Source organism: Dyella sp. 01N448, from assembly GCF_056399225.1.
Genome location: NZ_JBFTQX010000005.1, coordinates 286498 through 344168 on the forward strand (window position 1 = coordinate 286498; position 57671 = coordinate 344168).

The 57671-nt window shown below is 64.8% G+C and carries 52 protein-coding genes, 1 tRNA gene and 1 pseudogene (2 of these 54 only partly in view); 16 read left to right on the forward strand and 38 right to left on the reverse strand.

Annotated features, from left to right (window positions below):
* The 4 genes from AC1DKY_RS10930 to AC1DKY_RS10945 form a co-directional block, all read left to right on the forward strand.
* On the forward strand, window positions 1-1124 hold the end of the coding sequence (locus AC1DKY_RS10930; protein WP_441603320.1) for a TonB-dependent receptor. It extends 1375 nt beyond the left edge of the window; the window shows 1124 of its 2499 coding nt (coding positions 1376-2499); its start codon lies beyond the left edge, outside the window; the stop codon is at window positions 1122-1124.
* Complete coding sequence (locus AC1DKY_RS10935) at window positions 1124-2377, forward strand: histidine-type phosphatase (RefSeq protein ID WP_441603319.1); 1254 nt, start codon at window positions 1124-1126, stop codon at window positions 2375-2377. The genes AC1DKY_RS10930 and AC1DKY_RS10935 overlap by 1 nt, the downstream gene beginning before the upstream one ends.
* Window positions 2378-2485: 108 nt before the next feature.
* Complete coding sequence (locus tag AC1DKY_RS10940) at window positions 2486-3475, forward strand: MBL fold metallo-hydrolase (RefSeq protein ID WP_441603318.1); 990 nt, start codon at window positions 2486-2488, stop codon at window positions 3473-3475.
* Between the two features lie 22 nt (window positions 3476-3497).
* Window positions 3498-4499, forward strand: a complete 1002-nt coding sequence (locus AC1DKY_RS10945; protein WP_441603317.1) for an NAD(P)H-quinone oxidoreductase — start codon at window positions 3498-3500, stop codon at window positions 4497-4499.
* 3 nt (window positions 4500-4502) lie between these two features.
* Here the strand turns inward: AC1DKY_RS10945 and AC1DKY_RS10950 are convergent, their stop codons facing one another.
* Window positions 4503-4730, reverse strand: a complete 228-nt coding sequence (locus AC1DKY_RS10950) for a hypothetical protein (RefSeq protein ID WP_441603316.1) — start codon at window positions 4728-4730, stop codon at window positions 4503-4505.
* Window positions 4731-4851: 121 nt separating this feature from the next.
* On the opposite strand from AC1DKY_RS10950, the gene AC1DKY_RS10955 reads away from it, so the two are divergent.
* Window positions 4852-5079 carry a hypothetical protein gene (locus AC1DKY_RS10955; protein ID WP_441603315.1) on the forward strand — a complete coding sequence of 76 codons (228 nt, stop codon included), beginning with the start codon at window positions 4852-4854 and terminating at the stop codon, window positions 5077-5079.
* Between the two features lie 13 nt (window positions 5080-5092).
* Here the strand turns inward: AC1DKY_RS10955 and AC1DKY_RS10960 are convergent, their stop codons facing one another.
* From AC1DKY_RS10960 to AC1DKY_RS10970, 3 genes are all read right to left on the reverse strand, one after another.
* Complete coding sequence (locus tag AC1DKY_RS10960) at window positions 5093-5527, reverse strand: universal stress protein (RefSeq protein WP_441603314.1); 435 nt, start codon at window positions 5525-5527, stop codon at window positions 5093-5095.
* A 152-nt stretch (window positions 5528-5679) separates the two neighbouring features.
* On the reverse strand, window positions 5680-7974 hold the full coding sequence (locus AC1DKY_RS10965) for a TonB-dependent receptor (RefSeq protein ID WP_441603313.1): 2295 nt from the start codon (window positions 7972-7974) through the stop codon (window positions 5680-5682).
* 166 nt (window positions 7975-8140) lie between these two features.
* Window positions 8141-8533, reverse strand: a complete 393-nt coding sequence (locus tag AC1DKY_RS10970; RefSeq protein ID WP_477177847.1) for a DUF2946 domain-containing protein — start codon at window positions 8531-8533, stop codon at window positions 8141-8143.
* A gap of 969 nt (window positions 8534-9502) precedes the next feature.
* Between AC1DKY_RS10970 and AC1DKY_RS10975 the strand changes: the two genes are divergently transcribed.
* Entirely contained in the window at window positions 9503-9829 is a 327-nt protein-coding gene (locus AC1DKY_RS10975; RefSeq protein ID WP_441603311.1) for a HigA family addiction module antitoxin, read from the forward strand.
* Window positions 9830-9832: 3 nt separating this feature from the next.
* On the opposite strand, the gene AC1DKY_RS10980 is transcribed toward AC1DKY_RS10975, so the two are convergent.
* From AC1DKY_RS10980 to AC1DKY_RS11075, 20 genes and pseudogenes are all read right to left on the reverse strand, one after another.
* The gene (locus AC1DKY_RS10980; RefSeq protein WP_441603310.1) at window positions 9833-10327 is read right to left on the reverse strand and encodes a DUF1801 domain-containing protein; all 495 of its coding nucleotides are present in this window, start codon (window positions 10325-10327) and stop codon (window positions 9833-9835) included.
* Window positions 10328-10362: 35 nt separating this feature from the next.
* Window positions 10363-10773: a VOC family protein gene (locus AC1DKY_RS10985; RefSeq protein WP_441603309.1), complete on the reverse strand. Its 411-nt coding sequence runs from the start codon at window positions 10771-10773 to the stop codon at window positions 10363-10365.
* Between the two features lie 34 nt (window positions 10774-10807).
* Window positions 10808-11248 (reverse strand): helix-turn-helix transcriptional regulator, encoded by a 441-nt coding sequence (locus AC1DKY_RS10990; RefSeq protein WP_441603308.1) that lies wholly within the window; start codon window positions 11246-11248, stop codon window positions 10808-10810.
* Window positions 11249-11453: 205 nt separating this feature from the next.
* Window positions 11454-12205: pseudogene (locus AC1DKY_RS10995) on the reverse strand (DNA/RNA non-specific endonuclease).
* 180 nt (window positions 12206-12385) lie between these two features.
* Window positions 12386-12898 (reverse strand): MAPEG family protein, encoded by a 513-nt coding sequence (locus AC1DKY_RS11000; protein ID WP_441603307.1) that lies wholly within the window; start codon window positions 12896-12898, stop codon window positions 12386-12388.
* A gap of 16 nt (window positions 12899-12914) precedes the next feature.
* Complete coding sequence (locus tag AC1DKY_RS11005) at window positions 12915-13415, reverse strand: hypothetical protein (RefSeq protein ID WP_441603306.1); 501 nt, start codon at window positions 13413-13415, stop codon at window positions 12915-12917.
* 47 nt (window positions 13416-13462) lie between these two features.
* The gene (locus tag AC1DKY_RS11010) at window positions 13463-13834 is read right to left on the reverse strand and encodes a hypothetical protein (protein ID WP_441603305.1); all 372 of its coding nucleotides are present in this window, start codon (window positions 13832-13834) and stop codon (window positions 13463-13465) included.
* Between the two features lie 182 nt (window positions 13835-14016).
* Complete coding sequence (locus AC1DKY_RS11015; protein ID WP_441603304.1) at window positions 14017-14229, reverse strand: hypothetical protein; 213 nt, start codon at window positions 14227-14229, stop codon at window positions 14017-14019.
* 135 nt (window positions 14230-14364) lie between these two features.
* Window positions 14365-14454: transfer RNA gene (locus AC1DKY_RS11020), tRNA-Ser, on the reverse strand.
* Between the two features lie 120 nt (window positions 14455-14574).
* The gene (locus AC1DKY_RS11025; RefSeq protein WP_441603303.1) at window positions 14575-14937 is read right to left on the reverse strand and encodes an LrgA; all 363 of its coding nucleotides are present in this window, start codon (window positions 14935-14937) and stop codon (window positions 14575-14577) included.
* Window positions 14938-14946: 9 nt separating this feature from the next.
* On the reverse strand, window positions 14947-16227 hold the full coding sequence (gene serS / locus AC1DKY_RS11030; protein ID WP_441603302.1) for a serine--tRNA ligase: 1281 nt from the start codon (window positions 16225-16227) through the stop codon (window positions 14947-14949).
* Between the two features lie 351 nt (window positions 16228-16578).
* The gene (locus AC1DKY_RS11035) at window positions 16579-17154 is read right to left on the reverse strand and encodes a hypothetical protein (protein WP_441603301.1); all 576 of its coding nucleotides are present in this window, start codon (window positions 17152-17154) and stop codon (window positions 16579-16581) included.
* Between the two features lie 92 nt (window positions 17155-17246).
* Window positions 17247-17879 carry a 2-hydroxychromene-2-carboxylate isomerase gene (locus tag AC1DKY_RS11040; protein ID WP_441603364.1) on the reverse strand — a complete coding sequence of 211 codons (633 nt, stop codon included), beginning with the start codon at window positions 17877-17879 and terminating at the stop codon, window positions 17247-17249.
* Between the two features lie 25 nt (window positions 17880-17904).
* Complete coding sequence (locus AC1DKY_RS11045; RefSeq protein ID WP_477175680.1) at window positions 17905-19251, reverse strand: replication-associated recombination protein A; 1347 nt, start codon at window positions 19249-19251, stop codon at window positions 17905-17907.
* A 43-nt stretch (window positions 19252-19294) separates the two neighbouring features.
* Entirely contained in the window at window positions 19295-20656 is a 1362-nt protein-coding gene (locus AC1DKY_RS11050; RefSeq protein ID WP_441603299.1) for a DUF3999 family protein, read from the reverse strand.
* The gene (locus AC1DKY_RS11055) at window positions 20646-23345 is read right to left on the reverse strand and encodes a DUF2339 domain-containing protein (protein WP_441603298.1); all 2700 of its coding nucleotides are present in this window, start codon (window positions 23343-23345) and stop codon (window positions 20646-20648) included. The genes AC1DKY_RS11050 and AC1DKY_RS11055 overlap by 11 nt, the downstream gene beginning before the upstream one ends.
* Window positions 23346-23440: 95 nt before the next feature.
* Entirely contained in the window at window positions 23441-26551 is a 3111-nt protein-coding gene (locus AC1DKY_RS11060) for an efflux RND transporter permease subunit (protein WP_441603297.1), read from the reverse strand.
* Entirely contained in the window at window positions 26551-27633 is a 1083-nt protein-coding gene (locus AC1DKY_RS11065) for an efflux RND transporter periplasmic adaptor subunit (RefSeq protein ID WP_441603296.1), read from the reverse strand. The genes AC1DKY_RS11060 and AC1DKY_RS11065 overlap by 1 nt, the downstream gene beginning before the upstream one ends.
* Entirely contained in the window at window positions 27630-28895 is a 1266-nt protein-coding gene (locus AC1DKY_RS11070) for a TolC family protein (RefSeq protein ID WP_441603295.1), read from the reverse strand. The genes AC1DKY_RS11065 and AC1DKY_RS11070 overlap by 4 nt, the downstream gene beginning before the upstream one ends.
* Window positions 28896-28960: 65 nt before the next feature.
* Window positions 28961-29344: a hypothetical protein gene (locus AC1DKY_RS11075; protein ID WP_441603294.1), complete on the reverse strand. Its 384-nt coding sequence runs from the start codon at window positions 29342-29344 to the stop codon at window positions 28961-28963.
* A gap of 167 nt (window positions 29345-29511) precedes the next feature.
* Here AC1DKY_RS11075 and AC1DKY_RS11080 point away from each other — a divergent pair, with 167 nt between their 5' ends.
* Window positions 29512-32607 carry a ligand-binding sensor domain-containing diguanylate cyclase gene (locus tag AC1DKY_RS11080; protein WP_441603293.1) on the forward strand — a complete coding sequence of 1032 codons (3096 nt, stop codon included), beginning with the start codon at window positions 29512-29514 and terminating at the stop codon, window positions 32605-32607.
* 21 nt (window positions 32608-32628) lie between these two features.
* On the opposite strand, the gene AC1DKY_RS11085 is transcribed toward AC1DKY_RS11080, so the two are convergent.
* From AC1DKY_RS11085 to ald, 4 genes are all read right to left on the reverse strand, one after another.
* The gene (locus AC1DKY_RS11085) at window positions 32629-33291 is read right to left on the reverse strand and encodes a YoaK family protein (protein ID WP_441603292.1); all 663 of its coding nucleotides are present in this window, start codon (window positions 33289-33291) and stop codon (window positions 32629-32631) included.
* Window positions 33292-33298: 7 nt separating this feature from the next.
* Window positions 33299-33958 carry an outer membrane lipoprotein periplasmic chaperone LolA gene (lolA, locus tag AC1DKY_RS11090; RefSeq protein WP_441603291.1) on the reverse strand — a complete coding sequence of 220 codons (660 nt, stop codon included), beginning with the start codon at window positions 33956-33958 and terminating at the stop codon, window positions 33299-33301.
* Between the two features lie 105 nt (window positions 33959-34063).
* Window positions 34064-36397, reverse strand: a complete 2334-nt coding sequence (locus AC1DKY_RS11095; protein WP_477179927.1) for a DNA translocase FtsK — start codon at window positions 36395-36397, stop codon at window positions 34064-34066.
* A gap of 84 nt (window positions 36398-36481) precedes the next feature.
* Window positions 36482-37546, reverse strand: coding sequence for an alanine dehydrogenase (gene ald / locus AC1DKY_RS11100; RefSeq protein ID WP_441603289.1), 1065 nt, complete (start codon window positions 37544-37546; stop codon window positions 36482-36484).
* 453 nt (window positions 37547-37999) lie between these two features.
* Here ald and trxB point away from each other — a divergent pair, with 453 nt between their 5' ends.
* Complete coding sequence (trxB, locus tag AC1DKY_RS11105; RefSeq protein WP_441603288.1) at window positions 38000-38965, forward strand: thioredoxin-disulfide reductase; 966 nt, start codon at window positions 38000-38002, stop codon at window positions 38963-38965.
* Between the two features lie 90 nt (window positions 38966-39055).
* Window positions 39056-40198, forward strand: coding sequence for a GNAT family N-acetyltransferase (locus tag AC1DKY_RS11110; protein WP_441603287.1), 1143 nt, complete (start codon window positions 39056-39058; stop codon window positions 40196-40198).
* 4 nt (window positions 40199-40202) lie between these two features.
* On the opposite strand, the gene AC1DKY_RS11115 is transcribed toward AC1DKY_RS11110, so the two are convergent.
* A complete protein-coding gene (locus tag AC1DKY_RS11115) occupies window positions 40203-41600 on the reverse strand; it encodes a serine hydrolase domain-containing protein (RefSeq protein ID WP_441603286.1) in 1398 nt (465 codons plus the stop codon).
* Between the two features lie 96 nt (window positions 41601-41696).
* On the opposite strand from AC1DKY_RS11115, the gene aat reads away from it, so the two are divergent.
* Window positions 41697-42431, forward strand: a complete 735-nt coding sequence (aat, locus tag AC1DKY_RS11120; RefSeq protein ID WP_441603285.1) for a leucyl/phenylalanyl-tRNA--protein transferase — start codon at window positions 41697-41699, stop codon at window positions 42429-42431.
* On the opposite strand, the gene AC1DKY_RS11125 is transcribed toward aat, so the two are convergent.
* Window positions 42413-43051 carry a cysteine hydrolase family protein gene (locus tag AC1DKY_RS11125; protein ID WP_441603284.1) on the reverse strand — a complete coding sequence of 213 codons (639 nt, stop codon included), beginning with the start codon at window positions 43049-43051 and terminating at the stop codon, window positions 42413-42415. The genes aat and AC1DKY_RS11125 overlap by 19 nt on opposite strands.
* A gap of 109 nt (window positions 43052-43160) precedes the next feature.
* Here AC1DKY_RS11125 and AC1DKY_RS11130 point away from each other — a divergent pair, with 109 nt between their 5' ends.
* On the forward strand, window positions 43161-44120 hold the full coding sequence (locus tag AC1DKY_RS11130; RefSeq protein WP_441603283.1) for a GlxA family transcriptional regulator: 960 nt from the start codon (window positions 43161-43163) through the stop codon (window positions 44118-44120).
* 21 nt (window positions 44121-44141) lie between these two features.
* Here AC1DKY_RS11130 and AC1DKY_RS11135 read toward each other — a convergent pair whose 3' ends face one another.
* The 7 genes from AC1DKY_RS11135 to ispG all read right to left on the reverse strand — a co-directional run bounded on the left by AC1DKY_RS11135 (window position 44142) and on the right by ispG (window position 49344).
* Window positions 44142-45245, reverse strand: a complete 1104-nt coding sequence (locus tag AC1DKY_RS11135) for a glutathionylspermidine synthase family protein (RefSeq protein ID WP_441603282.1) — start codon at window positions 45243-45245, stop codon at window positions 44142-44144.
* A gap of 3 nt (window positions 45246-45248) precedes the next feature.
* Window positions 45249-45710 (reverse strand): DUF1190 domain-containing protein, encoded by a 462-nt coding sequence (locus AC1DKY_RS11140; protein ID WP_441603281.1) that lies wholly within the window; start codon window positions 45708-45710, stop codon window positions 45249-45251.
* 6 nt (window positions 45711-45716) lie between these two features.
* Window positions 45717-46118 carry a DUF350 domain-containing protein gene (locus tag AC1DKY_RS11145; RefSeq protein ID WP_441603280.1) on the reverse strand — a complete coding sequence of 134 codons (402 nt, stop codon included), beginning with the start codon at window positions 46116-46118 and terminating at the stop codon, window positions 45717-45719.
* Between the two features lie 60 nt (window positions 46119-46178).
* The gene (locus AC1DKY_RS11150; RefSeq protein WP_441603279.1) at window positions 46179-46997 is read right to left on the reverse strand and encodes an HD-GYP domain-containing protein; all 819 of its coding nucleotides are present in this window, start codon (window positions 46995-46997) and stop codon (window positions 46179-46181) included.
* Window positions 46998-47098: 101 nt separating this feature from the next.
* Window positions 47099-47395 carry a DUF1905 domain-containing protein gene (locus tag AC1DKY_RS11155; RefSeq protein WP_441603278.1) on the reverse strand — a complete coding sequence of 99 codons (297 nt, stop codon included), beginning with the start codon at window positions 47393-47395 and terminating at the stop codon, window positions 47099-47101.
* The gene (locus AC1DKY_RS11160; RefSeq protein WP_441603277.1) at window positions 47349-48080 is read right to left on the reverse strand and encodes a class I SAM-dependent methyltransferase; all 732 of its coding nucleotides are present in this window, start codon (window positions 48078-48080) and stop codon (window positions 47349-47351) included. The genes AC1DKY_RS11155 and AC1DKY_RS11160 overlap by 47 nt, the downstream gene beginning before the upstream one ends.
* Before the next feature lie 7 nt (window positions 48081-48087).
* Window positions 48088-49344, reverse strand: coding sequence for a flavodoxin-dependent (E)-4-hydroxy-3-methylbut-2-enyl-diphosphate synthase (gene ispG, locus AC1DKY_RS11165; RefSeq protein WP_441603276.1), 1257 nt, complete (start codon window positions 49342-49344; stop codon window positions 48088-48090).
* A 177-nt stretch (window positions 49345-49521) separates the two neighbouring features.
* On the opposite strand from ispG, the gene AC1DKY_RS11170 reads away from it, so the two are divergent.
* Complete coding sequence (locus tag AC1DKY_RS11170; RefSeq protein ID WP_441603275.1) at window positions 49522-50259, forward strand: Crp/Fnr family transcriptional regulator; 738 nt, start codon at window positions 49522-49524, stop codon at window positions 50257-50259.
* A 9-nt stretch (window positions 50260-50268) separates the two neighbouring features.
* Here the strand turns inward: AC1DKY_RS11170 and AC1DKY_RS11175 are convergent, their stop codons facing one another.
* Window positions 50269-52212 carry an acetyl-CoA hydrolase/transferase C-terminal domain-containing protein gene (locus AC1DKY_RS11175; RefSeq protein ID WP_441603274.1) on the reverse strand — a complete coding sequence of 648 codons (1944 nt, stop codon included), beginning with the start codon at window positions 52210-52212 and terminating at the stop codon, window positions 50269-50271.
* A 118-nt stretch (window positions 52213-52330) separates the two neighbouring features.
* Here AC1DKY_RS11175 and AC1DKY_RS11180 point away from each other — a divergent pair, with 118 nt between their 5' ends.
* The 4 genes from AC1DKY_RS11180 to AC1DKY_RS11195 form a co-directional block, all read left to right on the forward strand.
* Window positions 52331-53785: a phospholipase D-like domain-containing protein gene (locus AC1DKY_RS11180; RefSeq protein ID WP_441603273.1), complete on the forward strand. Its 1455-nt coding sequence runs from the start codon at window positions 52331-52333 to the stop codon at window positions 53783-53785.
* A 117-nt stretch (window positions 53786-53902) separates the two neighbouring features.
* Window positions 53903-55285: an exodeoxyribonuclease VII large subunit gene (gene xseA, locus AC1DKY_RS11185; protein WP_441603272.1), complete on the forward strand. Its 1383-nt coding sequence runs from the start codon at window positions 53903-53905 to the stop codon at window positions 55283-55285.
* A gap of 83 nt (window positions 55286-55368) precedes the next feature.
* A complete protein-coding gene (locus AC1DKY_RS11190; RefSeq protein ID WP_441603271.1) occupies window positions 55369-57012 on the forward strand; it encodes an acetolactate synthase large subunit in 1644 nt (547 codons plus the stop codon).
* 23 nt (window positions 57013-57035) lie between these two features.
* Window positions 57036-57671, forward strand: partial view of an aldehyde dehydrogenase family protein gene (locus tag AC1DKY_RS11195; protein ID WP_441603270.1) — the start only. The gene runs 795 nt beyond the window's last position; the window shows 636 of its 1431 coding nt (coding positions 1-636); its start codon is at window positions 57036-57038; its stop codon lies beyond the right edge, outside the window.

Genomic DNA, 57671 nt, shown 5'->3' on the forward strand with positions numbered 1-57671 from the left:
CCGACTCAGGCTTTCATGCGTTCGGCGATGTGCTGCGCCTCGCTCGCGACCTTGGCCCCGGCTCTCTGCAGACGGGCGTGTGGCTGGAGCGCAGCCTGGACGCGCGCTACCAGTATCCGATCGACGAAACGACCGGCCAGCTGACCGGCACCAAGTACGGTCCGACCTACAACTATCTGCTGGACGACCGCACCGATACCGTACAGCCCTATCTGCAATACGACTGGAACATCACTGATCGCTTCACATTGAGCCCCGGCGTGCGCTATTCGGAAGTGACGCGTCAGCTCGATGCGCCGCTGAACAAGGTGTCCCCGCCGGTGCCGTCGTATGCCCAGGCCACCTATCACTCCACCCTGCCCTCGCTGAGCGCGCACGAGAAGATCAGCGACGAATGGAGCGCGTATGCGCAGGTGGCGAAAGGCTTTCTCGCGCCGCCCATCGATGTGATCGAAGTGAACGGCTCGCGCAGCCTCAAGCCCGAGCAGACCACCAACTATCAGCTCGGCACTGCCTACGCCACGCGTGAATTCACCTTCGGCGCCGACGTCTACTACATCGACTTCTCCAACTTCCTCGCCACCACCGAGGTCGCCACCTCGAACGGCAACGAGAGCACCTACATCAATGCCGGCGGCGCCATCTACAAAGGTGCGGAAGCCGAAGCGACTTACGCGCTCACGCAGACGCTGAGCCTGTACAGCAATGCCAGCTACAACAAGGCGACCTATAAGAATTCCGACGTGCAGGTAGCCGCCACGCCCAAGGTCACCGCCGCACTCGGCCTGCTCTACAGCAGCCCACTCGGTTACTTCGGCTCGCTGATGGGCAAATTCGCCGGCGAGCAGTACGGTGTCGACAACGTGACCGACAGCAACGGCAATACGATGTTCAAGAACGACCAGCGCATCGGCGGCTATTTCACCACCGACGCCGCCATCGGCTATCGCGCCGCCTCCGGCCCGTGGGGCGCCAAGGGTTATTCGGTGAGCGTGGACATCAATAATCTGTTCAACGTGCACAAGATCACCGGCTATGCGGGTACGCAGGCGGTCAGTGGCAATCCGCTGTTCTTCGGCCTGCCCGGCCGCGGTGTATTCCTCGACCTGTCGGTGAAGCTGTGATGGGCGCGACGCGTAAGCTGCTGTTGCGTGCCTGCCTGCTGGGCGCGGCGCTGGCAAGTTTGCCGGCGCTCGCGCAAAGCGAGGAAGTGGCCGCCCGCATCATCGTGCTGCGCCACGGTGTGCGTTCGCCCACCAGCTCGCCGGATGAACTGGCGCCCTATGCCAGTCGCCCGTGGAGGGCGTGGCCGGTGGCTCCCGGCGTGCTCACCGAGCACGGCGCGCAAGGCATCCGCGCGCTCGGCCAGCGCATGGCGCGCATGCTGACGGCCGATGGACTGGGCCACGGCAGCTGCGATGATCCGTGGCTGGTGATCGCCGACAGCACGCCGCGCAACCGCGCCAGTGGCGCCGCGCTGGTGCAGGGGCTGCAGCCCGTATGCCACGCGGGCTATCTCGCGCTGGCGCCGGAGCAGAACAACGCGCTGTTCCACTTCGTCGACAAGTCCGGCACGAAGGACGATGACGCGCCGGTTGCACCGTCGCAGTGGCCTGCGTCCGCACTGGTTGAACTGCAGTCCGTGTTGTTGGGCTGCCGCGGCGATGCCTGTCTGCAGGACGCGGGTAAGCAAGGCCGCAAACTCTTGCTCGATCCCGCGCATGACGACGACGCGGCCCGCGCCAAGTCGCTCAAGACCGCGGGCAGCCTCAGCGAAAACCTGATGCTTGAATACGCCCAGGGCTTCGCGCCGGCACAGGTGGCGTGGGGCAAGGGCGATGCCGCCACGATTGGCCACATCATCACGCTGCATAACCTGCAGTTTGCGTTGGCCAAGAAAAGCATGCCCGCCGCAGCGAAGGCCGGTTCCAACCTGCTGGCCCATGTCCTCGCCACCTTGCAACAGGCGGCAGGCGTCAGCACCGCCGTGGCACCACTTGCACCGGTCAAAACGCGGACCATCCTGCTGGTCGGACACGACACCAACCTCGCCAATCTGGCCGGCGTACTCGGTGTCGACTGGCACGACGAACGCCAGCCCGACGATTACCCGCCCGGCGGCGCCCTGGTGTTTGACCTGCTGAAGCAGAAGGATGGCTACGCGCTGCGCGTCTCCAGCTGGATGCCCACGCTGGCGGCACTGCGCCAGGCGGACTTCCGCAGCGAGAACACCCTGGTCCGCCACGCCTTGCCCCTGACCCCCTGCCACGGGCTGGACAGCTGCCCGCTGGCCACCGTCAGCGCATGGCTGAACGGTCGACTGGACCCGGCATCGATCGATCCGGCGATACCTGCCATGCCGGTCAACCAACCCTGAACGGAAGGCCGCTGCCCGACGGCAGCGGCCTAAACCTTCGTGCCCTCGCCGGCATCGGATCGTCCGTATGCGCGCCGCACCGGTCGCGCCCGGTCTGTCGAGGCAAGGATGAGAATCGCATTGATCGTGCTTTGCTGCGTGGCGGCCCTATGGGGCGCGCCCGCGACCTCTCAACCGGCGCCAGGCAACCTGACCGTTCATTGGGACGCCGGCGCGGCCGACTGCCAGGCCCACCCGCCCCGCCCGCTGCAGGTCCACCGGTACGACGAGCGCACCTACATCCTGCGGGAGAGTCTGTGCCAGACCTACGAAGGTCCGTTCATCTACCTGCTGATCGGCTCGACCCGCGCCCTGCTGATCGACACCGGCGATGTCGCCGACGCCAAACAGATGCCGCTGGCATCGACCGTGTTTGGATTGCTTCCCGTAGTGAACGGCCAGCGGCTGCCGCTGCTGATTGTTCATACGCATGGACATTTGGATCACCGCTCGGGCGATACGCAATTTGCCTCCGCACCCCAGGTGACAATCGTCGGCACGGATCTGCCGCAGGTGACCGCCGGCCTTGGTTTCCGCCAGTGGCCCGACGATGTGGCGCACATCGATCTTGGCGGGCGCGTGGTCGACGCCATCCCCACGCCAGGTCACTACCCCTCGCACGTGTCCTACTACGACGCGACCACGGGCTTGGCGTTCACCGGCGACTTCTTCCTGCCCGGACGACTGATCATCGATGACCCGGCGGCAGATCGCGCCAGCGCCGCGCGCATCAACGACTATCTGCGCGACCGACCGGTAAGCCATGTGCTCGGCGGCCATGTCGAACTGGACACGCGCGGCCAGGTCGAACCGATGGGATCGAACTGGCATCCGGACGAAGCGCCCTTGCCGCTGAGCAAGCAAGACCTTGCCGGCCTGCCGCAGGTACTGGCCTCATTCAACGGTTTCTACGGTCAGTCGGGCCGGTTCGTGATGTATAGCCAGGCGCGCATGCTGCAGGTGATCAGCGTGGCCGGCATTCTTCTCTTAATCGTCATCGCGCTGTCCTTACGCTGGTGGTTCAAACGTCGACGTCACGCCCGCGCCGGCCACCCCTGAACACCTTTGCCAGGAGCGCTCCATGCGTCCATCGCTCCCGGCCGTCATGACGGCCATCCAGATCACTGCGCCCGGCCCTGCGGACGTACTGAAGCCGCAACAAGTGCCGGTGCCTGTGCCTCAGGCTGGCGAAGTGTTGATCCATGTGAGGGCCGCGGGCGTGAATCGCCCCGACGTGTTGCAACGCCAGGGCAATTATCCGATTCCGCCCGGCGCCAACCCCCTGCCCGGACTGGAAGTGGCTGGCATCGTGGCAGCCATCGGTGAGGGCGTCACTACCCATGCGGTAGGCGATGAGGTCTGCGCATTGACCAATGGCGGCGGCTATGCCGAGTACTGCGTCGCGCCCGAAGGACAGGTGTTGCCGATCCCTCATGGCGTATCGATGCTGCAGGCCGCGGCGATTCCCGAAACGTTTTTCACGGTGTGGGCCAACCTCTTTCTGATGGGTCACGCACGGCGTGGCGAAGTGGCCTTGATCCATGGCGGCAGCAGCGGCATCGGCACCACTGCACTGATGCTGTGTCGCGAATTTGGGCTGCGCACGTTCGCCACCGCCGGCGGCATCGAGAAATGCGAAGCCATCCGCGACCTCGGCGGCGAGCCGATCAACTACCGGCAGGAATCGTTCGTCGAAGTGGTGCTCGCGCGCACCGAGGGGCGTGGCGCCGATGTGATTCTGGACATCATGGGCGCCGCCTATTTCGCCGACAACCTGGCTACGCTCGCACGCGACGGACGCTTGTTGCTGATCGGCTTTCTCGGCGGCGGCACCGCCGAACAGGTGAACCTGCACAGCATCATGACCAAGCGCGCCGTGGTCACCGGCTCGGCCATGCGCCCTCGCACGGCACAAGAAAAGGCGGCCATCGCCGCCTCGCTGAAAGAGCATGTGTGGCCGCTGCTGGCGCAAGGCCGCTGTCTGCCGATGATTCACGCCAGCTATCCGCTCGCGCGTGCGGCCGATGCGCACCGCGAAATGGAAAGCAGCCGGCACATCGGCAAGATCGTGCTGGTGATGTAGGCCTCAGTACCCTGCTATCTCTTGCTGACCCAGCGGAAGCGGCGTGTGTCCATGGGTCGCTTCCTGCCATTCGTCCATCTGGCGACGCGCCTCGCGAATCTGCAGCTCGCCGGTCGGATGCCGGCGCAGCTGGGCGCGTAGCAGCTCGATCTCCTGCTGGAGCAACGCGTTCTGCTCGATCAGCTCGTCGCAGGCGCGCGATAGCAAGTCGTTGTCGCGATCCCATTCCATAAAGCACCGCATCGTCATGGGGGTGGGATACAAACGTTGCCTCTGAGCCCGTTAATGCGCCGTGAGACTTTGGCTAAGTCCTTTGCGCGGCCTTGACGGGCCGTGGGCGTAGGCTCGCCGCATGACCCACACGCACGCGCAACTCGAGCAAATGCTGGACGCGTTGGACGAATCCGTCCCGCGTCTGGTGCAGACCAGCCCTGCGCCTGGCGACTTCTGGAACAGCTTCACCAGCCTGGCCCAGGCCATCCAGGATCACGCCCAGCCCGGCGACCGCGCCTGGGTCTGCGACCGGCTCGATGCCATCCAGGTCAAGCATCACCTGGTGCCGCCCGCCGACCAGATCTAGCCGGCCGCGTCGCTCACTGGCAGATCAGCACCGGAGTGTTACAGCAAAGCATCACTTTGTGCGGCACGCTGCCCAGCAGCACGCGCTCCAGGCCCTCGGACCCGCGCGACCTCATCACGATCAGGTCGCAATGATGCTTGGCCGCGGCAGCCACGATCGCCACGTCCGGACGCAGGTCGAACATGTACTCCGTTTCGCAGGGCACGTTCATTGCGCTGGCGCGCTTGGCCACTTCATCGAGATAGGTCTGCGCACGCGTCTTGGCCACTTCGCTGTAACAGCCGCTGTGCTGCAGCAGCTCGGACATGAAGGACACCGTGGACAGCGGCGGCATCACATGCACGGCGAATACCTTCGCCTCCAGCTTGGCCGCCAGCTCGATACCCGTTTCCACCGCCTTCAACGCACGCTCGGAACCGTCCACCGGCAGAAGAATGTTCTTGAACATCACCTGGCCTCCCTTGGATTCCGGGTGCCAGTTTAATCCTGTTGCGTTGGCGAGATGTGCAGGAGCCCGGCGAGTCGTCCGACCGCCAGGCCCCTAGCCCTACCCTGTGGGAGCGCACCCTGTGCGCGACTTCAACCCGCCGCACCCTCCCCTCAAAGACTCATCTTCACATCCGCCACAAACGTCCTCTGCGGAAACGGGTGATACAGGTAGTACTTCTCGTTGGTGAAATTATCGATGCCAAACGACGCCGCCAGATGCTCGTTGATCTGATAGTGCGCGCGCACATCAAACACCGTGAACTTGTCGAACGCGCCAAACACATGCGGCGTGTTGTCGGTGTTGTCCAGCGTGGAGTACTGCTTGCCGCTGTAACGCCCGGCCAGCGTAAACGCCCACTGCGCATCGGGCCGGTACGTCGCCACCGCCGTGGCACGCCAGCGCGGCACGTAGGGCGCATGCTTGCCTTCCGACGTGGTGCCCGTGGCGCTGACAAAACTATCGTTGGACAGCACCGTGGAATCGACAAAGGTCACGCTGCCGGAGAGCTCCAGCCCGCGCACGAGTACATTGTCCTTCTGCGCCACCAGCTCGATGCCGCGATTGCGCAGCTCGCCGACGTTCATCACGTAGCTCACCGGCACTGCGACGTTCGGCAACGTGGAAGTTTGGGACACCAGTGCGTTCCTGGTGTTCTCCTGGAACAGCGACACGCGCAGCAGACCCTGCTCGATCGAGTGTTCCACGGCCAGCTCGCCGCTGCGCGCGGTTTCCGGCTTCAGATCGGGGTTGGGCACGCTGAAGGTGGAGCCCGTGGACACCAGCTGGTACAGCTCGCCCACCGTGGGAAAGCGGATCGCCTTGGCCAGCGAACCTGTGAGACGCCAGCTATCGGCCACGTTCCATTGCAGCGTAGCCTTGGGCGAGAAGCCGTCGGCCTTCTCCACCGGCTGCTGCACCGCCGTCTTGCCGCTGAAGTTGTAGCCGTCGCTGGCCTTCCACCACTCATAGCGACCGCCCAGCGTGAGCATCCAGTCCGGCGCAAAACTCCATTGATCCTGCAGCCACAGCGCCTGCGTCTGCGTCTTGCCGCGGCCCGTCGAATACAGCGTGGTCAGACTGTCCGGGTCCTGCCAGTTGCTCAGATTGGTGGTGGGATTATTCAGCTCGTACTGATCGGCATGCGCGCCGATCGACACCTCGTGCGCACCGCCATATCCCTGCGGACGCCAGATGCCGGTGGCATCTGCCGTGGACCACTGCGTGCCGCCGTAGCTCGCCAGGCGTCCGTTGGTGGTGACTCCCGTGCCGTTGGTGACGCCTGCCGGTTGCCACTGGTTGTCCTTGAGGAAGGCGTAATGCGTGGCCACGAACGAAGCATCGTAGTCGCCCTTGGTATCGGACTTCAGCGACAGACCTTGCATCAGGTGATGCGCACTGAGCTGGTAGAGGTTGCTGGCAAATCCCGCGAACTTGCCGTAGGTCGGATCGCCCGCACCATCCGTCAAATAAGTGTCCGTGTTCGACTGGCCATGATTGCTCCAATAGCCCACCAGGTAACTCAGCTTCCACTGCGGGGTAAGGTCATAGGTCAGCTCGCCGTTGAGGTCGAGCATGCGCGTATGCAGCAGGCCGCCGGCGCCGTAGACATTGGCCACCTGCCCCATCTTGTTCAGCGCGGGAACCGTGCCGCTGGTGCCCGCCGGCGTCGTACCGCCGGTGATGATGGACAGCGGCTGGCTGAAGCTGTTCGTCGCGCTCGCGCCAAAGAACCAGCCGAGCTTGCCGCTATGCCCGCCCGCCGTGAGGCTGGTCTGGCTGGTGCTGAAGTTGTCGTGCGTGCCATACAGGTCGAACGACTGCACCGCCTCGGTCTGCTTGATGGTGACTTCGGTTTTCTCCGGCATGCGCGTGACGATATGCATCACCCCGCCCATCGAATTGCCCGCATACGCCGCCGAGTACGGCCCATACATCATGTCGATGTGGTCGATCGCCTCCGGCGAGGTCATGCCCCAGCGCGGCGCACCGATCGTGTTGTTGTTGGCGATCAGCGCCGAGATCGGAATATCGTCGATATAGACCAGCGTGCGCGCACTGGAATTGACGCCCCAGTTGCGCGTGGCGAGCACCGGCTGGGTGTCGCCGTAGTTGCGCTTGCGGATGAAGATGCTTGGCAGGTATTTCGCGGCGTCCTCCACATCCACCGCATTGATGGTGGCCTCCACGCGCTCCGCCTGCACGGATGCCAGCGTGGCAGGGAAACCGGGCGCGGCCAGCTGCTGTGCGGCGGCAGTCACTTTCACCGGCCCAAGGCTGGTGACGTCCGATTCCGGAATCGGCGCGTCCGGCTGATCGCTGGGGCCGCTCTGCGCCCAGGCGATGGATGAAGCAAGCAACGTGAGCGGCAATCCAAGGGCCGCTCCGCGCAGGAAAGAAAAGCGCATGACAAGACATCCGTTGTGGCCAGCGTCGCGAGGCGACGCATGGCTGGGGCACGGGCAAGCACAGGGACGCAGGCACGTGCACGCGATCCCGCGCGCCTACGCACCATCCCCTGTGTTTGCCGTCGATAGCGGTGGGCGCGCCAGACAGGCGCCCACCATCAAGCCGTCATCCCAGCTGGATGGACGGTGGTCCCCGCGGATGTGCGCTGAGCACGGGCTGCGCGTGCCAGGTGATGCTGGAACGCGCGACAGGCGCGACCGCCGGCAGCGGTGCGGCGAGCAGGAGAGCAACCACCGCACCCGAGAGCAGCGGCGTATGCGCCAGCATCGTGCAGTAGCCGCAATGGTCCAGGTGCTGGGCCGGATCGCCCGGCATGTCCGGCATGCCAGGCATGCCAGGCAGATGAACCATGCCGGGCATATCGTCCATGCCGGGCATCGACGCATGGTCCATGCCGGCGTGGGCAGCCATGTCCGTCGACACCAAGGCCGGAAGCACACGGGAGACCGTGGGAGCAGCCACCAGCAGCCACATGGCGGCGACCGCCAACCATGCCACAAACCGCCGTGATGTCCTGCGCCGAATCAAACTGCTTCCCAACCCTTGAGTAGGCTCCAGAGATGATCGCATTTCGCGACGCCCGTGGCACGCGAAACATGCTGCGGCGTGGCGTCACGTGGCGCTGCGCTTTCGATTCATACCGGTGCCAGAGAGCGTTTATTCCCCACCGCGCGCACCCTACACGCCGCCAGACTCCCCCGACCTCGTGGCCTGCCGTCGCAGTCCTGCGCCGCGTCACTTCCCCCGGCGCGCGCCTCGGCAGCGAACTTCGCCATGTGTCACCTATATCAAACACGTGTCCGCGATGAAGCCCGACAGCCTGCCGTAACCCACTTTGTTACGTTGCCATACGCCGCTACGCGTGGTGCCTGATCGGTAGGCGCGAGCGGCCACGGCAAACCTGCCGCGAGTAACGCGGGTCGCATGGGCTGGCACCCATGACGACCCGCTCACCATCAACAACTAAGACAGGAAGTTGATCATGGCTGCGCCGGATCATACGGCACTCATCCGCTCGTTCTTTGCCATGGATGGCCTCCTCCTACGGCCCCTCCCTCATGCCCCCACGTCGCGTACGCGAGGGGGCCCATGCAGTGCTCACACACCCAGCAAGACGGCATCGCGCAGGTTGCCGATACCCTCGCCGACCTCCTTGCCGATAACGGAACCTGCGTGCACAGGCAGTACCTGGGGATGGCCTATGGAGCCCAGCTGATGGCCGTTTTACCCCGGTCTACGACGATGGCATCGGTGCGGCGATCCACTATTTGTGCCAATACGCAGGGTTGCTCGATCGCACAGTGAAATGAACGCGTCATCCGTCCGCCGAACTTCCCCGCGGCGTACCGAACGCAAAGGCCAGCCGGTCACCACGGATGCTGGCTGACAGTAGCCCCCGATATTCACCGACACGGATGGCTGTAGTCGCCTAGCCACACTGCCGCCGTGTCCGACAGGAAAACTCTTATGTGCCTCACCCAACTGGACCCGCGCCTGGATGTGGATCCCGACACCCCGCTACGCCGCCCCGGCGATGTACTGCTGCACGACTACATGCTCCCGCGCGATCTCAGCGCCGCCCAACTCGGTCGACGCACCGGCGTGCGGGCCAGCCATCTCAAGGGCATCACCCTTGGCACCCGGCGCATCACGCCGGAAATCGCCCTACGACTAGCCTGCGCACTCGAACCCACCGCGTTCTACTGGATGGCCTTGCAGTGGCGCTTCGACCTGGAAAAAACCCAGCAGCAGCTGACCTCGCGACGCGCGAGGCCAAGGGCAGGCAACGAATAGTCCTTACGCCTTGGTTTTGGCGGCTTTCTTCACGGTCTTCTTGGCCGCTGTCCTGGCAACCGTCTTGCGGGCTGTCTTGCCAGCCTTGGTGGCCACTTTTGCAGCCGCCTTGCGCGATGCCGATGCCGGCTTTCTCGCCTTGGACTGGTTATAGGCAATGGCCGCCTTCACCAGTTTCTTCAGGGCGGTCTTGTTGACCTTGTCGCCCTCGAGCAGATCAATCGCACGCCAGGTGCTGCCGCCCAGGCCGTTGTTGAACAGCTGGTCGGGGTCGTCAAGCTTCGCGCCATGCGAGAAGGTGATCTTCACCTTCTCCTTGTGCGCATTGGCCACCGCGATGATGCCGTCGCGATACCAGGTGGGGCTGCCCATCCACTTCCATTCCTCCACGATCTCCTTGTCGGCATCGAGAAAGGCCTTGCGCACGTCGGCCAGCGTCTTGCCACGCCAATCCGTGATGCCTTCGATCAGCGCGTCGATGCGTTCCGATGGATTCATGGCGTCCTCCCGCTCATGGTTGGATGGGCTGCGTTTCAGCGCAGTTGCTGGATACGGATCATGTTGCCGGCGGGATCACGCACCGCACAGTCGCGCACGCCATACGGCTGATCGGTCGGCTCCTGCACGATGTCCGCGTCGCTCGCCTGCAGTTTCTCAAACGTGCCAGCCAGATCCTTGGTGGCCAACAGAATGATGCCGAACGTGCCCTTGGCCATCATCTCGGCAATGGTGCGGCGTTCGTCGTCCGTAATGCCGGGGCTGGCCTCCGGCGGATACAGCACCACGTTGATGCCCGGCTGCCCCGCCGGCCCCACCGTGATCCAGCGCTTGCCGCCGTAACCCACGTCGTTGCGCACCTCGAAGCCCAGCGTGTCGCGATAGAAAGCCAGGGCGGCGTCCGGGTCGTTCTGCGGCAGAAAGCTCGAGTGTATGGAGATATCCATGGCGTTCCTCTCAGTGGTGGTGAAATCCATGGCCTCAGTCTAGATCGGGCTCCGCGGCCGGCGCTTCTCGATTCCTGATCGGCCGCGTCACCTGTTTGGCCACGCACGACGGCATACCTGCCGTGGCCTGAGATTCCTGCCGCTTATAGACACCCGGCGACATGCCCACCAATTCCGTGAACCTCGTGGTGAACGTACCCAAGGACGCGCAACCCACCGTGAAACAAACGTCAGTGACGCTGAGATCCCCACGCCGCAACAACGCCATCGCGCGCTCGATGCGCCGCGTCATCAGATACGCATAAGGCGACTCGCCATAGGCCGCCCGAAACTGCCGGCTCAAATGACCTGCCGACATCTGCACGCCCCGCGCCAAAGCCTCGACATCCAGCGGCTCCGCATACTCGCGATCGATGCGGTCGCGGACGCGGCGCAGGCGGGTCAGGTCGTGGAGGCTGGGGGGAGTGGTGGTCACTCCGGAATCGTGGCACGGGGAGATGGGAGGCTCAAGCCGAGCCAGCTTTCCGCACCACATGGACGACGAGCTCGCGCTGCGACGGGAACGCCGCGCAGGCGCCGAGTTCTCAGACTGAAGCTAACTTCGGCGCCAAAAGAAAAACGCGGGGCGAGCACACTGGCTCAGCCCCGCGCAGGTCTGTCCAACTGCCTGGCCTGACGAATCAGGGCAGCGTCAAGTGAATCGGATTGGACTTCATCGACGCGGACAGCGAGGGAAACGGATCGACGCCGGACATGGTCTTCACGTCGTCCAGCGAAACCACGGCGCAGGTGTAATTGGTGATGTTGGTGCACAGAAACGCGGCCGCGCCCACACCCGGCTCGTACACCGCCTTCCACGTATAGGCCGGCACCGCAACCGCGTCCTTGCCGATCGTCGGGATCGAATCCGTAGCGAACGCCGGACCGGTGACCACGTACACCTCACCCAGCTGGGTCGCGAGATTGCGCACGGAGTCCTCGATCTTCTCCCACTCGCCCGCATTCAGCACGTGCAGCTGCGGCACGACGTTGGCCATCGAGAACGTCCGTCCTCCGACGGGATCGTCGACGGATCGCCGGCCGGGCTCATGTGCCCACGGTCGTAACCGCTGTTCGTATAGTCGGACGACTGCGAGCGATCCGCCGCCGGGATGCCCGTTTCCTGATGCCAGGAACCATCACGACTGATCGAGTTCGCCCCGGCGATCTGGGCCGCCGTCAAATGCTCAGCAGAATACAGCGGACCCTTCGTGACACCCGACGCAAACAACACGTACTCCGTGTGACAAACCTCCGTCGTACGACTCAACAGCGACGCGTCCAACGCAGGCGCCTTGCCCGCGACAAAGAAATTCGGACAAGCCGTACCGGCAAGCGAAGCACCGGACACGAAGAAACAGACTGCAAACAGCCAAGAGCCAAAGCGCGACATGTTGTTCCCCGTAGATGTGTGACCCGGGGAACCTAGTCATGGCTTATGTCAGGTGCGTGACCCTTCTGCAAATGCAGATGGTTTTAGATGATTCTTGTGAATTGGGTCATGTTAAGCGGAGCATCTGCTCCGTTGACTGATCCCGGAACTGAACCCGCTCTTCGCGCGAAAGTCGGGCGCTCATTGCGCCACACACTGAAACCAGATTGCGCCGCCCAACAAAGCGCAACTCGCATAAAAGTTGAGCGAGAATCCAAAGAAGCGGTACATCGGAGAAATCGCGTAACCAGCCACAAAAAGCAGGCGCCCGCCAATAAACAAAGACGCAGCAACCATCAGCAGACCCGCGCGCTGTGGCGGGCAACTACATCCAAATGCCAGCAACGCCATGAAGCCCAGAGACGCCTGCTCCAGGGTGTTCTGAAGTATCGCTTGACGCAATGACGGGCCGGTAGCTTCAGAGCGATAGCCCAAGATGGCATCAGGTGATCCTGCCCGCTCGAACATCACCGCCATGATCGACGCCGCCAGCGGAAGCGCGTAGACCCAGCTTAGTTTCAGCGCAAGCGTCAGCGGAGGCGTGCTTGTGACACCTATCGTTCTCAGTCCAAGCGTACTGGCGGCGAGAATGACAACTAATGCACAAGCGACCTGGACGTGAACAAAACTGCGGTATCCCATTGCGGTTCTCATCTTAGGCACTTCGTTGTCAGATACCCGAGAAGTAGGCTTTGGCTTTTGCACCAAAAAAGATTGCCCGCGCATAAGCGATGATGCCCAAAGCCATCATTGCCTGGCCAATGTAAGCGCCGACCTGTTCCGCGCCTGGGGCGATCTGGAATACTGGATGCGGATCGGGAACGACCAGTACGTATCCCGCGAACGCGCAGAAAACCATGCCGAAGACGATCGAAACAGCACGGCCCCAGCGTGGTCGCTTGAAGCACGCGTAAAGTGTTGCCGAAGCCAGAGCTGCGATGATCAGGGCGCGCACGAAAACGGCCAACCATCCAAGGAGGGAGTCTTGGCTTTGCGTCACCCTTTCAAACGCCAGAGTAAGCCGTATGACGCCGCTTCCTCCTGCGGCAAGCAGAATCAATGCGAGTATCACTGTAACGATGATTACTGCCGGCTTCCTGCGCCCTGACTTCCAGTCGCCATTAGCCTTTCGCTCGGCGACCACCCGAATGAATTCGTCCGGTGTCTTCACAACGCCCTCGTTAGATGATGTGCAAACTACGCGCTTTCAGGATGTCCCTATGGCGCAGAGCCCGGATCCAATAACTTGATCCCCGTAGCAGACAGGTTGTAGATACGCGTCTCCAAATACCTGGAGTTCTTCTCTTCAATGTCGATGACGCCGTCGGCGCCCGACAGGCAGGCCTGCTTTCGCAGTTCGCCTTTTGCCGATGCAAAGTCGGAAGGTGCGAAGAAGGTCTTCTCGAGATGCACATTCAGTTGCGAGATCGCCACGTAGGGCCTGGCTGGATGCTGGTCCTTGAACACCGCGACATCGCAATCAGGCGGCCGGGCGGGGCTGCCTTGGTTCAACGATCGATAGTTTCCCGTCGTCGCCATGCAGCCGCACAGGCCGGATGCGAGGAAGACCATCCACACTAAGTTCTTCATGATCTTCCTCGCACCGTTTCGTCAAATGCGGTTATTGATGCGAGCCGATGCTCTTATCCATCTCGGCAATGATTTCCTTGTCCCAGCTCTTCTGGCCTGCCATGCCGGCAAACGACTTGGCCGTGCTGACCTTCACTGCGGTCTTATCGCTGCCTAGCGACGAGAGCCAGACGCCCGCGGATTCACCACCAGATCATCACCGCCAATAACCAATTCGAAACGGCTGTCGTAGAAATAGCAACAGACCAACTTTCCGCCATGCAGCTGCGGACCGATGGCCAGAAAGCGAGCAAGTATCCCCCGATCGCGATAATGGCGGCCACGACCCCGGTGGCGATCACCTTGCTCAACACCGGGTCCTTCCAGGCAACTTTTAGTCCTTCCATCAACTTCATGCTCGCCCCCTTTCAACGCTGCATCTGGCAGTTTGTCGGAAAGAATACCCGCGCTTCTGCGTCACGGGTAGAACCACGGATACGAAATGCAAGAAACGAAAAAACCCCTTGAAATCAGGGGTTTATTCTTATTACTGGCGGAGAGAGTGGGATTCGAACCCACGGTAGGCTTACACCTACGGCAGTTTTCAAGACTGCTGCCTTAAACCGCTCGGCCATCTCTCCGAATTGTCACTGTGGACGGGTGATCCGTTACAGCGGTGTAGCTTGTGGCCTCTGTTACTACCGAGGCGCTGGATTCCGGCCTACGCCGGAATGACGAGCAAATGCAGGGTCGCCATCCTATCAGGAATGCGGCGCCGCTCCCTGCCCTTTTTTCGACAAGGCAATCATCGCCCACAGCATGATGGCGACTGGAACAGCCGCCCCAAGCAGCGGGAGTAGCAGGATCGGTTGGCGGATCACCATCGGCACCAGCTGCGTCGCCGAGGCGAAGGCGATGATGGCGAAGCGCAGGTTACGGCTGTGGCGGGCGAACCAGAAGGAGCCCACCACCAGCACGGTGGCGATGGCGCTGAGCACCAGGTCCACCGTGGCCATGGGGAACATGGTGACCAGGCCGAGACGGGTGAGCAGCTCGGTCGCCAGGATCACCAGCAAGGTGTAGCTGGCGGCGAGTTCCACTTTGTCCCAGCGCTGGATGCTCATGCGGTGGCCTTAGGCGATCTGCGTGAGGTTGCGCAGGTACGGGCGCAGCATCTCGGGCACGGTGATGGAACCGTCGGCGTTCTGGTAGTTCTCCATCACGGCGACCAGGGTGCGGCCCACGGCGAGGCCGGAACCGTTGAGGGTGTGCACCAGTTCGGGCTTGCCGGTGGCCGGGTTGCGCCAGCGGGCCTGCATGCGGCGGGCCTGGAAGTCGCCACAGTTGGAGCACGAGGAGATTTCGCGGTAGGTGTTCTGGCTGGGCAGCCACACTTCCATGTCGTAGGTCTTGATGGCCGAGAAGCCCATGTCGCCGGTGCACAGCAGCACCTTGCGGTACGGCAGGTTCAGCAGCTGCAGCACTTTCTCCGCGTGGCCGACCATTTCTTCGAGCTGGGCGTGCGAGTGTTCGGGCACGGCGATCTGTACCATTTCGACTTTCTCGAACTGGTGCTGGCGGATCATGCCGCGCGTGTCGCGGCCGTAGCTGCCCGCTTCGGCGCGGAAGCACATGGAGTGCGCGGTGAGGCGCATCGGCAGTGCGTCCGCTTCGATGATGCTGTCGGCGACGAGGTTGGTCAGCGCCACTTCGGCGGTAGGGATGAGGTAGCGCTTGCTCTCGTTGACCTCGGTGGAGAACAGGTCGTCCTCGAACTTCGGCAGCTGGCCGGTGCCCTTCATGGTGTCGGCGTTGACGATCAGCGGCACGTTGCATTCGAGGTAGCCGTGCTCGCCGGTCTGCAGGTCGAGCATGAACTGGGCGAGTGCGCGATGCAGGTGGGCGAGCTGGCCGCGCAGCACGGTGAAGCGCGCGCCGGACAGCTTGGCGCCGGCGTCGGCATCGAGCCAGCCGTGGCGGGCGCCGAGGTCGACGTGATCCTTMACCGGGAAATCGAACGTGCGCGGCGTGCCCCAGCGCAGCTGTTCGGCATTCTGGGTTTCGTCGTTGCCCAGCGGCACGGACTCGTGCGGGATATTGGGGATGCCGAGCGCAATATCGGCCAGCTTGGCCTGCACGTCGGTCAGGGCGTGCTCGTTGGCCTTGAGCTTGTCGCCGATGCCGGCGACTTCGGCCATCAGCGGGGCGACGTCTTCACCCCTGGCCTTGGCCTGGCCGATCGCCTTGGACCGCGTATTGCGCAGGTTCTGCAGCTCCTGCGTCTCGGTGGACAACTGCTTGCGCTGGCTCTCCAGCGCCTCGATGGCGGCCACGTCGAGTTCGTAGCCACGGGTGTCCTTGAGGCGCGCGGCGGTTTCGGCCAGGCGCGAACGCAGCAGTGCGGGGTCCAGCATGATCAATCCAGATGTGGGGCTTGGAACCTTGGATTATCGCTGGGGGGCGTGTTGGGGGGCAATGTTGGGGTTTTGGGGTGGCCGAAGCCCCGGAAGGTCGGATTGGGGCGTCTGCGGGCAAGGTTGGGTTTGGCGGTGGGTGTGGGTCGCGCACAGGGTGCGCTCCTACAAGGGAACGGAACCTCTGTAGGAGCGCACTTGTGCGCGACCGGGGCGCCGATCAGTGCGCCGGGCCATCACCGGGCGGGTCGCGCACAAGTGCGCTCCTACAAGGGAGCGGGGTCCCTGTGCGACAGGGACCTCGACTAATGCATTAAGGGAACAGGCCCTGTGCGCGACCAGCGCTACGGATCAGTGCACCCTTCGCCCATTCCGCCCCAGCCACCACGCCATCACGGCGCCGGCGAGGAGCCAGCCGACGACTTGTTCGATCAGGGCGGCCAGGGTGAAGTTGGTGGGGAAGCGGTACCAGTTCCAGTACGGCACCAGGGTGCTCAGCCAGGCGAACACGGAGGCTGCCAGGGCGATGCTCAGGCGGGTCATGAAGCTGAAGGCGGCCAGGCCCATCACGAAGGCCAGTGCGAGCGCAGACAAGGTGTCCGACGCCCATTGCCGCGGCAGCTGGCCGCTCATGTCGGAGAGGTCTTCGCCCTGGGGCATGTAGACGATGAAGGCATACGGCGCTGTCTTGGTCTTGGCCGAATAGGCCTCCATCACGGCCTTGTCGTGCATCTTGGCCGGGTCGACCGAGGGAACGATGTAGACGCCGGTCTGATCGCCCAATCCGGGCCGCAGGCTGGCTAAGACCGTGTCTTCGGCCACCGGCTGATGCATGCCGACATCGCCCAACCCCAGCGCCATATGTGCCACGGCGCCCCAGATAAACATCACGATCCCGCCCATCAGTGCTGCTACCAGTACTCGCATGGCTCGCTCTCCCTCGATACCTACGGTGCGGCGAATCTATGCCCGCCGTGCGGGGCGCCGCAAGGTCGGTCGCAGCAGTGACGGCGACGGCATCAGCCGGTGCGGGAGACGCCGACCGGCAGCGCGCCCAGGCGATGCATCTCCGGCTCGTCCCATAGCGAGGGATCATCCAGGCAGGCCAAGGCAAAGGCGTGCGCGTCCTCGCCCCAGAACAGACGGCCATCCAGCGACAGCGTGGGCACGCCGAACACGCCCTCGGCCATGGCCTCGTCGAAATTGGCGCGCAGCTGCGCCTTTACGGCGGGATCGGCAATTGCGGTGGTTGGATCGGCGATGCCCAGGCGAGCGGCCACGGGCGCCAGTGCGGCGATGCTGTCGCCCGCATTTCCCTGGGCCCAGATCCAGTCGAAGATTGCATCCGTCGCCGCCACCGTGCTGCCGGCCGCGATGCACAGCCGAAGCGCAGCCAACGGATTGAACGGATGCGCGGGCGGAAACCGCAGTGGCTGGCCGTTCTGACGTGCGCGCCACAGCGCATGGCGATAGGTGAATTCACGCTTGCCCGGGATTTCCGCCGGACCTTTCTGGCCGTGCCGTTCCAGCACGCCGGCGAACACGATGGGGCGCAACGTTACCGGCCGAGACGCCGCCAGCAGTTTCACCTTGGGCCACTGCAACCAGGCAAACGGGGAGATGAAGTCGAAATACCAGGTGATGGACATGATTCAACTCCGCGTGCCGAGGGGTGGTTTATTCGCCGCGCGCCTTGCGTCGCGCTTCGCGCAAGCTGAGCAGCTTCTCGCGCAGCTTCACTTCCAGACCGCGATCGACCGGCTCGTAGAACACGGTGCCGTCCAGCGCATCGGGCAGGCATTGCTGATCGAGCGCGACGCCGCCTTCGCTGTCGTGGTCGTACTGATAGCCCTGCCCGTAGCCCAGGCCTTTCATCAGCTTGGTGGGTGCATTGCGCAGATGCATCGGCACGTCGAGCGTGCCGGTCTGCTGCACCACGGCGCGGGCGGCGTTGTAGGCCTTGTAGGCGGCGTTGCTCTTGGGCGCGATGGCCAGCCAGATGGCGAGCTGCGCCAGACCCAGCTCGCCTTCGGGACTGCCGAGGCGCTCATAGGTGTCCCACGCATCCAGCGCCATGCGCCAGGCGCGCGGTTCGGCGAGGCCGACGTCTTCCACGGCCATGCGCGTCATGCGGCGCGCGAGGTAAAGCGGATCGACGCCGCCATCGAGCATGCGCGTCAGCCAGTACACGGCCGCATCCGGATCGGACGAGCGCACCGATTTGTGCAGCGCCGAGATCTGGTCGTAGAACTGCTCGCCGCCCTTGTCAAAGCGGCGCGTGCGATCGGCCAGCACCTGGGTGAGCGTGGTGTCGTCGATGCGATGGTCTTCGGCGAGTTCCGACGCAATTTCCAGCAGCGTGAGCGCGCGGCGCACGTCGCCATCGGCCGCCTGGGCGATCAGCTTAAGCGATTCGTCGGCGACATCGAGCTGCATGCTGCCCAGGCCGCGCTCGTTGTCTTCGAGTGAGCGCTTGAGCGCCATCACGATGTCGTCCACCGTGACGGCTTCCAGCACGTGCACGCGGCAGCGCGACAGCAAGGCGGAGTTGAGTTCGAACGAGGGGTTTTCGGTGGTGGCGCCGACGAAGATGATCACGCCGCGTTCGATATGCGGCAGGAAGGCATCCTGCTGGGCCTTGTTGAAGCGGTGCACCTCGTCCACGAACAACACCGTGCGACGACCCTGCGCAAAATTCACCTCGGCCTCGGCCAGCGCCTTGCGTACATCGGGCAGGCCCGACATCACGGCGGAGATGGCGCGGAAATCCGCATCGGCGTAGCGCGCCACCAGCAAGGCCAGCGTGGTCTTGCCGCAACCGGGTGGGCCCCACAGGATCATCGAATGGACGCGGCCGGCTTCCAGCGCACGGCGCAGCGCCTTGCCGGGAGCCAGCACGCGTTGCTGGCCCACGATTTCATCCAGGGTGCGGGGCCGCATGCGTTCGGCCAGGGGTTTGAGATCGTCGGGCTCGGCAAACAGGCCCGGCGCATCGAACATATCGCTGCGTGACATGCCGGGCATTCTAGGACATCGGGCCATGGGGGCGGCATGCCCCCCGCCCGCATCAGGATTTCGGCGCGTCCTCGCGGCCCTGGCGCAGCAGGCTGAAGGCCATGCCTGCCACCACCAGCGCGCCCAGCGTCAGGACTACCCACAGCAAGGGCTTGGTCCAGTCGTAAGGGACCTTCGGCGCGTTCAGGGCTGAAGGGCCGGCCTCGTCCATGCGCGGCCCCAGTTGTGCAACGGGCGGCTGCCATTCCTCGCCGCGTTGGCTGCGCAAGCGGCTCAAGGCCTCACCCACCGGATAGTCGCCACGTCGCGCTGCGTAGCTGCCGGCCAGCAATCGATAGGGCGCGCTGCCTTCGGGAAGCCATACGTATTGCGCAGGCAACCAGCCCACGCGCACCGCGGGCGCGCCAGCGAGCGGCGTGTCGCTGTGCACGCGCAGCTGCTTCACGTTGCGCTCGCCGATGGTGGCCGTGACCTCGCCACTCTTGCCGCCAGCGCGAACCAGATCGAGTGCCGCCACTTCCATCCACGGGGACGCGCCGGCGCCCTGCACCAGCACATGCACGCGGGCGGCGTTGTTGGCTGCAGGCAACGCAACGACTACCGACTCCACCGGTAGCGCCGCAGGCAACGCGTAGTCGTAGTCGGCCGCGCCCTGCCCGCTTGCCTTGGCCACCAGCCACTGCAATTTCGACGCGCGCTCGGCGGCGACGTCAGTGATGCTGCCGGACAGCTTGGCGATGGGCGCGTGGCCTGCGCTCCAATCCACCTGGCCGTCAGCAAGGCGCACGCGAAAATAGCGATACGCATCGCTGCTTGCCACCTCTGCCGCCAGCTGCTCGACTTCATCCTGCTCGCCGTGCACGCGGGTCAGGCTGAGGTCCGACGCGAGCAGGTTCCACTGCCGCAGATCGTTGCTGCCTTCCACCGTCAGATGAAGCTGGAAATCCTCGCTCAGCGAGGCCGGATCAAGCGCGAGCTGATCAAGGCTGATCGTGCGGCCCGCGTCGATCAACCATGCATCCGGATGTTGCACCGGAGCGGCGCGATCGGTCTGACTGATGACGATGCCGCCATCGGTATTGCGCTCCACTTTGACGCTATCGGCCAAGGCGGCTGACACCGGCAACGGCAGCAGCCGCGCCATCGCCTCGAAGGGACGACTGATGGGTGGCGAGGGCGGCAGCGGCGCGAACGGCACCGGCCGGCCGAGTGCGTTGACCACGATCAGATCGTGCAGATCGGCATTGGGATTGACGGAGGCATACACCTCCGGCGTGAGTGTCACCCGATAGGCCTCGCCCGGTGCTTTCGTATCCAGCGCAAACGCATAGGCGTAATCCACATTGCTGTCTGCCCGGGCCGCCGCCACGGGCAACATCAGGGCGAGTGCGATCCAACGCATATCAAGGCGCATGCCCGGTCTCCTCCATCGACGATGAGCGGCGCGGCGGAGCCGGCGCCAGGTATCCAATCACGCTGCACAACAGGCCGAAGGCGATAAACGAACCGATGCCGAACAGATTGCCCAGCTGACGACGGTCGATAAGGATCAGCTTGGCCAGCACGACGCCCATGAGCACCGCACCCGCCAGCCAGAACAGCCGATGGCCATGCCGCGAACCCCACACCCAGGCAAACAGGCCCAACACGCTCCATACCAAGGTGAGCGCCATCTGGGTGACGCTCGAATCGACCAGCTCCCCACCCCATGGCACGCCGCCCAGTTGATGGACTGCACGCAAGGTGAAGCTGGTAGCGAGTGCCAGCACGATGCCGCCCAGCACGGGACCGCGACTGCGCTGCAACAGTGCAGGCAGCGAAGGCTCGGTCAGCCACGCTGCATAAGCGAAAGCGATCAACAGCAGCAGCATCTCCAGCGGATTGACCAGCGGCACGTAGTGCAAGGGTGTTGCGTCGCCTGCATGGAACAAGGCCACGCAACCGACCAATCCAAGTATCGCGAGCAGCGAATACTTCAGCGGCGCCAGCCACAAGGGCATGACGCTTTCCATGGGCGCGGCGATCAGGCGGGGCCGCGCGTGCGACACCGCAAACGCAATGAGCAACGGCGCAAAACTCAGCAGCATCACCCAGCTATCGGACAACCAGCGCAGCCGATCCACGGCCACCGCCACGCCCACCGCTGCCAGCAGGATCCATCGCCATAGCCACAGCCCGTGCGCCGTCGCGCCTGCCCATGAGGTGTCGCGCAAGTTGAGCAACGTGCGCCAACCAAGGATGGCTGCGAACAGCACGGAGAGCAGATTCCAGCCGCGCCATGGCTGCTGGTGAAAGCCGGCGGCCATCAGAATGAGCAGCAGCATGGCGGCCATGAAGGCCACTGGCGTCCATACCAGTGCCGCGCCGAGTTCCGCCGTAGAGCGATAGCGCGCCGCTTCGGCAACTGCCCATGCTGTGAATGCGAGCCACGCCAGCCACGCCGCAAACAAATCTGTATCCGGCACGAAATGCTTGATCTCCTGCGCACTGGCGACCAGCCACCAAAGCAGCGCCCAGGCAAACATCACCAACGAGAACACGCGATACAGCACGCGCCCCGCACTCCATCGCGACAACAGACCGCTGCTGGCGAAGCCCGCGAGCACGATCATCAGCGCACTGATGAATTCGCGATTGAGCACCGGCAACGCGCCATAGCCGCCATGCATAAACTTGTCGATCAGCAAGGCAAACCCGGCGAACAGTTGCAGCGCGACGCCGCTCCACGTGGCCAGCCATCGCTGCTGACGCAAGCCCAGCCAGATCAGGCCAGCACCTTCGAGCGCGAAGATGCTGCCAGTCACATCGGCGCGCAGTGCGAGCGGCACGGTTAGCGTGGCAAGTGCCACCGCCAGCACCGCCCAGGTATCGCGCAGCAGACGCATGGCCGGCTGGCGACGCGAGACATAGGCCACGCCCAGGTAAATCACTGCTGCCACCAGCGTGGACATTGCCAGCGCCTTGCCATCCCAATGCAACAGCGCGCCTTGCAGCAACAGGCTGATCAGCGGATTGCCGAACATCAGGCAGCCATCGATCACCAGGCGCCGATCCACCGGCGCGCGCATCACGTGCAGCCAGGGGATGACCAGATAGAACAGGAAATTCAGCACCAGGAACGGTTCGGTGCTGGCAAACAGCGCGGGCTCGTAGCGAAGCACACCCCAGGCCGTGCCTACGCCGAAAGTTGCGATAAAACCCAGCAGGTTCAGCACGCGCCACGAGCGCTTCCACGCGATGCCCAGGATGGCGAGGTTGAGCACGGCGTAGTAACTGAACAAGGCCACGTGGCTGCCGTTGCCGGTGGACACCAGGATGGGCGCCGCAAAACCTGCTACAAGACCAAGCACCGCGAGCGCCAGCGCATCCTGGACCACAGCGAGCACGCCAATGCCGGCGACCAACACCACCAGCAAGGCGAACGCGGCGCCCGCAGGCAGCAGGTCGCAGAGACGGAACGCGGCAAACACCGTCATCACCAGCACGCCGATCGCCCCGCCCTGCACCGATAGTGCGAAGACACGCTGGCTCTCGCGCTTCTTCCAGCCAAAGGCGAGTCCCGCCACGGCGGCCAAGGCCACCATCGCTACGCGCAAACCGATCGGCACGCGCAGCATGCCTGCATCCGCGGCGTACTTGAGCAAGGCCGCCACGCCGGCGAACAACACCAGCATGCCGATCTTCACCGGCACATTGCCTTCGGTGAACCAGCGCCACACGCGGCTGGTCAGGCGGTCCAAGGCAGACGGCGTCGACGGAGCGCGAGGCGTCTCGTCAGCCGCAGGCCATGCGGCAGGTCCCACGGGCGCAGGGGCCGCTGCTGTTGGAACCGGCGGAGGCGCGGCAGCTACAGGGGGCGTCGCCGGCGGCTCTTGCACTGCCTCGCGCGCCTCCTGGGCAGTCATCCACGGTCGCTCAGCGGCAACCGTCGTCGAGGGCCTGGCTTCGTTGAGTTGCGCACGCAGGCTTTTCAGCTCGCGGGACAACTGCAGCTGCCTGCCCCAGATCAATCCCACGGCCGCGCCGCCAACGATGCCCGCAAGGCCGCCTTCGGAGGCCAGCCCGCCCAGCACTGCACCTATCACTATCCATAGAAAAACCATGACCATCCATCTCCAGCCACGCCGGGTTGTCATGGCGTCAGTGTGACACGGACGGCGCTGCCGCCGCCGTGTCACCCATGGCGGCGGGAACAGTCCTAGGAAGAGCTGCGGCGCGCCTGCGCCCGTTGCTCCATCCAGTCGTAAAGCACGGGTAACAACAGCAGGGTCAGCAGGGTCGAGGTGATCAGCCCGCCCACCACCACCGTTGCCAGCGGCCGCTGCGTTTCCGCGCCCACGCCGCTGGAAAGCAGCATGGGCACGAGGCCAAGGATCGCCACGCTGGCCGTCATCAGCACCGGCCGCAGACGCAGTGCCGTGCCGCGCAGCACGGCCTCACGCACACCCATGCCCTTGACGCGCTGCTCATTGAGAAAGCTCACCAGCACGATGCCGTTCAACATCGCCACGCCGAACACGGCGATAAAGCCGATCGCTGAAGGCACCGAGAGGTATTGCCCGGTGATCGCCAGCGCCACGATGCCGCCGATGGTGGCGAACGGCACGTTGGCGAGGATAAGCGCCGCGTACTTCATCGAGTTGAAGGCCGTGTAGAGCAAGATAAAGATGAAGAAGATCGTGGCCGGCACGATCAGCGACAACCGCTTCAAGGCGCGCTGCTGATTCTCGAACGCACCGCCCCATTCGGTGTAATAGCCCGTCGGCAGTTTCACTTTCTGTGCTAGCGCGGCGTTCGCCTCCTGTACGAAGCCGTCGATATCGCGACCGCGCACATCCATCTGGATCACCGCATAGCGTTGCAGTTGCTCGCGCCGGATAAAGGAATAACCCTCTGCCTCGGTGACCTCGGCGACCTGTGACAACTGCACGATGGCGCCACCAGGTGCCTGGATCGGAATGCGCTGGATCGCCTGCAGCGAGCGCTTGTCGCTGTCGTTCAACCGCACGGCGATGTCGAACCGCTTCACGCCATCGATCAGCGTACTTACCGGCTCGCCACCGATGCCGTTGCGAACCACGGCGAGCACGTCGTCGGCGTTGAGGCCGTAACGCGCGAGCGCATCGCGATCCACGCTGACGCGTATCTGCGGCTTGCCCATATTGGGCTCCAGGGCCAGGTCGGCTACGCCCGGCACGCCGCCCAGCACATCCTTGATTCGGGCGCTCAGGCGATCGAGTTCGCCCAAGTCTTCCCCGTAGAGCTTCAATGCCAGCGTGGCGCGCACGCCGGAGATCAGCTCCTCGATACGCATCTGGATGGGTTGGGTGTAACTCACCACGGCCGTCGGCAATGCGGCTGAAAGTTCACGCTGCATATCCGCCTCGATGCTTTCCAGCGTCTGTCCCTTGCGCCATTGATCGCGCGGCTTGAGCGGCGTGTAGACCTCCATGTAGTTCACGTCCGCCGTCTCGCCCTTCTCCGCGCGACCGATCATCGCGAGCGTGGTCTCGACCTCGGGAAACGATGCCTCAATGCGCGCGGCCACCTGGCGCGAGAGGTCGATGGATTCATCCAGCGACGCGGAAGGAATGGAGGTGATGCGCCACATGATCGCGCCCTCCTTCAGGTTCGGCATGAACTCCTTGCCGAGGAAGGGAAACAACGCGAGGCTGCCCAATAACGCACCGCCGGCCATGCCCAGCACCCAGCGACGCCGACGCAGCGCCCATGCCAGCACGACGCCGTAGTGTTTCTTCAGGAAGGCCACGAGGCGCGTGTCGCGCTCGTCCTTGGGCTTGAGCGCCAGCGCAGCGAGTACCGGAACAAGGGTCAGGGCCAGCACCAGCGAACCGGCCATGGCGAAGCTGATGTTGAAAGCCATCGGCTTGAACATCTTGCCTTCCAGCCCCTGCAGACTGAACAGCGGCAGGAACACCACGATGATGATGACAATGGCGAACGCGATCGGACTCGCCACTTCCTTCGCCGCAGCAAGCACGGCGGCACTGCGGTCCACAGGCAAGCCATGCGCCTTGCGCTCGGCCATGAGGCGGAAGGCGTTTTCCACCATCACCACCGCGCCATCGACCATCATGCCGATGCCGATGGCCAGCCCCGCCAGCGACATCAGGTTGGCCGATAGACCCGCCTGCTCCATGCAGATGAAGGCGATCAGCATGGCCAGCGGCAAGGTGACGACCACCACCAGTGCGCTGCGCAACTCGCCAAGAAACAAGAACAACACGATCGCTACCAGGATCGATCCCTCCACCAGCGCGCGCACCGCCGTACCCACGGCCTTGTTCACCAGGTCGGTACGCTCGTAGACCGGCTTGACCACCACGCCGGCGGGCAAGGCTTGCTGCACCGTGGCGAGCTTGCCCTTCACGGCATCCACCACGCTCTTGGCGTTTTCGCCGATGCGCGAGAGCGCCTGCCCCATCACCACTTCCTTGCCGTCGCGCGTCACGGCGCCGGTGCGCGGCGCGCCGGCCTCGTCCACTGTGGCCACGTCGCGCACGTAGACAGGTGTGCCGTCTTCGGTCTTGAGCACGATCTGCTCGATGTCACGCGCGCTCTGCACCAGCCCCAGGCCGCGAACGAGATACTGCTCTCGACCGACATCGACGAAGTTGCCGCCGACCTGCGCATTGTTCGCCTGGAGGGCCTCGATCACGTGCTTGAAGCCCAGGCCGTGCGCAATCAGCTTCATCGGGTCGATGCGCACCTGATACTGCTTCTGCTGCCCGCCCCACGACGTCACATCGTCGACGCCAGCCGCAGTGCGAAGCATCAGGCGAATGCTCCAGTCCTGCAGCGTGCGCAGGTCGCTGTCGCTGGGTGATCCCTTCAGGGTTTCGTCGGCACGCTCCACGGTGTACCAGAACACCTGGCCGAGGCCTGAGGTATTGGGGCCCATTTCCGGCTTGCCGTAGCCCGCGGGCAAGCGGTCGCCCACCTGCTGAAGACGCTCATTGACGAGCTGGCGGGCGAAGTAGATGTCCATATCGTCCTTGAAATACACGGAGACATAGGACAGCCCGAACAGACTGACCGAGCGTACCTCGTCCACTTTTGGAAGACCGGCGAGCGCGGATTCCACCGGCGTGGTGAGCAGCGACTCCACATCTTCCGCGGCCAGTCCAGGGGCCTCGGTGTACACGTTGACCTGCACCGGCGTGACATCGGGAAAGGCATCGATGGGCAGCTTGCGCAGCGCCTGATAGCCGAGCGCAGCAATCACTGCGAAAGCGATCAGCACCAGCAGCTTGTAGCGTAAAGAGAGTTCGACGAGACGCGCGAGCATCAGTCTTCTCCCAGCTGCGAGCGAAGCAGGCGCGCCTTGAGCGCGAACGCGCCCTTGCTGACGTAGGACGCGCCGGGCTTGAGGCCTTGGCGTATCTCCACCCAGCCGTCACGGTTTTCGCCTGTCTGCACGGCTACCGGCTCGAACGCCTGGCCGCTGGCGACGACGAAGACAGTGGACTGGTTCTGCAACAGCACCACGGCTTCGGCGGGCACCGCGAGTGCGCTGCGTCCAGACACGGCAACGCGAGCATCGACGAGCTCCCCCGGGTGGAGCAGGTCGCGGCTGTTGTCCACGGCAATGCGCACGGCTACCGTGCGGGTCTTTTCATCCGTCTGGTGCGAACGCTGTACGACCTTGCCGGGCAGGCTTTGCTGGTGAATGAGGATGCGTGCCGCGGCGCCTGTGGCCACGCGCTCCGCTTCGAACGGCGGCATCTGCGCCTCGACCCATACCGAGTCCTCTTTCACCACGGTGAACAACGCGCGCCCCGCATCGACGCGCTCACCCACGAGGAACTGGTCAGTAGTGATGCGTCCATCCGTCGGCGAGAGCAAGGCATAACTCCCGTCAGCCTTGGCCGAGCCGGCGCGCAGTACGCCCTGGATTTGCGCATCGGACAGACCGTAGGCGCGCAAGCGAGCGCGCGCCTGGTCGCGCTGCACTTGCACTTCCGTGTAGCGGCGGGCGGAGACAGCTTGCGGACCCAGCGCGGAGACGCGGCGCCATTCCTGCTCGGCGACGATGAGCGCCCCCTGGGTTTCCGCAACCTGCACGCTCGACAAGGTGACCAGCGGCTGCCCCGCCTTCACCACATCGCCCAGCTTCACCTGGCGCGACAGCACCATCGATTCGATGCGCGGCGACACCAGTACAGTCGAATACGCATCGACCTTCACTTCGCCAGGCGCCTTGATTTCTTCAGCGAGGTCGCGCGAAGCGAGTCTGGACACGACGATGCCGGCGTCCTGCACGGCGCGGGCATCCAGCGTCAGTGGATTGGCCGCCTGCTGCGCGAAGACCGCGCCCGTCGCAAGCGAAAACAGCAGCGCGCAGGAGGCGCGTCGGAAAAGATGATTCATGGGGATACATCCTGTGTGCGGCCATCCAGCCAGTCGGTCAGGCGACCGGCGGCGACGAGGTAGTCGAACCAGGCCTGCCAGGCCTGGCTTTCCAGTGCGAGCGCGGACAGCGCGGTGTCGAGACTTTGCTTCAGCTGGACGAGGTAATCGGAGGTGCTGATCTCGCCGGCTCGCCAGAGCTTTTCGAGCAGCGCGGTGCGATCGTCGAAGGCGGCGGCGCGTCCCTGCCGAAAGGCCTGGCCAGCAGCGAGCAAGGCGTCGTAACGCGATTGCGCTTCACGCAGCGAAGCGCGACTCGCCAGTTGCTGCGAGCGCGTCAAGGCGGCAGCCGCCCCGGCTTCCGCGAGTGCGGCGTCGATTTCCGCGCGTCCGTTGTTGAGCACCGGCAAGGGAATGGACACGCTGACGCCGATCACTTGGTCGGTCCTCACGCCTGTGTACACGCGTCCACCGGTCAGGCTGATGGTGGGATCGGGCATACGCGCACGCCGCGCCACGTCGATGCCCGCCTGAGCGACCTCCTCATCGGCGCGCAGCTTCACCAACTCCGGCCGCTGCTCGATGGGAATCGGCAAGATGCTGTTCGAAGCCGGCGGCAGACCTGCAGGCAGCGGCGGCTTCGTCACAGCCTCGCCGGCGACCGTCTCGAGCGCGGCCACCGCCGCCGCCTCGGCGCCCGCCAGCGACGCCTGCTGGATCTGCGATTCACCCAGGGCCAGGGCGGCCAGATCGCGTTCGGGACTGCTGATATCGCCGACACCGAGGCGGTCGGCGGCGAGCGCATCGAATCGCCGCATCAAGCTCACCCGACGCTCGCCGAGCTCGCGCTGGCGAGCAGCCAGGGCAGCGGCAGACCAGGCTTTCAGCCAACGCGAGGCGATGTCCCGCCGCAGCACTTCATAGGACGCCTCGCGGCTGCGCCACTGGGCCTGCGCCTGCGAAGTACGGGCGCGGCGCTTGCCTGACATATCCAGCGGCAGCGATAGCCCCGCCGTGCGCCGATTGACGTCGGCGTTCTCGGCATCGAGCGACAGCGAGGGGTTATAGACAGGCTGGGCCGCCGCGCGTACCCGCGCCTGGGCCGCCTCCAGCTCGGCGCGAGCCGCCTGGATGTCGGGGTTGGCAGCCCATACGAGCTGCACCGCGCCACCGATGGGCGATGCGGCAGGAAGCGGTCGCTCACCTTTGATCGGCACCGCCGCCGCGTTGGCGACAGAAAACAAACAGGCAGCCCCGAACAGGGCCGCACGTAAAACGGACATGAAACCATCTCCTGACAACGATCACGAGGAATGCGCCCGGGAGGGCGCAACACAGGCGTTCGAGGTCAGGCGATAGGTGGTCGCAACAGGGAGCCCGCGACGGCGGGCACGCGTCCGGCGTGTGCGGATGAAACGAGGAATGGCGCCTCGGGCGCGTTCACGGTCAGCATCACCAGGCTAGGCAAGCCGGCGGCATGGGGACAGGCGCAATGACAGGAAGCGCCTTCGCCAAGCAGGCATTCGCCATCACCCGCAGGCACAGGTGCAGCAACCACCATGGCCGCCGACGCAATGGCGTAGCCACGCCCCGGGCTGGCATCACGCTCACCGCCATCGGCCAGGCATACGGACCCGCTGACCAGCTTGATCAGCAGCACAGCCACCACCAACGCCCACAAGCCGCGATGGCGGCGCAGGCGAAGAAGCAATGGCAGGGACCGGGATGACATCTTCGGGATCCTAGACGGCGAGCCGCCTGTTAGACAATTTCATCGGCCATCCCCTGCCTGTCATATCGGCTTTCGCGCAAACCATGTCGGAAATACCCGGGCTCCACCGCTACGGCGCCTGTCGCCATGGCTATGATGTGCCCCACACGACGGGACGGAGTCGGCACGTGGCGCAAGGGATGGGGCGGGCGAGCAAGCAGGACGTCGGGCTGAGCACGTGGCTGCCCGCGGCCTGGCGCGGCAAGCCGCTGCGCGCGTTTGCCCTGCTTTGCCTGCTGATCCTTCCGTCGCTGGGAATGGCACGCGACAGCGACCCCTGGGCGCCGTTCGACATCCCCTGGTTCGATCGTTTGGGGGTAAGTGACGGCCTGCCGCATTCGATCACCACCACGGTCGAACAGGACAAGCGCGGCCTGATCTGGATCGGCACGTTGTCCGGCCTGGTGCGCTACGACGGTTACCGCATGCAGGTGTTCACCGGCAATGGCGGCAGCAAGACCGATATTCCGGACGCGTATGTGCGCTGTCTGCTCACCCTGCCCGACGGCAGCCTGCTGGTGGGTACCAATGCCGGCGGCCTGAGCCGCTTCAATCCGCTCGACAACACCTTTCACACCTACCCCGTGGGCAAGGGCGGCACCAGCGACCGCAAGATCTACGCGATGTCGCCCGATGGCCAGCGCGGCATCTGGATCGTGACGGAGCGCGGCATCGATTACCTGGACCTGCGCAGCAACCGCATCAGTCCGATCCCGCTGGGCGATGGCATGGCCCAACGCAGCTTCAGCGTGCTACAGGATCGTGCCGGCAACCTGTGGGTCGGCAACACCAATGGACTGTTCGTCCGGCGCACCGGAGAAACGGCGTTCAAACGCCCTGATCGACCGGCGGACGGCAGCGGCATCGACGTGGTGTTGAACGACGGCATCTGGGCGCTGCTGGAGGACCGCGAGGGACGACTGTGGGTCGGCAGCACGCAGTCGGGCGCGGTGTATCGCGATGAAACCGGCCAATGGCATGCGATACCCGGCTTCAGCGGCTATCAACACGATCGTTCGCGCCGCCCGACCGTGCGCGCCTTCACCGAGTTGGCGGGCGACGTGATGTGGATGGCCACCGATGGTGGCGGCGTGCTGTCGTACGACGTCGCCACGCATAGCCTGCACGCGGTCGCGCACGACACCGCGATGCCTTCCTCGTTGCCCGGCGATTCCGTGCGCGGACTGCTACAGGACAGCACCGGCAACGTATGGGTAGCGACCGATCTGGGCGTGGCGCGCTACGACCCCAACGCCCGCAAGGCTTTCGCCCTGCTGCCCTCGACCAGCGACCACCGCTCGCTGGCCAACACCAACGTGCGCGGTATTTTTGTCGACAGCCGGCAGCGCGTCTGGCTGGGCATGAGCGCGGGGCGCGTGGACGTGATCGATCTGTCCGGCGCCAGCATTCGTCATCTCGAACTGGGCGGCGTACAGACGCGCCGCGATGTGCAGGCGTTTGCCGAAATGCCCGATGGCACTATCTGGGTGGGCACCCAGGGCCTGGCGCGTGTCGATCCCAACACGCTGGCCATCGTCGGCTCGGCCGTGCCCGAGCTGGACGACAAACCCGTGCTGCATCTGCTGCCGGATGGCCAGCGGCTGCTGATCGCCACGTACGATGGCGTTTATCGTTACGACACGCGAACGCACGCGCTCACGCATTTCAGCCACGACGCGAACGACCCGACCAGCCTGGCCAGCGACACGGTGCGACGCATCGCACGCATCGGCGCCGACCTTTGGTACGTCACCGGCCGCGGCATCAGCATCGCCACCAGCACCACGCAGAACAAGGGTTTCCAGAACCTGCTCAACCGCCCCGGCGACAACACCAGCCTGCCCAATAATCTGGCCAGTTCCATCGCCATGGATCCGCAAGGCGGCCTGTGGATCGGCACTTATGGCGGGCTGGCCATGCTGCAGCCACACAGCGCCGGCGAACCCTATCGCTTCACCACCATCGGCTCGGCCAACGGACTGCCCAGCGAAAACATCAACGCGGTGCAGCCGGACGACTTCGGCAATCCCTGGGTCAGCCTGTCCAACGGCCTGGCGATGATCGACGGCAATACGCATGCCGTGCACAACCTGGGCGTGCGCGACGGCCTGCGCATTTCCAGCTACATCTACGCCGCGGCGGCGCGCGCGCCGGGTGGCGAGCTGCTGTTTGGAGGATTGGGTGGACTCACCGTAGTGCGTCCGCAATGGCAGCCATCCGATCAGCCCGACCCACCGCTCGCAATCACTCATGCCGCCGTCAATGGCGTGCCACTGTCGTATGGGCGACTGCCGCGCGCCGGCGAGTCGCTGAAGATCCGCTCGCGCAATCGCAGCCTGCGCGTGGACTTTGCGCTGCTCGATTACGAAGCGCCCGCCGAAACCAGCTACAGCTATCGGATGGAGGGCTTCGATGAAAGCTGGATCGATATTCCGCGCGGCGGCCTGCCCACCGCCATCTACACCAACCTGCCCCACGGCGATTACAAGCTGCGCCTGCGTGCACAGACGCATGGCATGCAGCCGCGCCTGATCGAGTCGACCGTCGACGTCAGCGCCGAGCCGCGCTGGTATGAAACGGTATCGGCCATGGTGGCGGCCGGATTGCTGGCGCTGGCCGCGATCTTCGGCGTGATCCAGCTGCGCACCATGTATCTGCGGCGCCAGGCCAAGCAGCTGCAGCATCAGATCGAGTTGCGCACGCGTGACCTCGTGGTGGCCAACAAGCGACTCGATGAGCTGGCCAACACAGACGCGTTGACCGGCGTCTGCAATCGCCGCCGCCTGCTGGAGCTGGTCGAGGAAATGCGTGCGCAAACCAGCGACGGCAGCGCCTGCATCGCACTGCTGGATCTGGACCGGTTCAAGCGCATCAACGACACCCACGGCCATCTTGCCGGCGACGCGGTGATCCGCCATGTGAGTCAAATCATGCAGCAGCAGTGCCGCGACAGCGATTGCGTGGGCCGCTACGGCGGCGAAGAGCTGGTGGCCTGCCTGTCGGAAAGCTCACTCGAGCAAGGCATGCTGATAGCCGAACGCATACGCGCCGCGGTTGCGGAACAGCCGTTGACCTATGAGGGGCAGCCCATCGAAGTCACCGTGAGCATCGGCGTGGCCGCGTACCATGCCGGCGAGACGCTGTCGCAGTGGCTGACGCGTGCCGATGGCGCGCTGTACGAGGCCAAGAACAGCGGACGCAATCGGGTCGTGGCTGCCCAGTAACACGTGCTCGGCGCCCAGCCGTCAATCGAAGTGCCGATGCCGGTAGATGGCATAACCCAGGCCCACCACACCGGTGAGCGTGGCCGGCGCCAGCAGCACACGCTCCTGCCAGACCATGAAGCCAAGCGCGCCGAGCGTGGCACCCACGATGAAATGACTCGCCACCAGCAGGCAGATATTGATGCGCAGGGAGTCGACCTCGAGGCCACGCAATCGATGGCCGAGATAGATGCCCAGGTCGGTGAAGATGCCTGACAAATGCGTGGTACGCACCGTGGCGCCGCTATACGTGCTCACCATCGCGTTCTGCAGTCCACACGCTGCCGAGGCGAGGTACAACCCGAGATCATGGCCGCCATGAATCAACGGCGTGGCGGCAAACAGCAACGCTGACTCCAGCATCAGCACGACGCCATAGCGCCGCCCGAGCCGCAGTGCGCCCTGTTGCACGATGAAACCACTGAGCATGGCGCCCAGCAGAAACGCCAGGATGACCAAGCCCCAATGCGCTATTTCGCCTGCGTCGCCGCGAGCCAGCGCCAGGCCGAATTCCGTGCTGGTACCGGTGAGATGGGTGATCGGCTGGTGCCGGAAGCACAGATAGCCCACCACATTGATGCAGCCCGCACCGAGCGCGAGCAGGCCGCCGCCCACCCAAGCCCAGCGCGGGAGCTGGCGCAGCACGGCGCGCTCAGTTCTTGATCGGCTGGGTCTGGATCACCGGCAGGTCGCCGATCACATCGGCGCCCTGGGGCGGCACGAAGTTGAAGGTCTCCGGCGGGATCGGCACGTTGCGCTGCCAACCCGAAAAACGAATATCCGTGACGGCACCCAGCTGGTCACGAAAAATCATGCGCGCCAGGCCATTCGCATCGAAGCCCAGGTCGGCGTAGTCGAACTGCGGATCCTTGGCCTTGGAGGTAAGGCGCAGCCAGCTCAGGCCATCGTGGTCGCCCTGCTCGACGGCGTTGAAGTCCTTGTCCATCTGCTTCACATCGGTGAGCACGGTCAGCGGGCTATGCGATTCCTCGGAGCTCTGCACGCGCACGGTGACCTGCTCCAGGTCCGGGTCGTACAACCACACACGGCTGCCGTCGGCGACGATGGTCTGCTTGGACGGGGCCAGCGTCTCCCAGCGGAACTGGCGCGGCGCCTGCAGCGCGAGCGTGCCGTTGCTGGTCTTGCCCGAGTTGCCGTTGGCGTCTTTCAGCGTCTGCGAGAACTTGCCGGTGAGCGAGTGCAGGTCGCCGGCAAAGGCGTCGAGCCTGGCGCGGGCCGGGCCGGCGGCCATGGCGAGGCTGCTGAGGGAAAACGCGGCGACAGCGGTGGCGATGAGTAGCAGGCGTTTCATGGGCGCTTTTCGAATGGGGCGGCGAGTGGGAATTGTGGTGCGGGAAGGCTTAACGGCAAGACGTTTTTTGTTCGTCATTCCGCCGTACGCCGGAATGACGAGCCATCAATTCTTCGGCGGCGGAGGTGCCAGCACTTCGCGGTTGCCGTTGTGCTGGGGCGCACTCACCACGCCATCCTGCTCCATCTGCTCGATCAGGCGGGCGGCGCGGTTGTAGCCGATGCGCAGGTGGCGCTGCACGCCGGAGATCGAAGCGCGGCGCGTCTCGGTCACGATGCGCACGGCGCGATCATAGAGCTGCGCCTCGGCATCGCCACCACCTTCTTCGCCCTCTTGCGGCAGACCGGAGTCGTTGATGAACTTGCCGTCGGAGGTGGCCTGCACCTCTTCCAGCACGCCTTCGATGTATTGCGGCGCGCCCTGCGAACGCAGCCAGTTCACCACGCCATGCACCTCGTGATCGTCCACGAAGGCGCCGTGCACGCGCTCGGGCGTCGCAGTGCCCGGCGGCAGATGCAGCATGTCGCCGTGACCGAGCAGCGCTTCAGCGCCGGACTGATCGAGAATCGTGCGCGAGTCGATCTTGCTCGACACCTGGAACGCGATACGGGTGGGGATATTGGCCTTGATCAGGCCGGTGATCACATCCACCGACGGACGCTGCGTGGCGAGCACCAGATGCACGCCCGCCGCACGAGCCTTTTGGGCGAGGCGCGCGATCAGCTCTTCGACCTTCTTGCCGACGATCATCATCATGTCGGCAAACTCGTCGATGATGATCACGATGTACGGCAGCGGCTCCAGCGGCTCGGCCGCGAGGTTCGGCATGTCCGGATTCGGGCGGAACAGCGGGTCGAGCAGCGGCTGGCCGGCGTTCTCGGCGTCCTTCACTTTCTTGTTGAAGCCGGCGAGATTGYGCACGCCCACCGCTGCCATCAGCTTGTAGCGGCGCTCCATCTCGGCCACGCACCAGCGCAACGCGTTGGCGGCTTCCTTCATGTCGGTCACGACCGGCGCCAGCAGATGTGGGATGCCTTCGTAGACCGAAAGCTCCAGCATCTTCGGGTCGATCATGATCATGCGCACGTCCTTGGCGCTGGCCTTGTACAGCAGGCTCAACACCATGGCGTTCACGGCCACCGACTTGCCCGAACCCGTGGTACCGGCCACCAGCAGATGCGGCATCTTGGCCAGGTCGGCCACCACCGGGCGGCCGCCGATGTCCTTGCCCAGCGCCAGCGCCAGCGGCGACTTCATGGCGTCGTATTTGTCCGAACGCAGGATCTCGGAGAGATAGACGATCTGTTTCTTGGCGTTGGGAATTTCCAGGCCGATGACGTTCTTGCCTGGGATCACGTCGACCACGCGCACGCTGACCACCGAGAGGCCGCGCGCGATGTCCTTGTCCAGGCTCGACACCTGCGAACCGCGCACGCCGGCCGCAGGCTCCAGTTCGAAGCGCGTGATGACCGGCCCGGGATACACGCCCACCACCTTGGCCTCGATGCGGAAATCCTTGAGCTTCAGCTCGAGCTGGCGCGACAGCACTTCAAGCGTTTCTTCCGAGTAACCCGGGCCCTGCTCCGGCGCTTCGTCCAGCAGCGACAACGGCGGCAGTTCGCCCGGGGCGGAGGCACCGGTGAACAGCGGAATCTGGGTTTCCAGCTTGGCGCGCTCGCTTTTCACCACGGGCGCAGGTGCGGTTTCGATGCGAACCGGCTCGCGCTTGGCCTGCTTCACGGCCTCGGTCTTCTTGACGACCTCGCGCTCGGCGCGCGCCTGGCGGGCGGCCAGCACTTCGGGTGCCTCGCGCAGCTTGCCACCGAACCAGCCGGCGAGCTTCAGCACGCCCTGCCCGGTGAGGTCGGCCACTTTGAACCAGGACAGACCCGTCGCCAGCGTCACGGCGATCAGGAACATCGCCAGCAGCAACAGCGGCGCACCCTTGTCGCCCAGCGCATGCAGCAGGCCGCGACCCACCCACATGCCGATGATGCCGCCCACGCCCTGGGGCAGGATCCGCTCATCGTTGAAATTGAGATAAAGCAGCGCCGGCGCGGTGATGAAGAAAAACACCGAACCAATCAGGCGCAGCGACGGCTCCCACGGCTGCACGGTGCGCTCGCCGCGATGGCGCAGCACCTGCACGCCCAGGAAGAGAAGCAGCAACGGGAAGAAATAGGAAATCAGGCCAAAGATGTAGCGCAGCACATTGGCGATATTCGCGCCAATCTCGCCGCCGAAGTTGCGCGCGTGCTCGGCGGTACCCGCATGCCCCCAGCTAGGGTCCTGGTCGTTGTAGCTGAACAGGCAGACCAATAGATAAAGCGCCAGCGGCAGCAGCAGCAGCGCCCCGGCCTCGCGCAGACGGCGCTTCAGTTCTTCACTGAGGCCTTCGCGCTCTTGCTTGTCTTTCTTGACGTTCGCGGTACGCGGCACCGTGATCCTTATCCTGTTCATGAGTCCGGCCGCCAACGAGGACGGCCGGACGGTGTCACATCCGCCTAAGCGGCAGGCAAGACCTTAGATCATGCCCTTGAGCGCCGGATGAACCAGCTCGCCGCCGTCGACGTTGATGCCCCCGCGCAGCGGTTCGAACTGGCGCCATTCGTTGCCGGCGGCCAGACGCTGCACATACGGCAGGATAGCGGCAGAAATCGCCACCGACGAGGTCTGCGGCACGGCACCCGGCATATTCGTGACGCAGAAGTGGGTTACACCGTGCACGTCATAGGTCGGTTCCTTCCAGGTGGTCGGACGCGAGGTCTCGAAGCAGCCACCCTGGTCGATGGAGATGTCCACCAGCACGCTGCCCTTCTCCATGGTCTTGACCATCTCTTCGGTGACCACGCGCGGCGCCTTGGCGCTGGGGATCAGCACGGCGCCGACCACCAGGTCAGCGTTGGCGACTTCTTCGGCCACCGACGATTCATAGGCGTACAGCGCGGTGACGTTCGGGCCCATGGCCATCATCTCGGCCAGGCGATCCTGGCGCTTGTCGAACACCACCACGTTGGCGCCAGCAGCGGCGGCCAGTGCAGCGGCGTTGCCACCGGCAGCGCCGGCGCCCAGCACCACGACCTTGCCACGCGGGGTGGAGGCCATGCCGCCCAGCAGCTTGCCCTTGCCGCCCTGCGGACGATGCAGCAGCGTGGTGCCGATCTGGGTGGCGATGCGACCGGCGATCACCGACATCGGCAGCAGCAGCGGCAGGCCGCCGTTCTCTTCCACCGACTCGAACGCCACGCCGGTCAGGCCGATGTCGAGCAGGCTCTTGGTCAGCGCCGGCTCGGCAGCCAGGTGCAGGTAGCAGAACAGCAGGTGGTGCTTCTTGAGCAGGGCGAGGTCGCCGGCAACCGGCTCCTTCACCTTCACGATCAGCTCGCCAGCCTCGTACAGGGCAGCGGCGTCGGCGGCGATCTTCACGCCGACCTTGGCATAGGCCTCGTCGGAGAAGCCGCTCTTTTCGCCCGCGCCGGCCTGGATGAACACCTCGTGGCCACGGCGGACCAGATCGGCAGCAGCGGCGGGAATGAGGGCAACACGACCTTCGAGGGTCTTGGTTTCGGAGGGAATACCAATACGCATGGGGAGTGGATCCTGTGGGAAAGCTAAGTGGCAACGACGCCAGGCCGCACCCGGCCCGGCAAACCTCAAGGCCGGCAGTGCTTGAATCGTCCCGGCGTCTTCCCCATCCTTCCGGGTTCGGACGCCTCGTCTCCGTTCATGCCTTGCCGGTAGGTAGGAAACCGCCGCAGGTGATGGAGCGAATGACTGATGCAAGTCGCCAGCAAACCCGAAGGATTATAACCAAGATGGGCAGGCCGTTTTCACATTCCCGCGACGCCGCGCAAGCAGACCACCTTTGCGCAGTTGCAGCAAAGTCAACGAGATACAGCCCAACCTGCTGAAAACCAGCTAACAGCCCATATATGGTGTGGATCGCCTGACCACCATGCGCCTGAGCATGGTCCACCGGCTCCACCCCTGCCCTCACCATTCACGAACATCACCGCCCACCACGGCGGATAGAAGGAACGCATGAACGCATCCACCAAGCACAGCCGCCTGCTGATCCTGGGCAGCGGTCCCGCCGGTTACACCGCCGCCGTCTACGCTGCCCGCGCCAACCTCAAGCCGATGATGATCACCGGCCTGCAGCAGGGCGGCCAGCTGATGACCACCACCGAGGTGGACAACTGGCCGGGCGACGACAAGGGCGTGCAGGGTCCGGAGCTGATGCAGCGCATGGCGCAGCATGCCGAGCGTTTCGAAACGCAGATGGTGTTTGACCATATCCACAGCGTGGACTTGAAGCAGCGCCCGTTCCGCCTCAAGGGCGACTCGGGTGAATACACCTGCGACGCGCTGATCATCACCACCGGCGCCACCGCCAAGTACCTCGGCATCGCCAGCGAAGAGCACTACAAGGGCCGCGGCGTGTCCGCCTGCGCCACCTGTGACGGCTTCTTCTTCCGCGAGCAGGAAGTGGCGGTGATCGGCGGCGGCAATACCGCCGTGGAAGAAGCGCTGTACCTGTCCAACATCTGCAGCAAGGTTTATCTCGTGCACCGCCGCGACAAGCTGCGCGCCGAGAAGATCATGCAGGACAAGCTGTTCGAGAAGGCCGCGGCCGGCAAGATCGAGCTGATCTGGAACCACACGGTCGATGAAGTGCTGGGCGACAACTCCGGCGTCAACGGCGTGCGCGTGAAGGACATCAACACCGGCGAGACGCGCGAGATCCCGGTGAACGGTTTCTTCGTCGCCATCGGCCACCAGCCCAACACCGGCATCTTCGACGGCCAGCTCGACATGCACGACGGTTACATCAAGATCCGCAGCGGCCTGGGCGGCATGGCCACGATGACCTCGGTGCAGGGTGTGTTTGCTGCCGGCGACGTGGCGGACCATGTGTATCGCCAGGCGGTGACCTCGGCGGGGTTTGGCTGCATGGCGGCGCTGGATGCAGAGCGTTGGCTGGATCAGCAGGGTCCGGCGAGCTGAGTCTTCTGACCGTCAGCTTTTGACCGTCATTCCGGCTCGCGTCGGACTGACGGGATGGAAGACGGAGTTTTCTGTGGTTTTTGGAGCGCCGTGATCGAAGCCCGCTTCCACGACAGCATCGAACGCATCCCGGCCGAGGCCTGGGATGCGCTTCGGCCCGACGACAATCCGTTCGTCTCGCACGCTTTCCTCGCCCTGCTGGAACGAACAGGCTGCATCCGTCCCGATTGGGGCTGGCAGGCGCATCACCTTGGCCTGTATGAAGACGGCGCGCTCATCGCCGCGGCCCCGTTGTATCTGAAGGGCAACTCACACGGCGAGTTCGTGTTCGACTGGAGCTGGGCCAGCGCCTGGGAGCGCGCGGGCGGCGATTACTATCCCAAGCTGCTCAACGCCGTGCCCTACTCGCCCGTGCCCGGACCGCGCCTGCTGGCCGGCAACGACGAACGCACGGCAGAACGACAACAGGCATTGACCACCGCCATGCGCACCTTCGCCGAGCGCATGAACCTCTCCTCCGTGCATGCCAATTTTTTGTGCGACGACGAACTGGCGGCGTTCGAAAGCCCCTGGCTGGTCCGTTCCGATGTGCAGTTCCACTGGCATAACCATGCCTATGCGGACTTCGCCCAGTTCCTCGCTGCACTCAATCACAAGAAGCGGAAAAACATCCGCCAGGAGCGCACGCACGTGGCCCGCAGCGGCCTGGCGATCGAGATGCGCAGCGGCGGCTCGCTGAGCGTCGATGAGTGGCGGCATGTCCACGCGCTTTACGAGTCCACTTTTGACGCCAAGGGCAACCACGCCGCGCTGACGCGGTCGATGTTCCTTGGTCTGCGCGACGCGCTGGGCGATGCGGTGCAACTTGCGCTGGCGCGCCATGGCGAACGCATCGTGGCGATGGCGCTGTTCCTGCAAAGCACCGACACGCTGTATGGCCGCTACTGGGGCGCCGAGGTCGAGGTGCCGGGCCTGCATTTCGAGCTCTGTTACTACCAGGGCATCGAGCATGCGATCCGTCACGGCTTGCAGCGCTTCGAGCCCGGTGCGCAAGGCGAGCATAAACTCGCCCGCGGCTTCCTGCCGGTACGCACGCAGTCGCGGCACTATCTGGTGAACAAGAGTTTTCGCGATGCGGTGAGGCAGGCGCTGCAACACGAAGCCGAAGGCATGGACGACTACGCGCAGGAGCTGATGCAGCACAGCCCCTACGCACACCTGCCGGACGCCTGATTCCCTAGCCGATGGAGATGCCGACCACCTTGCCGTCGGCATCCAGCCTCACACCGAACGGAAGACTGTTGCCGGGGCCGAAATCGATTCGGTAGTCGTTCCAGGTGCCGTCCTTGTCGTGACGCTGCCCCTTGAAGATGAAGGACGACGGCTCGCCGAACGGCGACAGCTGCCTGGCCATGCGACCGGACAGGCCGGCGGCCAGCTTCGCTTTCAACTTGTCGCCGAAGGCCGAGGTGTCTTGGTCGCCGCGCTGCAATTGGCTGAACGCCTTGTGCACCACGGCCGTCGTCGCCGCATCTTCGCCAGCCGCAGGCTTGCGTGCCGTCGCAGCGATCTGCGGATACAAGGCCTCGAACGTGGCGGTCACCAGCATCTGGCCCGGCTCCGGATTGTCGCCGTTATTGGTGAAGGCAATGATCTGCACGTCCTGCTTCGGGAAATACTGATTGGACGTAGTGAAGCCGAACGAACCACCGGTGTGGCCGATGCGCGGCTGCTCATCGAGCGTGTCGATGAACAGACCCAGGCCGTAATCCGTGCTGCCCGGCGCAGGCGTCGTCATCAGCGCGTAGTCGGCGGGACGCACGATTTTTCCGCTGCGCAGCGCCACGTTCCAACGCTCCAGCTCATCCACGGTGGAGACCAGGTTGCCCGCTGCCCAGCCGACGGTGGCATGGATGGTGGGCGCCAACTCCAGCTTTCCGTCGGTGTGCCGGTAGCCCTTGGCCATGCCGGCGAGCTGCGCTTCGTCGGCCACGTTATACGTGTGAGTCATGCCGGCTGCAGCCAGCAGATGCGTTTTCACATAGTGTTCGTACGATTCCTTCGAGGTGACTTCGATCACCCGCCCCAGCAGCGCATAACCGCTATTGGAATAGGACCAGCGGCTGCCCGGCGGAAAATCCAGCGGCTTGTCCTTGATGCGCGCCATGATCTGATCGAACGATGCCGGCTTGACGGCCCACTGCTCGACGTCGGGTCCATCCAGATACTCCGGCATGCCGCTGGTATGGGAGAGCAGCTGCCTGAGCGTCACTTCCCTGGCGTGCGGCGCATCCGGCAGATAAGTCGCCAGCGTGGCGTTGATGTCGAGCTTGCCCGCTTCCTGCAACTGAAGAATGGCCGCGGCGGTGAACTGCTTGGTAATCGAGCCGATTTCGTAGGTCGTCGATACCGTTGCGGGCGTTTTGCGCTCGCGATCGCTCAGGCCATAGGCGTGGCGGTAGACGGCCACGCCGTCCCGGTAGATCGCGAGGGTGGCGCCAGGTGTGCCCGTGCGTTGCAGCACCGCCTGAACATTGCTGTCGATCTGTGTCGACACGGCGTGATCGAGCGCAGGAGGCGAGGCCATCGCCGTGGGCGCGAGACAAACCATCCACCAGCAAAAGCGACGAAGCATGCCCGATCCCTGGAGTTGTGAAAGTGAGGCATGCTAACCGCAAGCTCATGCCGGTAGCATGTACCGCAGATCCCGTATCGCCTCGACCCGCGCCCCATGATTCGATTGCCCCTGCTCGACGCGACCAGGCCCGAACACTTTCCTGATCCGCGCAAGGCATTGAACGATCCGAACGGCCTGCTGGCCTTCGGCGGCGACTTGTCGCCCCGGCGTCTGCTGGCCGCTTACGCGCAAGGCATCTTCCCGTGGTTCAACGAGGACGAGCCACTGCTGTGGTGGTCGCCCGATCCGCGCTGCGTCTTTCACACCAGCACCCTGCTGCCCAACCGCACGCTTCGACGCCGGCTGGCGCAGGTGGACTGGCGGGTTACGGTGGATCATGCGTTTCGCGACGTGGTGGAAGCTTGCGCCGCGCCACGCCCCGGCCAGAGCGGCACCTGGATCGTGACGCCCATGATCGACGCGTATGTGCGCCTGCACGAGATGGGTCATGCACACAGCGTGGAAGTGTGGGAGCACGACCGCCTGGTGGGCGGCATCTACGGCATCGCCGTGGGCCGGTTGTTCTGCGGCGAATCCATGTTCAGCCGCGAAAGCGGCGGCTCGCGCCTGGCGCTCACGGCACTGGCGAAACTGCTGCGCGCCTGGGACTTTCCCTGGATCGATGCCCAGGTGACCAATAGTCATCTGATGCAATTGGGCGCGGTGGAATACCCCCGCGCCCAATTCCTGCGAACCGTGGCCCAGTTGTCGCATCTGCCGGGACAGCCCGGCAGCTGGGCCTCGTTCACTGCCCTGGCACAGTTGACCGATCAGGCCGCTGCGGGCTGACGCGCCCGCGCCGCCTGATACGACGCGAGGATGTTCTCGCGCACCGGCGACTCTCCATCGGCCAAGACCTGCAACCACTCGTCCGTGCTCAACACGGCGGCGAACCGCGACTGCAGCACCACGCTGAACACGCGGTGGATCTCCTCGGCGCTCGCATGGCCGGCGCGATTGGCGTAGGAGACCGCACCCGATGCGTCCTGCACGAATTCCACGTTGATGCCGCGATCGAAGGCATGCTTGATGGTGGTGTCGTTGCAGTTGTGCGTCATGTAACCAACCACCGTCAGCGTGTCGATGGCGTGCTGCTCCAGCCATGCGCCAAGGCCCGTGTCGCTGAAGGCGCTCGGCAACGGCTTGCGAAACAGCGCGTCACGATGGCGGCGCTCGATCTCAGGATGCAGTTGCCAGCCGTCGCTGCCGTTGGCGAACGCCGGCGCATCGGCCGGTGAATCCTGCTGGATCACGATCACCGGCACGCCGGCCGCGGTGGCCGCATCCATGATCCGCGTGATGCGCGGCAGCGACTGGGCCGACGGCGGATATTCGATCTGCAGATTGCCCGTGAAGTATTCGTTCTGCACATCGATCACGATGAGGGCACGGCGCGGATGAATCGACATGGCACAACTCCTTGGGTTGGGATGCGTGCATGGTGCGTCGACGGGCACTTGCCAACGAGTGGCCCGAAGGACAACTATCGATGGTATCGGGCCAACTGGAATCGAGGTCATGCGTACGATCCGCGTCGCCGTGGTTGCCTTCGAGGGCATCCTCCCCTTCCATCTCTCCGTGCCTTGCGCGGTGTTCCAGTCGCCCACGCCGGAAGGTGCTTCGCCGTTCCGCCTGCGCGTGTGCTCAGCCGAAGGCGAGCAGATTTCGAGCGCCGCGGGATTCACCATCGGCACGCCTTACGGACTGGATGAACTGGGTCAGTCGGACATCATCATCGTGCCGTCCTGGCGCGATCCGGATGAAGTGCCTCCCGCCGCGTTGCTGCAACACCTGCGCAAGGCCGCCGCGCGCGGCAAGCGTGTGGTCGGCTTGTGCATGGGCGCGTATGTGCTCGCCCATGCCGGCCTGCTCGACGGCCGCCGCGCCACCACCCACTGGGCCTGGGCGGAGCCGATGATGGAACAGTTTCCAAAGATCCAGGTGGACGCCGACGTGCTGTACGTCGACGAAGGCAATATCGTCACCTCCGCCGGCGCGGCGGCCGGCATCGACTGCTGCCTGCACCTGGTGCGCCAGCTGCTGGGCGCCGAAGTCGCCAATCGCATTGCGCGCCGCATGGTGGTGCCGCCGGTGCGGCGCGGCGGGCAAGCGCAATTCATCGAGAAACCCGTGGCCGAGGCGCCGGCCGACCGCCGCATGGCGCGCCTGCTGGAACATGTGCAGCGCCATCTGCACGAAGCGCACGATCTGGACGCCATCGCCGCCAAGGCCGCCATGAGCCGGCGCACGTTCACCCGCCACTTCCGTCAATTGACCGGTGGCAGCTTCGGCGATTGGTTGTTGTCGCAACGACTGGCGGAGGCGCAACGCCTGCTGGAAACCACGCGGCGCCCGCTGGAACGCATTGCTGCCGACATCGGCCTTGGCTCGCCCGTCACGCTGCGGCAGCAATTCCAGCGCGCCTATCGCGTATCGCCGGCCAACTATCGGCGCACCTTCAGCACGCCGCGCGAATAAGGCACCACCGCGGTCGACGGCTCAGCGAAACAGATGCGGCACGAAGCAGCTGGTGTTGCGCGTGATGGCGTCGACGTCCTCGCGCATGCCCATGCCCACGGCGCGATCGCCGACCACCCACGAGCCCACCAGCGCATGTCGCCCATCGAACACCGGCAGCGGCGCGAATGCCTGATAGATGCAGGGCTCGGCAGTCGGGCCACCGGCATCGTCCCGGCCCAGCACCACTACGCCTGCGCCTTCCCTGCCCCAGTACGGCTTGCGCACCACGGTGCCTTGAATATCCGCACGACGACGGCTGGCGGGCAGCAGATTCGGATGATGGGGAAAATATTCCCATAGCAGCGGCAGGATCGCCTTGTTCGACAGCACCATCTTCCAGGCCGGCTCGAACCAGCGCAGGCGCGTCTGCGGCAAGTGCTCGGCAAACGGCTCCGCCAGCATCCATTCCCACGGATAGAGCTTGAACAGCCGCTCGATCGGGGCGTTGTCCAGATCGATGAAATCCTTGCCTGACCAGCCGATCTGCTCAATGTCCAATGCGGTGGTGCGATGGCCGGCCTGCATGCATGTATCGATCAAGTAGTCGCAGGTCAGCGCATCTTCGGCGCTGTCGTAACACGCGGCGAAGTGCACGTGCGAAGCCTTGGGCAACCCGCCCCAGCGCTCGACCAGCGCTTCATGGATGGAGTTGAACTGGTCGGCGTCGCTGGCGACATCCTCCATCCAGTACCACTGCGCCACCGACGCCTCGAACAGTGCCGTGGGCGTGTCGGCGTTGTATTCCAGCAGGCGCGGCGGCGAGTTGCCGTCATAGGACAGGTCCATGCGCCCGTACAGCGCCGGCTCGCGATCCCACCAGCTGCGCTCGATCAGCGTTGCGGCGCGATCGCCCAGACCCAGATCGGCATAGCGCCCCGTTCGCACCACGCGATCGACGGCCTCAAGGCATAGCGCATGCAACTCGTTGGTGGCGGCCTCGATCTCGTCGACTTCGTCCGCATCGAAGACATAACGCACATCCTCGCGCCAGTAGGGCTGGCCATCGATGGTATGGAAGCTGAAACCCAGCGACTCCAGTCGCTGCTGCCAATCGCTGCGCGGCACGCTGGTTTCGCGTTGCATCGATCAGCTCGCCCGCGCCGAAACGCGCCCGGACGAGCCGAAGCCGCCGCGCGTGCCAAGCTCCACACTGGAAGGCGCGCTGAAGGATGCGACGCTGCCCGGCGAACTGCGCATCCGTCCCGGCCCCGGATCCTGCGCGCCACCGGCACCACCGCTGCGGTACCACGGGCCGTAGTAGTGCAGGCCGCCCGAGCCGCTCACCGACGTATCCATCTCGCACTGCCCGGTGGAATAGTCGTGCACGCAGTCTTCGTAGCTGCCATAGCGATTGCGCTGCACATCCTGGCCATGCCCCAGCACGGACAAACCCACCAGGGTGGCACTGCCAAGCGCTATCAACGGTACCGCCAGCGAGCGCTTCTGGTTACGCGCAGGCAGGGGACGGAACGTCGCGTCGGGACGTTGCGACGGCTTCACGCCCACACGAAGTCCACGCAAGGGATCGTTCTTGTCGAAGTCGCTCATGGCCCGTCACCAGGTCATCGCTGCAGCGTTAATCAGGCCAACGGCGATGGCAACGACGGCTGCAAAGATGGCGACGGCGCGGTTGTCTTCCTCGATCTGGGTGGCGAGGTTGCGAATGAGCAGATGGATCGCCTGGTGGGCAAGCCACTGCACGATCAACGCCACCAGTCCCCATAGCGCCAGATCGACCAGGTTCACGCTGTGCGCCATGGCGCTGGCCAGGGGCAGCACGAAACCGGTCAGCGCGCCGCCGAGACTGATCGCCGCGGCCTGGTTGCCGTGGCGAATCAGCACGATCTCGCGCTGCGGCGTGAGCCAGATATGGACGGTGCAGAACACCACGAGAAAAAGCACACCCAAACCAAAATACGCTGCAAACGCGGGCAGCGTCGAAAGATCCGGCAACATAACGTCCCCTGTCCAGCCCATCCCGGGCGTCCGCGGCAGTGTAGCCCGCTGGGCCCTGCCTCAGTCCAGCTGCAACTGCTCCAGTCCGATCGCCTTCAGTTCGTCATAGTGATCCAGGAACAGCCCCACGATGCCGGGGTCCAGTTGCCCGCCCGCGGCATTGCGCAGGTAGTCGATCACTTCCGGCTCCGGCCACGCCGGCTTGTACACGCGCGGAAAACTCAAGGCGTCCCACACATCGACCACACTGAAGATGCGCGCGGCCAGCGGAATCTCTTCACCGCGCAGGCCACGCGGATAGCCGGAACCATCCCAGCGCTCGTGATGCGCATAGGGGATATCGATCGCAGGCCGCAGGAAGGCAGTGCGCATCAGCAGGTCGCGTCCGAGCACGGTATGCGTGCGCATCAGCGTCGTTTCTTCCGGCGTCAGCGGGCCGGGCTTGATCAGCACCGCGTCGGGCAGCGCCAGCTTGCCGATGTCGTGCAGCAAGGCGCCGAAGCGCAAATGACGAAGCGCATCCCCCTCGAGTCCGACGCGACGGGCCAGCGCGACCGTCATGCGCATGACCCGTTCGGAATGATCGCGCGTCTCCTTGTGGCGCACGTCCATCGCCGACACCAGCGCGCGCAGCGACTGCTCATTGCCGCTGAACAGCTGATGGTTGAGGCGATCCATGCGGCGAACGGTGCGGTCGATCAGCCAATACAGGAGCGCCCCCGTCACCAGCACATACAGCGACCCTTTGAGGGTGTGCAGCAAGCTGAGGGTGCGCTCCTCGAGGTTGAGCGAAAGCAGCAGGCGGTCCGAGAAGAGCACCCACAACAAGGCCACCGAGACATAGATGGCAACGATGCGAACTTGGGGTTTGACCGTCACTGACACTCCTGCACGAGCCGCTACCGTATCGTCGGCGCGCGCTCCACGGGCCCGAGCATACCGTCCGGCAGTTTGCCAAGTTGCCGCACGGCGCACACTACTCAGGCATCCTCAGGCTCGATCAGCACGTCGACGAACTGGCCGGCGACGAGCCCGACCACGGCCGCATAGGATTCCTCCAGCTGCAGCCAGAAGGTGCCGGAGCGCTCGACCACGGCGCCGCGGAAATCGCGTCCATTGACGCTGCCGCGCACGCGATGCCCGTGGCCGCATTTCCATAGCGGCCTGGCGGGTGTCGACCATTGGCTGACCGGATCAAACGGCAGCGGCACCAGCCACGGCCGCTGGTGATCATTCTGTACGGTGGCGCGAAACGCTACGGCGCGATGCCTGTTCATCCCCGTCCCCCTGACGTGCCCCTGCCAAGAAGATAGCGGACGCGGGCCGTCCAGTGTGAGGATGAATGGGCTCCTGAAGGCCTAGCAGGGTCAACCCGGCTGCCTCCAGGGTCGAAACCCAGCTGCCCAGGGTGCGGAAATACCAGGGCGCAGGCTGCTCGAAGCCCTCGCCGCAGCCCACCCAGGAGCCTTCGCGCCAGCCGTCGGCATAGGGCTGCACATCGGCCGTCAGGGGATGCAGGGTCTGGATCAGCAGCGCGCCGCCCGGCTCCAGCAGCGCAGGCACGGCAGCCAGCAGCGCGTCGACCGAGGCGCCGCCCAGCAGGGAGAAATTGCACACGACCACGTCCGCGCGCTCGGTCAGCGCACCCGCGGCCACTTCGTCATAGGAGATCACGCGGAAGTCGCCGCCACCCTGCGCCTGCGCCGCTTCCACCAGGGAGGGAATGGCATCGACGCCCACTACCTGCACGCCTTCGTGGGCGAGCGTCCGCGCCAGCCAGCCTTCGCCACAGCCGAGGTCGATCACCGTGCGTGGCGAGCGCGACAGCACGGCTTCCACGATGGCCTGGTCGGTGACCAGCTTGCGGCTGGCGATGCGCCCTTCCCGCACGGCGCGTTCCCACGCCTGCGCGTTGGCGTGCCATGCATCGAGTATCAGCGCCTCACTCGAACCGGCTGCCATGGACAGCTCAGCCGGCGCGGCTGGCGTATTTGCTGGCGACGTAGTTGTCCAGGATGCCGATGAACTCGCTGGCGATATGCTCGCCGCGCAAGGTCATGGCCTTCTGCCCGTCGATGAACACCGGCGCCGACGGCGCCTCGCCATTGCCCGGCAGCGAAATGCCGATATTGGCATGCTTGGATTCGCCCGGACCATTCACCACGCAGCCCATCACCGCCAGCGTGAGATTTTCCACGCCGTCGTATTTCACGCGCCACAGCGGCATCTGCTCGCGCACATGATCCTGCACGGTGCGCGCAAGCACCTGGAAGAACTCGCTGGTGGTGCGGCCGCAGCCCGGACACGCGGTGACCAGCGGCGTGAACGCGCGCAGGCCCATGGTCTGCAGCAGTTCCTGCGCCACGATGACTTCGCCCGTGCGCGACGCGCCGGGTTCGGGCGTGAGCGAAATGCGGATGGTGTCGCCGATACCTTCCTGCAGCAGCACCGCAAGCGCCGCCGACGAGGCGGTGATGCCCTTGGAACCCATGCCGGCTTCGGTCAGACCCAGGTGCAAGGCGTAGTCGCAACGCTCGGCGATATCGCGATACACCGCGATCAACTCCTGCACGCCCGACACCTTGCACGACAGGATGATGCGATCGCGCGCCAGGCCGATGTCCTCGGCACGCTTGGCCGAATCCAGCGCCGAGCGGATCAGCGCTTCGCGGGCCACGTGCGAGGCATCCCAGGGCTGGGCGCGCTGATGGTTTTCGTCCATCAGCATGGCCACCATGCTCTGGTCGAGCGAACCCCAGTTGGCGCCGATGCGCACGGGCTTCTCGTAACGCAGCGCCATCTCGATGATGGAAGCGAACTGGCTGTCTTTCTTCTTGCCGAAACCCACGTTGCCCGGATTGATGCGGTACTTGGCCAGCGCTTCGGCGCAGGCCGGCTCCGCTTCCAGCAACTGGTGACCGTTGTAGTGGAAGTCGCCGATGATCGGCACGTCCACGCCCATCATGGCCAGCTTGTCGCGGATGCGCGGCACGGCCGCCGCCGCCGCCGGCGTATTCACCGTGATGCGCACCAGCTCCGAACCGGCGCGCGCCAGCTCGGCGATTTGCTTGGCGGTGCTGGCCGGGTCTTCGGTATCGGTGTTAGTCATCGACTGCACCACAATGGGTGCACCGCCGCCCACCGTGATCTTGCCGATCTTGACGCCGACGCTGGGGCGGCGCGAGGCGGACTGGGCGTGACGCGGGGTAGAAGTCGAGTCGCTCATAAGCAGGTCATGGTTCTGGGGCGGCAACAGACAAAGGATACCCGAACGGCCGGGGGCTCCCTAGCAAGCGTCACACGGGTGGATGCGATGCGGCAAAAACGCGCATTGGAACCACTCCTATGACTTGAACGAGGATCATAAAGCCATGCCCCACGCACGACACAGGAGTGCCCTCCCATGCTTCAGACTCATCGCCAGGACGGCGCCCAGCGCATGGCTCCCTCGCCGTCCTGCGCGGGCTGCGGCCACGCCGCCGTCTGCCAGGCCAGCGGCTACGACCGCCCCGAGCTGTCAGGATTGCGTCATATAGCTGAACGCATCGGGCCGCTGCGTACTGGCGAATACCTCTATCGCCCGATGTCGCCATTCCGTGCGCTCTACGCGGTGCAGACCGGCATGGCCAAGACCGTGGCGGTGGACGTGGCCGGTCGCGAGCAGGTACTGGCCTTCCACCTGCCGGGCGAAATGATCGGACTGGACGCCATGGAGCGCGAAGTCCACGACAACGCCGTGGTGGCGTTGGGCAAGACGCAGTTCTGCCGTTTTCCTTACCCCGCCGTGCGCCATATGGCCAGCCTGCAGCCGGAGGTGCCGTGGCATCTGGTGCAGTCGGCCAGCCAGCGCATTTCGCGCCTGCAACTGAGCAGCGGCAACTACATGGCAGAGGAGCGCTTTGCGGCCTTTCTGGTCGATCTGCGCGACCGACGCGTGATGCTCGGCCTGCCGGCCGACTATCTGCCGCTGCCGATGTCGCGCGCGGATATCGGCAACCATCTGCGCCTGACCACGGAAACCGTGAGCCGCCTGCTCGGCCGCCTGCGCGAGCGCGGTTGCGTTCGTGCCGATCGCCAGGGTCTACACCTGCTCAACCTGCCGGCTTTGCGCGAACAGGGTTTGTCGCTGCTGATGCATTGAGCTGAAAACTCAGGCCGTCCTGCGCAAGGCGGCCTTGAGCACACGTTGCTGCAGTCGTTCGCCGACGCTCTTGGCACGCGCCAGTCCCATCCGATCCAGCGCTTCGTCCTCGCCACCGACCGGCGCTCCCGGCGCCATCGCTGCACGGAAAATTTCAGCCTTGCCGCGCCAGGTGCCGCCACGTAGCTTCAGCCACTGCAAAGCTGGCAGCAGTCGCTGCTCCACGTCGGTGAAATCGCTACCGAACGGAAACGGCGGCAGCAGGTTTTTCGCCTGCCACGGCGCCAGCGCTTCCTTCAGAACCTCGGGCCGGTTATCGCGCCAACGCTCGGGCACCTGAAAATCGGCCGCGAGCTTGCCGTGCGATTTCGCTTCCGCACACAAGGCATCGATGAAGCGCGCATCGGTGATGGAAAGCATCGCCTCGATGCACTCGCTGTCCGTCTTGCCGCGCAGATCGGCCACGCCGTATTCGGTGACGAACAAATCGCGCAGATGGCGCGGGATCGTGGTGTGCCCGTAGTTCCAGCGAATATTGGTTTCCACGCCGCCGCGCCCTTGCCGCGTGGAACGCAGCAACAGAATGGAACGACCATCGGCCAGCTCGTGCGCCATCGCCACAAAGTTGTACTGCCCGCCGACGCCACTGACTACTTCGCCGTCTTCCAGGCCATCGGAAACAGCCGAGCCGAGCAGGGTCGCCATCATGCAGGTGTTGAAGAAGCGCGCACCGCGCCGCTGCAGCGAGGCGAGCATCTGGTGATCGCCGTACAGTTGATTGACGTTGGAGACGCGGCACATGTCCAGCGCATCCGGATCGCTCGCATCGAGTTCGGCCAGCCAGCGATAGAGCTCACGCGTGCCTAGGAAAAAAGCGCCGCGCAGGTAATGGCCGCCCGGTGTTTCGGGTGAAAGCCGGCCGCAGGCGGCAGCGCGTTCCATCGCCATATTGTCCCAGGCGCGACGCTTGAGGATGCCTGCACGCTGCAGGTGCATGAAGCCATCCATCACCATTTCGCTGGCGCCGTACAGGCCCGCGCGGAGCGGCGCGAGGCCGCCCATGCGTGCCGCCAGGGCGTGCGTGCCGCCGCGCGGGTCGAGCGCAACCAGGGCCCGTCGCCACTGCGTGTTGTCTTCCTGCCGCCAGCGCAGGCCATAGACCAGCGCATCGGACAAAGCGCCAATACCGATCTGCAGGCAACCGCCGTCGCGCACCAGCGCGCTGGCGTGGATACCCAGCGCGTACTCGACCAGGTCGATCGGCTGGCGCGGCACGGCAAACAAGGGCGACGCCGTCGCGGTGTGCAGTTCGACGTCGAAGTAATCGCGCTGCACTTCCGCGTGGCCGGTGATGTACGGCAGGTCCGGATGCACCACGGCCACGCACAAGGGGCGCGGCTTGCCCGACTGCACCACGCGATCGATAAAGTCGAAGGTCAGGTCCGGATTGCAGGAAAGGCTGTAGCGCACGCCCTCGGGCGTTTCACGCCGCGCTACCAGCTGCACGAGCAGATTGATGTCCTGCACGGCAAGATCGCGCGCCACATGGGTGTAGTTCTGACTGATGTAATTGCGCTGTGCGCCACCCGCATGCAGGAGCGCACCCGACTGCATGTAGAACTCGTGCACCGCGACATTGGACGGCAACTGGTTGCGTGCCTGGTCGACGGCGTATTCGGGGTCCACGGCGTCAGCGCCGAAATGGCGCTCCGAGAACGGTTCCACAAATCGCGCTTCCAGCCCGGGCGCCGGGCGCGGGCGGGTCAGCGACAAGGCCGTATAGAGGGCCAGCGAGCGCGACGTATCCGCCTTGGTCAACCGGTAAAGCGCGTTCAGCAGTTCATGTGGCTTGCCCAAGCCCAGCGGCGCGGCGACGCGCAGATCCGGGCCGATCCGCTCAGCGAGCTGCTGCGCACACGCCTCGGTGTCGGTATGGCATTGCTCAGGCGACATGGAGCGAACATGACAGAGAATTCATGGGAGCGACATGACCGGATGATGGAGCGTATTGGTCGCATGGCCCAAGTGAATGCGGCTTGAAGAAGACCCGCCGGCATGCCCTACTGACGCCATGAACCGACCCACCGCCTCCACCCATGCACGCCTGCTGGCCGAACAGGCGTTGAGCCGAGCCGCTGGCGCGCCCCTGATGGGGGGCAACCACGCCCGGTTGCTGATTGATGCCGCCGCGCATTACGAAGCCTGGCTGGCTGCCATCCGCGGTGCGAAGGAGCGCGTGCTGCTGGAGAACTACATCATTCGCGACGACGCGGTCGGACAGGAGTTTCGCGAAGCGTTGGTGGCGTGTGCGCAACGCGGCGTGTTCGTGGCCGTGGTGTATGACTGGCTGGGCTGCAAGGGGCAGTCGCGCGATCGCTTCTGGGCGCCGTTGCGCGCTGCCGGCGGACAGGTGCGCTCCTTCAACCCGCCGCAGCTGGGCAAGCCGTTCGGCTGGGTGAGCCGCGATCACCGCAAAGTGCTCGTGGTCGACGGGCAGCATGGTTTTCTTTCCGGCGTGTGCATCAGCGAGAAATGGCTGGGCGATCCGTCGCAACAGGTGGACCCCTGGCGCGACACCGGCGTGGCCCTGCGTGGTCCGGTCGTCGCCGAACTGGAGAACGCCTTCGTCGAAAGCTGGTCGAGCATCGGCACGCCGCTGGGCCCCTTCACGGCTGCGCCTGTTGCCGGCGAGGCCGGTTCGGTGGCCTTGCGCCTGATCGCCACCCAACCGCAAACCGCCGGCATGTACCGCCTCGACCAGCTGATCGCCGCCATGGCGCGCGAGCGGCTATGGCTGACGGACGCCTACTTCGTTGGCATCGCTCCGTATGTGCAGGCGTTGGCAGCGGCCGCTCGCGATGGCGTGGACGTGCGGCTGCTGGTGCCCGGCAGCAGCGATATCCCCGTGGTGGCGGGCATGTCGCGTTCGGGTTACCGCCCCCTGCTGAAAGCCGGCGTGCGCGTGTTCGAGTGGAATGGCTCGATGTTGCACGCCAAGACCGCCGTGGCCGATGGTCTGTGGTCGCGCGTGGGTTCATCCAACCTCAACGTCGCCAGCTGGTTGAGCAATCGCGAGATCGACGTGGCGTTCGAAGACACCGATTTTGCCGAACAACTGGCGACGCAGTACGAGCGCGATCTTGAGAACGCCACCGAGATCGTGCTGGCACCCAGCCGCTGGCGGCGCCAGGGCGAGCATGTGCAAAGCCATACCCGGCCTGCGCAGCGTCCCCGCCATGTCGGCGGCAGCTCGGGGCGTGCGGCGGCCGGCGCGCTGCGCATCGCCAATACGGTGGGCGCCGCCCTGACCGATCGGCGCGTGCTGGGCGACACCGCGTCCGGGCCGCTGATCATCGGCACCCTGGCGCTTGCAGTGATCGCCGTGGTGGCTATCCTGTGGCCCGCCGTGATTGCCTGGCCCTTGGGTGTGGTGGCCGCATGGTTCGCGCTCAACTTCGGCATCCGGGCCTGGCGCACGCGGCGTCGGCACCAGCAGCTGGCCGGCGAGCCGGATGATCAAGCATGAACTTAAGCAGAACCATATAGATAGACCGCATGCCTGAGTCCCAGGCTGCGCTAAGTGACCCAAGCGGATGTAATCCCTGCATTCGCCAGCCGGAACTCATGTTAGGCTCACCCCTTCATGCGCTCGCCAGATGACACCAGCAACGACCAGGCCGGTCCGCCGCGCCACATCCTCACGCCCAGCACGCTCAACCGGCTGGTGCGGGACCTGCTGGAAGATGCGCTGCCGCTGATCTGGATCGAAGGCGAGCTGTCCAACGTCGCCCGCCCCGCTTCCGGACATATCTATTTCACCCTGAAGGACGCCGGCGCCCAGGTGCGCTGCGCCATGTTCCGGCCCAAGAGCACCTGGCTGAAATTCCGCCCCGCCGACGGCATGCATGTGCTGGTGCGGGCACGGGTGGGCCTGTATGAGCCGCGCGGCGAATTCCAGCTGGTGGCCGAACATATGGAGCCCGCTGGCGAAGGTGCCTTGCAGCGCGAGTTCGAACAGCTCAAGGCGCGCCTGGATGCCGAGGGCCTCTTCGACGCGGCACGCAAGCGTGCCCTGCCCCGTTACGCGCGGCGCATCGGCGTCATTACCTCGGCCACGGGCGCGGCCATCCGCGACGTACTGAGCGTGATGTCGCGACGCTGGCCGCTGGCCGAGGTCGATGTACTGCCCGTACCCGTGCAAGGTCGCGAAGCGCCGCCAGCCATCGTGCAGATGTTGCGCAAGGCATCGAACAGCGGGCGCTACGACGTGCTGTTGCTGACGCGCGGCGGCGGATCGCTGGAAGATCTCTGGGCCTTCAACGACGAACAGGTGGCGCGGGCGATCTATGCCAGCGCCGTGCCGGTGGTGTCCGCGGTCGGTCACGAAATCGATTTCAGCATCGCGGACTTCGTGGCCGACCTTCGGGCGCCTACTCCCTCGGCCGCAGCCGAACTGCTGGTGCCCGATGCGATCGCCCAGCGTCGCCATCTGCAGCAACTTCAGCAGCGACTGAGCACGCTCGAACAGCGTCGCCTGCAGGCGCGCATCCAGCGGGTGGACCACTTGCTCGCCCGCCTGCAGGCCCAGCGCCCGCAGGCACGGCTGGCGCGCGATCGCGAACGACTGCTGCATCTGCATCGGCGCCTGCTCGGCGTGCAGCGCGAACAATCGCAGCGGCGACGCAACGCGCTGGAGCGCACCCATGCGCGACTGCTCGCACAACATCCGCGACTGCGCCTGATGCTGATCGAGCGTCGCCTCGGCGAGTTGCGTCAGCGCCTGCTGAGCACCATCGAACGCAGGATGGAACGCGAACGCCTCAACTTGCGACAAGCCGGCCGCGCCTTGCATGCGATCAGCCCGCTGGCCACGCTGGAGCGCGGTTATTCGATTATTTTCGATGCAAACGGCGTGGTGGTGCGATCGTCCAAAGGTATCGATGAAGGCACGCCGTTACGCGCACGACTTGCCGATGGCGAGCTGCCCCTGGTCGTGCGCAAGGATGATTCCACCAGCAAGCGCTAGCCGCGTCCCGGGCGCGTCACCGCCTCACGCGACGTGAACGATCCCTGCCGCATGCTCAGCGCCTTCAGCACGAGGAGCGAGGCATGAAGGCGGCGCAACTGTTCGTGAAAGCACTGGAAGCCGAGGGCGTGCACAGCATCTTCGGCGTGCCGGGCGAAGAGAATCTCGACTTCGTCGAAGCACTACGCGACTCCTCCATTCGCCTTATCGTGACTCGCCATGAGCAGGCCGCCGGATTCATGGCCGCCACCTGGGGACGGCTCACCGGCGAAGCCGGCGTCGCCCTCGCGACGCTGGGCCCTGGCGCCACCAACCTGGTCACCGCCGCGGCCTACGCCCAACTCGGCGCCATGCCGATGATGATGATCACCGGCCAGAAGCCGATCCGCGAGCACAAGCAGGGCTTGTTCCAGCTGGTCGACGTGGTCGACATGATGCAGCCGCTGACCAAGTACACACGCCAGATCGTATCGGCCCAGACCATACCGGCCCGCATTCGCGAAGCCTTTCGTCGCGCCGAGGAAGAACGTCCCGGGGCTGTGCATCTGGAGCTGCCGGAAGACATTGCGCGCGACACCGTCGAAGACGCCGTCCTGCTGCCCACCGAATATGCGCGCCGCCCTGCACCGGACGATGCGGCACTGGTGCAAGCCGCCGAAGCGATCACCCGCGCGAAGCATCCCATCCTGATGATTGGCGCTGCCGCGAACCGGCAGCGCACGACCGTGGCGCTGCGCGACTTCATCGACAAGCTGGGCATTCCGTTCTTCACCACCCAGATGGGCAAGGGCGTGGTCGATGAAGATCACCCGCTCTGGCTTGGCAATGCGGCGCTCTCCGATGGCGATTTCGTCCATCGCGCCATCGATGCCGCCGACGTGATCATCAACGTTGGCCACGACGTCGTGGAAAAGCCGCCATTCTTCATGCGCAAGGGCCGCCGCACCGTCATCCACATCAATTTTTCCAGCGCAGAAGTGGACGCGGTCTATTTCCCGCAGATCGAAGTGGTAGGCGATATCGCGCACACCATCGAACGCCTCACCGATGCGCTGCAGGCGCAGGAGCACTGGGACTTCAGTTATTTCGATCGCGTGCGCGACGCGTTCCACAAGCAACTGGAAGACCACGCCTGCGACAACCGTTTCCCGATGCACCCGGTGCGCGTGGTCGACGACACGCGCCGCTTCATGCCCGACGATGGCGTGCTATGCCTGGACAACGGCATGTACAAGCTGTGGTACGCGCGCTATTACCGTGCGCGCCAGCCCAACACCGTGCTGGTGGACAATGCGCTCGCCACCATGGGCGCCGGCCTGCCCTCGGCGATGGCGGCCAAGATGGTCTATCCCGAGCGCAAGGTGCTCGCCATCTGCGGCGATGGCGGCTTCATGATGAATGCGCAGGAGTTGGAAACCTGTGTGCGCCTGAAACAGGACCTGGTGATCCTGCTGCTGCGCGATGACGCCTACGGCATGATCCGGTGGAAGCAGGCCGAGATGGGCTACGCCGACTACGGCATGGTGTTTGGCAACCCCGATTTCGTCGCCTTTGCCGAAGCCCATGGCGCACGCGGCCATCGCCCCGGCAGCGCCGAGGAATTCCTGCCCACGCTGGAACGCGCTTTCAACGCCGGCGGTGTACACCTGATCGATCTGATGATCGACTATTCCGATAATCACCGCATTCTCAACGAAGAAATTCCCAAGCTCAGCGCCGCCGTCTGAGCATCCACGGATCGGGGTCATCCATGCTTGCCAAGAGTTATCCGTATTACCTCGCCAACCAGCCGCAGACGTCCAAGGAAATGATGGACGTGCTGGACAAATACAGCGGCAAGGTCGCCACGCGCGTGTGCGTACCCGATGCCAAGGCCACCGAGAAAGCCATCGCCGCCGCGGTGAAAGCCACCCGACCCATGCAGGATTTCAAGCCCTGGGCGCGGCAACAGGTGCTGCAGCATTGCGCGCAACGCTTCCAGGAGCGACGCAAAGAACTGGCCTATGCGCTGTGCGTGGAAGCAGGCAAGCCGATCAAGGATTCCGACGGCGAAGTACAGCGCCTGATCGAGACCTTCACCATCGCCGCCGAAGAAGCCGTGCGCACCAATGGCGAAACGATCAACCTGGAGATCGCCAAGCGTCTGGACGGCTATCACGGTTACACCAGGCGCGTGCCCCTTGGACCGGTGTCTTTCATCACGCCGTTCAATTTTCCGCTGAACCTGGTGGCGCACAAGGTCGCGCCGGCCATCGCCGCCGGCTGCCCTTTCGTGCTCAAGCCCGCCGAGCGCACGCCGATCGGCGCGCTGATCATCGGCGAAGTGCTGGCCGAAACGGATTTGCCCAAGGGCGCGTTCTCGGTGCTCACGCTCGATGGCAAGCAT

Excerpts from the sequence above, each read along its gene's own strand:
- AC1DKY_RS10935 (WP_441603319.1), top strand. The coding sequence starts at position 1,124 with ATGGGCGCGACGCGTAAGCTGCTGTTGCGTGCCTGCCTGCTGGGCGCG.
- AC1DKY_RS10940 (WP_441603318.1), top strand. The coding sequence starts at position 2,486 with ATGAGAATCGCATTGATCGTGCTTTGCTGCGTGGCGGCCCTATGGGGC.
- AC1DKY_RS10945 (WP_441603317.1), top strand. The coding sequence starts at position 3,498 with ATGCGTCCATCGCTCCCGGCCGTCATGACGGCCATCCAGATCACTGCG.
- AC1DKY_RS10950 (WP_441603316.1), bottom strand. The coding sequence starts at position 4,730 with ATGGAATGGGATCGCGACAACGACTTGCTATCGCGCGCCTGCGACGAG.
- AC1DKY_RS10955 (WP_441603315.1), top strand. The coding sequence starts at position 4,852 with ATGACCCACACGCACGCGCAACTCGAGCAAATGCTGGACGCGTTGGAC.
- AC1DKY_RS10960 (WP_441603314.1), bottom strand. The coding sequence starts at position 5,527 with ATGTTCAAGAACATTCTTCTGCCGGTGGACGGTTCCGAGCGTGCGTTG.
- AC1DKY_RS10965 (WP_441603313.1), bottom strand. The coding sequence starts at position 7,974 with ATGCGCTTTTCTTTCCTGCGCGGAGCGGCCCTTGGATTGCCGCTCACG.
- AC1DKY_RS10975 (WP_441603311.1), top strand. The coding sequence starts at position 9,503 with ATGTGCCTCACCCAACTGGACCCGCGCCTGGATGTGGATCCCGACACC.
- AC1DKY_RS10980 (WP_441603310.1), bottom strand. The coding sequence starts at position 10,327 with ATGAATCCATCGGAACGCATCGACGCGCTGATCGAAGGCATCACGGAT.
- AC1DKY_RS10985 (WP_441603309.1), bottom strand. The coding sequence starts at position 10,773 with ATGGATATCTCCATACACTCGAGCTTTCTGCCGCAGAACGACCCGGAC.
- AC1DKY_RS11000 (WP_441603307.1), bottom strand. The coding sequence starts at position 12,898 with ATGAGAACCGCAATGGGATACCGCAGTTTTGTTCACGTCCAGGTCGCT.
- AC1DKY_RS11010 (WP_441603305.1), bottom strand. The coding sequence starts at position 13,834 with ATGAAGAACTTAGTGTGGATGGTCTTCCTCGCATCCGGCCTGTGCGGC.
- AC1DKY_RS11015 (WP_441603304.1), bottom strand. The coding sequence starts at position 14,229 with ATGAAGTTGATGGAAGGACTAAAAGTTGCCTGGAAGGACCCGGTGTTG.
- AC1DKY_RS11025 (WP_441603303.1), bottom strand. The coding sequence starts at position 14,937 with ATGAGCATCCAGCGCTGGGACAAAGTGGAACTCGCCGCCAGCTACACC.
- AC1DKY_RS11035 (WP_441603301.1), bottom strand. The coding sequence starts at position 17,154 with ATGCGAGTACTGGTAGCAGCACTGATGGGCGGGATCGTGATGTTTATC.
- AC1DKY_RS11045 (WP_477175680.1), bottom strand. The coding sequence starts at position 19,251 with ATGCCCGGCATGTCACGCAGCGATATGTTCGATGCGCCGGGCCTGTTT.
- AC1DKY_RS11050 (WP_441603299.1), bottom strand. The coding sequence starts at position 20,656 with ATGCGCCTTGATATGCGTTGGATCGCACTCGCCCTGATGTTGCCCGTG.
- AC1DKY_RS11055 (WP_441603298.1), bottom strand. The coding sequence starts at position 23,345 with ATGGTTTTTCTATGGATAGTGATAGGTGCAGTGCTGGGCGGGCTGGCC.
- AC1DKY_RS11060 (WP_441603297.1), bottom strand. The coding sequence starts at position 26,551 with ATGCTCGCGCGTCTCGTCGAACTCTCTTTACGCTACAAGCTGCTGGTG.
- AC1DKY_RS11065 (WP_441603296.1), bottom strand. The coding sequence starts at position 27,633 with ATGAATCATCTTTTCCGACGCGCCTCCTGCGCGCTGCTGTTTTCGCTT.
- AC1DKY_RS11070 (WP_441603295.1), bottom strand. The coding sequence starts at position 28,895 with ATGTCCGTTTTACGTGCGGCCCTGTTCGGGGCTGCCTGTTTGTTTTCT.
- AC1DKY_RS11075 (WP_441603294.1), bottom strand. The coding sequence starts at position 29,344 with ATGTCATCCCGGTCCCTGCCATTGCTTCTTCGCCTGCGCCGCCATCGC.
- lolA (WP_441603291.1), bottom strand. The coding sequence starts at position 33,958 with ATGAAACGCCTGCTACTCATCGCCACCGCTGTCGCCGCGTTTTCCCTC.
- ald (WP_441603289.1), bottom strand. The coding sequence starts at position 37,546 with ATGCGTATTGGTATTCCCTCCGAAACCAAGACCCTCGAAGGTCGTGTT.
- trxB (WP_441603288.1), top strand. The coding sequence starts at position 38,000 with ATGAACGCATCCACCAAGCACAGCCGCCTGCTGATCCTGGGCAGCGGT.
- AC1DKY_RS11115 (WP_441603286.1), bottom strand. The coding sequence starts at position 41,600 with ATGCTTCGTCGCTTTTGCTGGTGGATGGTTTGTCTCGCGCCCACGGCG.
- aat (WP_441603285.1), top strand. The coding sequence starts at position 41,697 with ATGATTCGATTGCCCCTGCTCGACGCGACCAGGCCCGAACACTTTCCT.
- AC1DKY_RS11125 (WP_441603284.1), bottom strand. The coding sequence starts at position 43,051 with ATGTCGATTCATCCGCGCCGTGCCCTCATCGTGATCGATGTGCAGAAC.
- AC1DKY_RS11130 (WP_441603283.1), top strand. The coding sequence starts at position 43,161 with ATGCGTACGATCCGCGTCGCCGTGGTTGCCTTCGAGGGCATCCTCCCC.
- AC1DKY_RS11135 (WP_441603282.1), bottom strand. The coding sequence starts at position 45,245 with ATGCAACGCGAAACCAGCGTGCCGCGCAGCGATTGGCAGCAGCGACTG.
- AC1DKY_RS11140 (WP_441603281.1), bottom strand. The coding sequence starts at position 45,710 with ATGAGCGACTTCGACAAGAACGATCCCTTGCGTGGACTTCGTGTGGGC.
- AC1DKY_RS11145 (WP_441603280.1), bottom strand. The coding sequence starts at position 46,118 with ATGTTGCCGGATCTTTCGACGCTGCCCGCGTTTGCAGCGTATTTTGGT.
- AC1DKY_RS11155 (WP_441603278.1), bottom strand. The coding sequence starts at position 47,395 with ATGAACAGGCATCGCGCCGTAGCGTTTCGCGCCACCGTACAGAATGAT.
- AC1DKY_RS11160 (WP_441603277.1), bottom strand. The coding sequence starts at position 48,080 with ATGGCAGCCGGTTCGAGTGAGGCGCTGATACTCGATGCATGGCACGCC.
- ispG (WP_441603276.1), bottom strand. The coding sequence starts at position 49,344 with ATGAGCGACTCGACTTCTACCCCGCGTCACGCCCAGTCCGCCTCGCGC.
- AC1DKY_RS11170 (WP_441603275.1), top strand. The coding sequence starts at position 49,522 with ATGCTTCAGACTCATCGCCAGGACGGCGCCCAGCGCATGGCTCCCTCG.
- AC1DKY_RS11175 (WP_441603274.1), bottom strand. The coding sequence starts at position 52,212 with ATGTCGCCTGAGCAATGCCATACCGACACCGAGGCGTGTGCGCAGCAG.
- AC1DKY_RS11180 (WP_441603273.1), top strand. The coding sequence starts at position 52,331 with ATGAACCGACCCACCGCCTCCACCCATGCACGCCTGCTGGCCGAACAG.
- xseA (WP_441603272.1), top strand. The coding sequence starts at position 53,903 with ATGCGCTCGCCAGATGACACCAGCAACGACCAGGCCGGTCCGCCGCGC.
- AC1DKY_RS11190 (WP_441603271.1), top strand. The coding sequence starts at position 55,369 with ATGAAGGCGGCGCAACTGTTCGTGAAAGCACTGGAAGCCGAGGGCGTG.